Source organism: Amycolatopsis keratiniphila subsp. keratiniphila, assembly GCF_001620365.2.
In the GTDB taxonomy this organism is placed as follows: Bacteria; Actinomycetota; Actinomycetes; order Mycobacteriales; family Pseudonocardiaceae; genus Amycolatopsis; species Amycolatopsis keratiniphila.
On the sequence record NZ_LQMT02000010.1, the window covers coordinates 152,240 to 208,430 of the forward strand.

A 56,191-nucleotide genomic window follows, 5' to 3' on the forward strand; every position below is an offset into this window, starting at 1 on the left:
CGTTCCAGCACGGCGATAGCCGTGGCGACCGGTGCGATGACGATCCAGGGCTGTTCGCGGATCTCGCCATCGGTGATGGTGTTGCCCTCGTCATCGGTGACACCCTTGAAGTGCAGCCCCGTGACGAGGTGACGGACAACGCCGTCATTGTCGCTGCCCGCTGCGGTGCAGCAGCCGTGTCGCAAGTGGAGCACTTCCTCCGGGCGCATGCCGGAGAGGTAAGACACCACGATCAGGCAGGCGGTTTTCAGGTTCATGACGAGCACCGGGGCCTGGTCGAGGTCGATGCCCTCCAGCCAGGGTTTCGCGTTGATCCGGCCGGTGATCGGGACGTCGAGGTTGGCGCCGTCGTTGAGCGGGCGTTCCCGCAGTTGTGCCCGGTCCCGGTTGATGACGACTCTCGCGGTCTGGATGGAGATGCCGAGGGTGCCGGCGATGTAGCGGACGTTGATAGCTGGCCGTGCGAAAGCCGGGCCGCGGTTGTTCTTGCCAACGCCGGGAATCGGCTGTCCGGTGGCGCGCAGGTGCTCGAAGTAGGCCTGCAGGGTCTGCTCCTCGCCGGGTTTGCGCTCCGGCCGGATGTTGGCGAACAGCCTGGTGTGTTCGTCATGGCCAGCGAGGATGTCGCTGGCGAAGTCGGTGACGAACCGCAGGGCCCAGACCAGCAGAGGCGACATCGTGGCCGGATGAATGGGGACGCGGTGGTTGCGGCCCTTCGATGTGCGGGGCGCGACGAGGTAGTCGTCGGTGCCGTGCTCGTCCCAAGGCGGCATCGGGATCCGGTCCTGGGGCAGCAGGTAAGGGGAGTAAGCCCAGTGCCGGGTCAGGGCGAATAGCTGACGCAAGGCGTAGTTGCGGGTGCGTTCGGCATCGCGCAGAAAGATGGCGTAATCGGCCAAAGTCCCGGCGTCGACCGCAGTCATGGACGTGATCTTCCTGGTGAGCAGCCAGTCCGCGAAGCTTTTCCAGGCGCGGACGGTGTGCCGGAGGCTGCTGCCGGTCAGGCGAGGCCGGCTGGTGGACCCGGGACGAGCGAGGACGATGTCCGGGGTCGTGATGTTAATCAGGGCCCAGGTGAGGCGTTTGAAGGTGTCGCGGAACTCGGCCGGGAACCAGTCCCAGCTCACCGCGAGGCTCGTGGTGGTGGCCTTCGTGTGAAGGTAGGCCAGCTGCCAGGAGCTGTCGCCGAAGCGCGGCAGGTCTGCTGGCTTGACGCCGGGGCGCAGCAGCGCGTCGGGAAGCACCAGGTCTTCCGGGCCGGGATCGACCAGCGTGACGTCCGCTGAGCGAAAAGGGGAACTCACGCGTCGAGCCTCCGATCGAGGACCTGGTCGATGAGAGCCCGGTCGCGGTCGGTCAAGCGGCCCCGCAGCGCCGCGCGCTCGCTGTCGGTGGTGTTGCTGGTGAGCAGGTCGCTGATCCTCGAGTAGTGCCCAGCCCAGTCCGTGCTCCAGATCTGAGGGTCGACCGCGGTTCGCAAGGCTGAGAGGGCATCGTGCAGGTAGATGATGCGCGGGAGGTGGCGGGAAGTCGCCAGACCGTTGTCGCAGCCGAAGCAGAGCAGGAACGACGCCGAACAGGGGCCGGCCGGAGTGAAGGGGCTGTGCTCGAAGTCGAGGCAGGCGCCGGTCGCGGTGTCCAGGTCGCCTTTGACCAGTTCCCGAACCCGCTCCAGCGGCATGCCGGCCTGCTCGGACAGTTCGGTGAGCTCCTCCGGGTCTGGGGTGGGTGAGGCCTTCAGCAGCCGCATCTTGACCATCGTGGCCGCGTGGTCGACTGCGCCCTGCAGGCCGGCGGCGATCACGTCGGCCGACTCGGCGCGAACGGTGGCATTGCGCAGCAGGTAGACGTCTTCGTGGGTGCGCTGGGTGTTCTGCCGGGGGCCGCTGAACAGTGCCTGGTGGGTCCGCCGCAACCTGGCGGCAGCGACATCGAGCCGTCCGCCGTGCGGGGATTCCAGCGCGAGGGTGGCGTTCCAACCGTCGATGGATGACTTCGACGCCCCGATGAGCCAAGCGGACCTGTCCGGCCCGAGGCGTTGAGCTCGGTGCCCGACCAACAGTCGCGAGGTCGGCGTGCCGAGGCGTTGCATGCAGGCCCGTGCCTCCGCGGTGATGGTGACGACTTGGCGCAGGGCGTGACCGGCTGAGCCGTCGCCAAGGTCCACGAGACTGTTGCTGGCGTGCTTGCGTCCCGGGGGGCGCCGGTGCTTGAGGGTGGCGGCCCTGTGGATGGCGACGTCACCGATGCCGCCGTCGGGACGGAAGTCAGGGACATCCATCAGGTCCACAACGGACAAGTTCCAGCCTTCCTCACAGGCCAGCAGCGCCGCGAGCGCGCCGATCTCCAGGCCGCAGGGGAACAGCATCTTCAGGATGCTGGCGTAGCCGCCGGGAATTTTCAGACATGCCCGCTGGACCGGCTTGGTCAGAGTTCCGTCGTCATCGCGATCGAGGTCACCGGTGAGGGCGAGTTGATCGAGCAGTTCACCGACGTTGCTCTCGTCACTGCCAGCCGCGAACTCGCCCGCGCGGTAGCGGGCCAGCAGTGTCAGCCCGGCGGCGATACGCCTCTCGATGCGGTCTGCGGTTCGCCGCGCCGTGGACCGGATCAGCTTGAACTCAGGCAGTGTGTAGGCCTCGACCTGCTTCGACGCCTTGCGCTGGCGAGAGCGCACCTCCGCAGCCGCCCGCGTGTCCGGGGGAAGCGCATCGGTCTTGGCCAGGATCCTGCGGATCACTGAATGGCCCTCCGCTTCTTTCATGGTGCCGGAGAGCAGCCACTGCGACCAGATACCGGGCGTGATCTCGGCGACCCGGGCAGGAGGCACCGCGAGACCAGAAAGGAACGACAGGAATCTCTTGAGGTAGTTACCGTATTTCTCGCATGTCGCGTAGCGGACCCAGGTGCCCGTCGACGAGCACAACCGCGCGAACGCCGTCACCGCTTCCTGCCGCAGCTCCTGCGGCCCGAGAGCCGTGTGGAAGTCGACCTTGCCGAGTTTCTCGCCATCCTCGGCGACCACGGTCACCACGAGTCCATCCGGGGACAGGTTGCTCGGTCGCCGATAGTCCGCGGGCGGGAGCGCGGCTCGACGGCCGGGGCTCATGCGCTCACGTCCTGGGGGATGTCGAGGATCAGACCGGTCTGCTCGGCCAGGCGGGCGAGCAGTTCGTCGGCGCTCTCGTCGCTGGCGTCGTTGAGCAAAGTTTCCAGCTGCAAGCCCCGGACCGGTTCGAGGTAGACCGCCTTGGTGGTCTCCTCCGAGGCGTGGCCGAGCAGGTCCTTCACCAGGGACCACACGTTGCCGTAAACAGTCTCGTAGTACTTGCGCTCCGCGGCGGTCAGGCCCAGGCGGCGGTCCATCGCGTAGTGCAGAGAGATCACCATCTGCAGCGCGAACGAGTGGCGCAGCATGTGCGGCGAGCAGAACACCTTGAGCCCTTGGGCCTTGCAGCGGGCGTTCGCCAGCCCGAAGACCCGGTTCCAGGAGCGATAGCGCATCGGCAGGCCGGTCTCGGTCAGCCAGATCGCCATCGGCTCGATCCCGTGCTCGCCCTCGATGTAGAGCTTCCGTCGGTCCAGATCGTCGAGATCGTCCAATGTGGCCTTACCGGGGCGTCCTTGCTCGTCCACCCACTGCACCGAACCCCGATTGTTGATGCTCCGCACCAGCCAGCGCGCCGGAAGGGCGTCGTAGACCCCGGACCGCTGGGCTCGCGCCACCACCTCGGCCCGGGTGCTCACCCTGTAGGCGTCGATCGCCTTGAGCGCCGAGCGAGAGACGTAGAAGTACCGGTCTGACCGTTTGGCCGTGGCTGTCGCGACGTGGGCGGCGTAGTACTGCTGGGTCACTGTGGTGTCCGGCAGCTCCGTCAACAGCAGCGAACCAGCTTCCCGCCGCCGCAGCCCGCTGCTGATCAGCAGGTCGGCGAACGCGGCATCACGCCCGTCGTTGCGGCCTCGCCAAGTCTCGTCGGGCAAGCCGTCCGCGGTGTAGCCGCGCAACCCGACATCCCGCCAGACCCGGTAGGCCCGGGGCGTCAACCACTTCACGTTGTAGCTGCGGGTGTCCGTGGGTGCCAGCTCCGGCACCTTTATCGAGCTGCCGTCCGGTAGCTGCTTCGTGCGCAGCACCACCGGGCTTCCGGTCATGTGGTGCCGGCTGACCGCCCAGTCGTAGAGCAAACGGAACGCCGCCAGCTCCCGTCCCCACTTCGAGCCGCCGATCCTGCCCGGGTTGTTCCTGTCCCGGCGTCGCCAGTACTCGTAGTCCTCGAGGTCTTCGGCCCGGATCTCGTCCCAGTTCCGATCCCGCTGCCACAGGAAGGTGAACAGCAGGCGGTAGTCCAGCACGTACGACTCCTGCGTCCCGCGCGCACGGGTCGCGAACCTCGAACGCCGGAAGAACTCGCTCAAGCGCGGATCTACTCGGTAGTTCGGTGCCACCAGAATGGGCTGCCGACTTCGGAACCCGAGCCGCTCTTCGCGGTCCGCGAGATCAGGCCACGCATCGCCTTGAGTCAGACCGTGGGGCTCCGCCCCACCGGTCCAGAACAACCGCCACTCGCCCAGCATTCGTTCCAACAACCCCGCAACTTGATCTTGGACAACACGGGGAATGTATACGGAACTCGATGTCTTCCGGGATGACGAGCCTGGTCTCGTCGGCCGCGGCCCGCTCCAGATCCCGCTCGGCGTAGTCGTGCGCTCGCCGCGCGGCCGTCTCGTCACGCACCTTCGGCGGGCAGTCGGCGCGCCGGACCCGTTCCGCGGCGACGACCGGGCCGACTTCGTCCACGAAGCAGGCCAAAGCGGGTGCCGGGGGCTCGGCCACGCGGAGGAGATACGACCGCGCGAGACGTTCGGCTTCGAGTTCACTCATCCGGATGACCTCTCCCGGAAGTTCAGGGCCGCCGCGACCTCATCCGCCTCCGGCTTGTCGGCCCCCTTCAAATCGGCGAGTGTCCATGCGATGCGGAGGCAGCGGTCGGCGCCGCGTGCCGTGATCGCGCCCCTTTCCAACGCGCGGTCCAGCAGGGCCGTGACCTGCGACGGCAGGGCGAACTCACGGCGCAGCGCGGGGCCGGGTACCTCCGCGTTCGTGAGCCAGCCGTGCTCCGCCCAGCGTTTCGTGGCCCGCTCACGTGCCTCCAGCACCCGCTCCCGGACGGGCGCCGACGCCTCGGGCGGCTCACTCAGGTGCGCACTGAGCGCGGACAGCGGACGCAACCGAACCCGCAGATCCACCCGATCGAGTAGCGGCCCGGACAGCCGGCCCAAGTAGCGCCTTCGCACGGTCGACGAACACGTGCAGTCGGCGTCCTTCGCCGGGGCGCAAGGGCAGGGGTTGGTCGCCATCACCAGCTGGAACCGTGCCGGGTACCGAACTGCGCCCTTGACCCTCGCGATCCGTACTTCGCCCTCTTCGAGCACCGTGCGCAGCGACTCCAGCCGTTCCGGGCCGAATTCGCACACCTCGGCCATTTAACCGACTGGAGTTGATCAGCAACGAGGCTTGAGCTGGTGTTTCATGTCGCACCCATGTGTGTGACGTCAGGCTAGCGGGCCCGGACAGTGTCATTGACGAGTTATCACGCGGGGTGGAGGTGGGGCTTCCCTGCCGCGGCGGCCAACAGAACGTCGAACCACTGAACGTGTCCCACCACGGCCGCAACGCCAAGAATCGGGGAGCATCTCATCGATGACACCAGGAAACGCCGGGACGACCTATCGCCAACCAGGTGCCGAGTATCGAGGCTTCAGACCGCAGCAAGCTGAGCTATCTTCCAATTTCGCGCGAACGGAGCGGCGCCTGTAACGTCCGGCGCCACCAGGACGTCATACCGTAAATAGCCCTACGACTGAAGGCGTCCTATGTCAAGAAAGCTTAAGCCGGTTGCGGGAGCACTGGCGGCAGTGGTATCGATCTACCTGGTCAGCGTTTCTCATTTTCCCTTCGTATTAGCTGGTCTGGTCCTCGCATTGATAGCCGCCTACCTCCTGTTTTTTCATCCTCTGCGAGGTCGGCCGCCATATCGACCCACCATTGATGACGACGCTGTCGATAGCGGCGATTCGCCTGCTCGCGCACTTGTCGACCTAGCAGAGCGAACTCATCACGCCCATTCAAGAACAACGTATTATCGACTGCTAGCAAGCCTGGCTCGGCCGCTCGAATTTCAAGAGCGACTGTCAGTTCAATGTGACCTTTCGAATTCCGGGTATAATGCACACTTTTCACTCGACATCACATTCGCCGACTGGGACACACGGTCAGAATCAGGCCAGGCCCCGATTGCGCTGACGCTAGGCGAAAGCCTCCCAAAAAGAGGCGCGAGAATCTACGTTGCCGATGATCGCGAGATAGGAGTTGTTACAAGAAGCGAGGCCAATCAGCTTATAGCACAGCTCGTGCGAGAAGTAGTCCACGAAGATAAATTTTCCCAAGTCTGCTCAATGCCTCCACGCGAATTCCTCGAAAAGGTACTATCGGCTGCACTATTCAGAGGCAGTTGGTCAAGGACAGAAGAGCTACTAAGAGAAGTTAACCATGTGTTTTCATCGGACTACGACTCGCTTTCCTTACTTAAGGACGCGCTACAAACTATATGTCAGAGATCGTTCGTAATCATATTGGTTCCATCTGAAAGCCGTACTACAACGTTAAGATGGAAAACCAGCTTCGACGAGGTCATGGCCGCCGATAGCCGCAGGCCGGTTGAGAGTTTCATGTGGGTATTTAACGAAACCGGAGCCTCTATCGTACCTGGCTCGCCAATTGTGTGGCGCATAAAGAATTCTTTGACTTCGTTGAACCGATGGACTGGAGCTGGATCCAGAAATCATGTTATACCATTAGGTGACATAGAACAGGTGAGACACTACTCATTTTCATTGCAACTTCCACGAGGCTTTTACTTTGCAGAATGGACAGTTGAACCCATACTGGCGAATCCCAGACTTCAGCAGCCCGACTTTTCGACCATTGAAGTAGACGCAGACCAGACTGATCAAAGGGAGTCGTCGATGACTTTTTTCGACCTCAAGACACCCGAGTTGAGTGTCCGAATAGGCGAAATGTTACCGTCTTCAACTTTTATTGCAGCCTGTTCAGCACTCGTTGTCACCATCCTACTCTGGCTTATAGGAACTGCCGCAAAACCCACTGATGCCTTTGGTACTAGTGGCCCGGCCGACATCGATGGGGACATACTAGTCTTCCTCCTGGCCTTTCCTGTTGCCGTAACAACACGCGTCAGTTTCATTACACATAAAGTGGCAATGTGGACTCACAGCGTTGCAGCACGCCTGTCGGCAATTGTGACAGTAATCCTGTGCGCCACCTCTGCAGCACTGGTCCTCTTCGATGAACCGACACCTTTGAGATACCTGCCGCCGAGCTTCCTGGGAATATATCCATGGGAATGGCAATCAATTGTAGTGGCCAGCATCATCAACGCGCTCCTTTGTGCATCCGTGCTACTAAGGGAGGTGGCCTCATTTCGTTCGACATATGCACGTATATCCAGCCATAACTGAAACAGTGTTCGGAACGCCTCGCACCCCATAGCGGCGATCCAGCTGGTGTCACGCGAATCTAGACGTTGCGATCCCAGAGGTTGAGGTAGGAATTGTCGAAATCGGCGAGGGCGTCGACCGTGTCCTGCTTCTTCTGAGCCAGTTCCTGGACTCGGTCGGCGAGCCTGTCTGGCCAGGTGTCGGGGTCCTCGACATCGACGACCGGCTTCTGCTCGGCGGTCACGGCTTGTCCTTGCAGTCCGGTTCGGCCGGGTTCGACTCTTGCTGGTCCTCGGTGAACTGCGCCTCCCGGAGCATGGAGGTCGCGAGCATCACGACGATCAGCGCGTTCACTTCGGTGAACTGTATGAGGTCAGCCTGATGGACAGTGGCATGCCGGTTGAAGCGGGACGGTGTGGGCTCGTCGGTCTGTCCGTTGAACTGATCAAGAGCCGCGAGCACTGGCCAGTAGGTGACAGCTAGGGCCGTGAGGAAAGACATGTCATTGATCTTGTCCTTCACCTTGGCGTAGTAGCCGTGCTTGGTCGGTGGTAGCACCGTTGCCCGCAGGGTGGTGTCGAAAATAAGGGTCGCGAGCGCTTGGGCCGGGCCGAACTGGCCGAGTCGCAGGACGTGGATGGCTTGCTGTAGCAGGCAAACCTGCTCGTCGCTGAACCCTTTCTTCAGTCCATATAGGACTCGGTCACAGTCGTCGAGGATGTCGTTCCGGCGCGAGTTCAGCACGTTGTCGCGTTCAGCGGGTTCGGCGTCAATGAGTTCCGCGAGGATGCTGGCGCGCGGAACCCAGGTCACGGGGATGCCGTGCTCACCGACGACGTCGAGCAGGTCTAGGACGTCGTGCGTTTCGTGGAGTTCGGTCCAGTTGGCCGGGCCACCCTCCACGAGCTGCTGTCGTTGGTGGTCCTGGAGGAGCTCGCCGAGCCCGCTGAGTGCCCCTGCGACCTGGTCGAGCATTGGCCGGAGTTGCAGATCGACGCCGGACAGATCGTAAAACTTGAGGATGCGCGCTGTCGGGATGGCGACTGTCTTCTGCCAGAGAGCAGCGCTTTCGACGACAGTTGCGACGGACGCGGCGATCATCTTCGTCGAGGTGTTGTAGCTTTCGAGCGCCGACCTGACCTGTGCGGAAATGCCGGGGTTCGCGAGAGCCTGCAAGGCGGCTGTGACGTCATTGCCCGGGGCAGATAGTGCGGCGGCGGCCTTCGTCCAACGTATGTTCCCTGTGACGGAGGGGTTGACGCTCGTGGCCGCTTTCGTCCAAGGCGTGCCGAGGTCGTAGGTTCGCGGTTCGGTTGCCCTTTCCGCACTCTCGTCGTTCGGCTCGGTGTCCTGCTCGTGCTGATCGGTCATCGATGGCGCCCTCGGTTCGTGGAGAAGACGACCACGATAGCCCGGGCAGGGTCGCGGTTCGTAGCGTTAATCGGCTTCGGAGGTGGTGCCGGCGGCGATCCGGAGCGGGCGTAGGTGTCGCCCGTTCGTCGGGTCGAGCAGCTCGGCCTGTAGTTCGGAGATCTGCTTTTCCAGGGAGCGGTTGTTGCCGCGGGCGGCTGCGAGGCGGTCCGATGTGGTCTTGAGTTCGCTGGTGAGCGTGCGGTTCTGTTGCTTGAGGTTTGTGTTCTCGGTGACCAATCGTTGGACGGCGTCCTGAGGTAGGTCGAGTTCGAGGTCGCGGATCCGGCCGAGGAGCTCACCAAGGCGGGAGCGTTGGGTCCGGATCTCGTCGTGGGCGGCTTTGAGTGCGTTCTCGGCGTTGAGAGCCCGGTCGCGCCAGAGCAGTTCCGCGGCCTGGTCGGCTGTCTGAATGGCCTGTTGTCGTTGTGCTCCTGCTTTGGCCAGTGCCTCGGTGACGAGGGCTCGGGCTTGAGGATTCTGGTAGAGGAACGCGCGGGAGACGTCTGCCCGGCGGCTGATGGCCTGGACGGTGATCGGTGCCTGATCGCGCGTCATTTGCGTGGTGGTCGCGAGAACGCGGTCGAGCATCGCGCTGACCTTGCGGCGGCGGGCGTCGATCGCTCCTTGGGTCCGTGCCTGCTGCGCGGTCATGCGAGGTCACCATCCTCGATGGCTGGGTGGTCGGCATCGGCGGTCTTCGCCAGATCGTCGGCGAGGAAGCCGACGTTCCAGACCCGGTGGAAGTAGTCCTGCGGGCGCCGAAGGTCGAGCGCGAGGGCCTCTTCGAGGAGCCCGAGCCCCGCGAGCGCCTTCTCGAGTCCGGTGATGGCGAGTGCTGTGGGCTCGAAGACCTTGTGGAGGTAGTCGGCTGTGGCGTCGTCGGGTGCGCGTTCGGCGATCGAGTGCCACTGTTCCTGTTTGCGGCGCCAATAGAGCAGGTCGGCGCCGGACATGACGAACCGGTCGCAGTTCTCGCAGTCCAGCTTCCGCGGGCAGGCTCCGCCGTCGACGACGGGTTGGAAGGTGCAGAAGCCGCCTTCGGACGGGGTGCTGGTGCGGCTGAGGTTCACGGCCATCGCGAGCGCCTTGTGTTTGTCCAGCGGCGCGGTGAGGTCGGTGGAGAGCAGCTTCCCGGGGGTCGGGGTGCCGGGGCCGGCGACCCAGACGATCTGGAGGATGTCGTCGAGCTCGGATCCGGCGACCTTGGTGTAGTGCTCGGCCATCCGCTCGGACACCTGTCCGAGGTATTGCCGGATGTGGGTCAGGGTGGCGCCGTGTTTGAGGAGCTTGGTCGCGAGGGTGTGCCGGGCCTGGTGGGGAACACAATGCCCGAGGTCGAGGCTGTCGACCCATGTCCGGAACGCCCGGTTGAAGCCGGTGTAGGCGATGCTGCGGACGCCTCCGTGGTTCACGCAACGAGACGGGAACAAGGCCAGAGTTGTTCGTTCAGCAGGTGTCGGATTGCGACCAGCGGCGTGTTCGAAGATGACGAGAGTCTTGCGGCGGCGCTCGTCGAGCCGGTTGTAGATCCTTTCGGGGATCCGGATTCCGGCGTTGAAATTGCCGACCTTGGTCTGGTCGTGCCAGAGCATCGGCAAGCCGTTGTAGCGGCCGATGCAGTCGAGACGGAGCCGCAGCACTTCCGAGCAGCGGCGCCCGGTCGCGAGGATGGTTTCCCAGATGTCGCGGTAACCGGCTCCGAGCGGATCGAGCTCCTTGGCGTCGAGGCGGGCGAGGTTGGCCTCGTCGGCCAGCGCGCGGGCGACCTCGTCAGTGAAGGGGTTTCGGGAGATCTTCTTGTTATCGCCGCCGTTCGGGAGCGCGGCGATGAACTTCGGGTCGAGACCGAGTGTCGCGGTCTCGCCAGACGCGAGAGCGTCGGTCAGGATCCTGCGGGCGTAGTTGAAGATGTCCCGCCGCGTGTGCTCGGTGACCACTGATGGCGGTCGGTCGGTGCGAATCCAGCCGAGCTGTGGGAGTTGCTCGCGTTCGCGGTGGCGAATGTCGGCGACGAAACGTTGCATGTGTTCCGCGCCCAGCAACCTCGGATCCTGCCCACCCTTCGGCGCGTCAAGCACCAGGAACGCACTCAGCGCGAGGGCGCCGTGACGGAGACCGTCGAACACCTTGCGTGAGCGAGGACATTTCGACGAGGTGAGCCGGGCGGCCATGTGATCCCAGAGCAGATCCCGTAGCCATCGAACCTCAACGCCGGTGAGGTCGAAGTAGCTGGCGGTGTGCGAGAGCCTTCGGCCGAAGTGCTCGGTCTCGATGAATCCGGCGTCACGGGAGTCCGTTGGAGTGAAGTAAGTCCTCCGCAGCTCGCTTTGGATGTCGCCGGCGATCATCCGGTCCGTGTGCGAACAGTCGTCGAGGTCGATTTCGTCAAGGCATCGGAGGTCGTGTTCTCGGCAGTAGTGCCCAAGTGCCCGGATCCACCCGATTTGCCAGCGCGCGGAGTCCTTGCGCGCGGCATGAGTATGCAGCCCCCACTGCAGTTCCGCTTTGAGCAAGGGGCGCAAGCCCAGCAAGCTGATCTCGCCTTCGTAGCGGGCGGTGCGCGCAGTCCGGCACCACTGCTGGAAGGTCGCTCGATCATCCATCTCGACGGGAGTCGGCAAGCCCTTCAGCTCGAAGGTCCGGACCCAGTTGGCCTGGAGCCGAGCGTTGCCCGGCTTCCCTGCCTTCACGTAGTGAGCCCAGTGCGGGCTGCAGAGCCCAACCGGGTTCTCGGCGAAGTTCACGCAGACGACTGCCCTGCACTGCCCATAGCTGATATAGGGCTCTTGCTCCGCCAGCCAGGCCTTGAAGTTCCAGCCCATCTTGTCGCGGTAGTACTGCCAGTTGTGCTGGTGTCGGCGACAGAGTGTTGTGCTCCGGCTGAGAACAGAACGTCCTGGGCAGATCTGGCACTCGGCAAGCAAGCTGCGGACCCCGTCGAGAGGGACGGCGGTCCGGTTGAACTCGGCACGAGTCGTCCCAGCAGCCTTCGCCCTGCGCCATGCGCGACAGTGTTCCTGACACAAGTCTTTGCCGGGCAACCACTCTTGCGGCCGAGTGCAGCCTTCAATGCTGCAGCACCAGCCGTAATGGGGATGGTGAGGCGGGAACTCGATGACGTCCTGCCGAAAGAGAGGATCGACGGAGGGCCCGTTCAGCAACGTGGTCAGTAGCTCCAACCGGTCGGCCGCGGCTCGGCTCGGTCGTTCCGCCGGGAGAAGTTCAAGATGGACGGTCATTGTTCTCCTGCCCAGACCTGGTTAAGCGCCGCGGCGAACTTCGGGTCGTTGACGTCAGCGTGGCCATAGATTTCGTCGACCGTCGCCGCGGACGCCCAACCGCCAGCCTCGCGGGCGTAGACGCTGTTGCCGCCGGAGGCATCGAGCACACCGGTGGCGAAGCTGTGCCGGAATTGGTGCGGCAGAAGGTGGCCAAGGTCTTGGCTTCGACCGGCGCGTTGGAGCATGCGTCGAGCCCCGGTCGTGGTGAGTGGTTGCCCGGTGCGGGGACCGAACAACTGGACCAACAGCATGCCGTGCGTGGCGTCCCGGGGATATTCGGTGGTCATGTAGTCGAAGTAAGTGGAGATCATCGCCGGGCTCGCCCGGCGTGTCTGACCGCCGCAGACCACGCCGTCAACCACCTGCCACGGATACTTCATCTTGGCCCGGGCCAGGTTGGGGTTCGTCGGCCGGTGGCAGATGTGAATGTGCGGTGCCTGTCCCTGGCCGCAGGCTGCGCCTTCCCGCAGATGCAGGTCGGCCAGGTGTAGCCCACAAAGCTCACCGATCCGGAACCCACCGTCAGCGAGCCAGGTCACGATCATGCGATCCCGAGCGGCCCGGCGAACCTTCACCAGCTCACGGCGTGCCCCCTCCGGCGCCATCTTCGGGTGACGCCGCCGCACTGCCTTGGCCGGCGTGAGCGGGTTCGCGGGCAGCTGTCGCAGTGCGTGCCCGAGGAACGCCCGCTTCCGGTCGGTCTTGGTCGGTAGCCGCGACTGGTCCAGCTCGTCAGCGAGTTCGCGGTTGACACCTTCGACCCCTTGGTGCAGGTAGAGGCCCTTCAAGCACGCCGCCATGACCTCAAGCCCGCTCTGACTGAGCGGACCTTTGTCCACCCGCCAAGGTGCCCCCCGAGGGCCGCGGAACTCGGCACCGACCAGTCCCATGTAGCGCTGAAGATCACGCAACGTCGCCGTCGCCAGCGAAAGCCCTTCGGTCGGCAACCATCGCAGGTGATCCACGAGCATGTAGGCGTAAGTCCGCGCCGTGCCCGGCTCGCAACTGCGCAGATACGCGTCGGCGACCGGATCCACCACGCCGTCAGGCCCTACCAGGGTGTACATCCGACGGCCGTCGCCACGGACGATCTCCTGAACTCTGGCCTGGCCGATGACCAGCTCGGCCATCACTCATCCCCTAACAGGAAACCTTCAAGATCGACATCTCACACAAGGTCGGTTAGGGAGTGCGCCACCTTGAGACCACGATCGGCTGACACACATCACGCACACCCGGGAGGCCAGTCGGTTAAGTCGAGGAAGAGGATTCCCCGGTGCGCACGGCTGATCGCGCCGGGAACGGCCAGGCCGCTTCCGCCGCCGATCAGGGCGGGCACGCTGATCGAATGATGCGGCGCGACGAACGGTGGCACGGTGACCAGCGGTTCGGTGCGGGAGAGCGAACCGTCGATCGAATGCACCGCTGTCACCTGCAGCGACTCTTCGGTGGTCAGCCTGGGAAGCAGGCCGGGAAGCCGTTTCGCGAGCAGTGTCTTGCCCACCCCGGGCGGGCCGGTCATGAGCAGGTGATGCCCGCCGGCCGCGGCCACTTCCAGCGCCCATCGCGCTTCCGGCTGCCCCACCACGTCGGCGAGATCGGGTACCCGCGGCGGCTCCTGGACGACGCCCGGCTCGGGGTGGGTGAGCTCGCCTTCGCCCTTGAGCCAGTCCGCGAATTCGCTCAGCCGCGCCACCCCGCCGACTTCCAGGCCGTCCACTAGAGCGGCTTCGAACAACGACTCGGCGGGAACGACAGCCCGCCGGTACCCGGCGTTGCGCGCCGCCAGCAACCCCGGCAGGACCCCGCGGACCGGCCGTACCCGGCCGTCGAGGGCCAGTTCACCGAGCAGCACGGTGTTCAGCAGCTTCGTGGCGGGGACCGAGCCGGTGGCGGCCAGGACCGCCGCCGCGATTCCCAGGTCGTAGCCGGACCCCACCTTCGGCAGATTCGCCGGCGACAGGCCGAGGATCACCCGCTCGTCCGGCCAGGTCCGCCCGGAATTGCGCACGGCGGAACGGACCCTGTCCTTGGCCTCTTTCAGCCCGGTGTCCGGCAGCCCGACCATCGTCACCCTCGGCGATCCGCCGCCGATGTCGGCCTCGATCTCGATCACCTTGCCGTCGACGCCGAGCAGCGCGACGGACCAGGCCTTCGCCAGCGCCATTCAGAACGCCGCCTTGATATGCCGCACCCGGGGCGGGGTATCGGGCGAGGCGACGATCGCGACGATGTCGTAGCGGACCGGGCACCAGCGGATCATGAACTTGCGCTGCCACTGGTACGCGAGGCGGCGGATGCGATCGGCCTTGTCCGGGGTCACCGCCTCGGCCGGGGTGCCGAACTCCAGCCCCGTCCTCGTCTTCACCTCGCAGAAGACGAGGACCTTCCGGTCGGTCGCGATGAGATCCAGCTCGCCGTCACGGCAACGCCAGTTGCGGCTCAGGACGACGTAGCCCTTCTTCTCCAGATGCCGGACCGCGAGATCCTCGCCCCAACGGCCCAGCTCGATACGAGGTGCCCCGGCGGGTGGCCGCTCGGCAATGCTCGTCATCTCGATCCCCCTCAGCGATCGTCACGGTGCGTGTGCGATCAACGCTGCCAGGGTGAGGGGGTGGCGGACAGACCCGATTTCGGCGCCTGTGGACAACCGGGGTGTTGTGGATGGTTGGGTCGTCAGGGGAGCTCATCGGCCGGAATCGTCGGTGGGCTGTGCTATGGGGGCCGTGGCGAGTACGTGAAGGCCCCCTTCACTGCGCTAGACGCAGTGAAGGGGGCCTTCACGTACTTGGAAGGATCAGCCGGAGAACGGTCCGTCTTCGGGTAGCCGGAGATCCGGTTTGTCGAGCTCCTCGACGTTGACGTCCTTGAACGTGATGACCCGGACGTGTTTGACGAACCGGGCGGGCCGGTACATGTCCCAGACCCACGCGTCGGACATGCGGACCTCGAAGTACACCTCGCCGCCACCGTCGCGCACCTGCACGTCGACGGCGTTGGCCAGATAGAACCGCCGCTCGGTCTCCACCACGTACGAGAACTGGCCGACTATGTCGCGATACTCGCGGTAAAGCGAGAGCTCCATCTCGGTCTCGTACTTCTCGAGATCCTCTGCGCTCATGAAATCCGCGCCCCTCCTCGCGATTTTGCTGCTGTTCCAGCGGCGGAGCGTTCATTGTTACCCACGTGAGGGCCGAGGGCACGTATCGGCACGCTCGGGTTTTCCAGTGCCGCGACGGTCAGCACGACCGGGTGAGGCGGCCGCACCCGGTGCGCGGCGGCCGCGGTGGCCACGTTGGCGTACGACCAGCGATGGACCGGACTCGGACCGTGAGTGTCGAGCGCCGCGCTGTGGTCGGTGGTGCTGTACCCCTTGTGCACGTCGAAACCGTAATGCGGGTGGACGTCGTGCAGGTCGCCCATGATCCGGTCCCGGGTGACCTTCGCCAGCACCGAAGCCGCCGCCACGCACGCGACGGCCTTGTCCCCCTTGATCACCGGGACGCTCGGGGCGGGCAGCCCGGACACGCGGAATCCGTCGGTCAGCACGTAACCGGGCGTGCTCCGCAGCGCCGACACGGCACGCCGCATGCCTTCGAGGTTCATGACGTGGATGCCGAACAGGTCGACCTCGGCCGCCGGGATGACGATGACCGAATAGTCGACGGCACGCTGGACGACCCGGTCGTACACGCGGTCGCGGGCCTTGGCCGTGAGCACCTTCGAGTCGGTGAGCTCGGGCAGGCGTGCGGCGTCGCCGGGACGCAGGACGCAGGCGGCCACGACGAGCGGGCCGGCGCAAGCACCGCGCCCTGCCTCGTCGACTCCGGCGACGGGCCCGAGGCCCCGCCGGTCCAGCGCACCCTGCAAACCCCAGAAGAGGTCGCCACGCACCACTGCCCGCGGCGGCCGAAGCGGCTCGGCCGGTGTGAGCGGTACAGGAACTCTCAAGGCCTTACCGCCTCCGGTCGACCGCCTTGCGCACTCCGGCCGACATCCGCCTGCCGAGGAAGAGCACGGGCCACGCCGCGGCGATTCCGACTCCCAGCGGGAGTCCCTGCTGCCAAGCCGGGGCGCCGAGCGCCAGCGGCTGAGCGTTCGCCTGCGGGTTGTGGTCCGAAACGCCACCCCAGCGGCCGGGCGGGAGCACGATGACCCGTGCCTTGCCGATGATGTTGTCCACCGGGACCGCGCCGTTGACCCCACCGCCACCCTGGATACGGGAGTCGCTGGAGTTGTTGCGGTTGTCGCCCATCACCCAGACGTAGCCGACGGGCACCTTGACCGGCTCGAACGTCCGCTCGGTGGGGGCCATGCCCTCTTCCCAGTGGACGTACGGCTCGTCGAGTGCCTTGCCGTCGACGACGACGCGGTTGTTGTCGCAGCACTGGACCGTCTGGCCGCCGACCGCGATGATCCGCTTGACGAAGTCGCGCTCGTCCGGCGGCGCGAACCCGATCAGGGAACCCAGCGTGCGGAATCCGGTGACGAAGATGTTGCTGGACTCCGGCGTGTCGATCTCGCCGACCCAGGCGGGCGGGCCCTTGAAGACCACCACGTCGCCCGGGGCGGGATCGGTGAAGTCGTACGTGATCCGATCGACCAGGATCCGGTCGCCCGTGCATCCCGAGCAGCCGTGCAAAGTGGTCTCCATCGATCCCGAGGGGATCATGTAGACCTTGGCGAGGAACTGCTGGATCAAGATCGTCAGCACGAGGGCGACGACGATCAGGATCGGCAGTTCCTTCCAGAACGACCGCTTCTTGTTGACCTTGCCGAATTTCTTGGAACCGGACCGGCCCCGGCGGGAGGCCCGGGTGGGGCGCTCCTCTTCGGGGCGATCGGGCTCGTCTTCGGAGGTGTTCTGGGACACGGGTTCGACCACGACGCCAGGTTACCTGTAACCGAGTGGCTACCTACTTGGCGGAGGCCGTCTCGCGGTTTTCGCGGCGTTCCTTGATCTTGGCGGCCTTGCCGCGCAGCTCGCGGAGGTAGTACAGCTTCGCCCGGCGGACGTCGCCGCGCTTGAAGACCTCGACCTCGGCGATGTTCGGCGAGTGCACCGGGAAGGTGCGCTCCACGCCGATGCCGAACGACACCTTGCGGACCGTGAAGGTCTCGCGGATGCCGCCGCCCTGGCGACGCAGCACGACGCCCTGGAAGATCTGGTTGCGCTCGCGGTTGCCCTCGATGACGCGGACGTGAACCTTGAGCGTGTCGCCCGGTCGGAAGTCCGGGATGTCGGAACGCAGTGACTGCGCGTCCAGCGCGTCCAGGGTGTTCATCGGTGGTCCGTCCTCGTCTTCGTATGGCTTACGTGCAGCTTGGGCGCGCAGTGTCGGGCACTGCGACCTACCCGGGGGCTGATGGCGTTCCGGTGTACGGCGCCGGCTGCGAAGCCGCGCGTCCACTCACGCCAACCTGTCAAGTATTGCAGACCAGGTCTCAGGTGGTTGACCCGGCCTGGTCGCTGCCCTCGGCCAACCGGTCGAGGACCTTGAGATCGTGCTTGTCGAGACTACCCTCCGGCAGCAGGCCGATCAGTTCGGGCCTGCGCCGTACGGTGCGCTCCAGCGCCTGGTCGCGGCGCCAGCGGTCGATCAGCGCGTGGTTCCCCGAGCGCAGGACGTCGGGGACGGCCAGATCGCGCCAGACCTCCGGCCGGGTGTAGCTGGGTCCTTCGAGAAGACCGTCGGAGAACGAGTCCTCTTCGGCGGAGCGGGCGTTGCCGAGCACTCCGGGCAGCAGCCGGACGACGGCCTCGACCATCACCAGGACCGCGGCCTCGCCGCCGACCAGCACGTAGTCGCCGATGGAGACCTCGTCGACGGGCATCCGACGCGCGGCGTCGTCGATCACCCGCTGGTCGATGCCCTCATAGCGCCCGCAGGCGAACACCAGGTGCTCTTCCGCGGCGTACTGATGGGCCATGGCCTGGGTGAACGGCCGCCCGGCGGGCGTCGGGACCACGAGACGGGTGTTCTCGCCGCAGACGTCGTCCAGGGCGGGGCCCCAGATCTGCGGTTTCATCACCATGCCGGGCCCGCCGCCGTACGGGGCGTCGTCGACGGCGCGGTGGACGTCGTGCGTCCAGTTCCGCAGGTCGTGGACGCCGACCTCGATGAGGCCGCGGTCGATCGCGCGCCCGAGCAACGCGGCGCGGAGCGGATCGAGGTATTCGGGGAAGATCGTGACTACGTCGAGGCGCATCAGGCGTCCAGCAGGCCTTCCGGCGGGTCGAGGACCACGCGGCCGCCGGCGACGTCGACGGCCGGGACGATCGCCTTCACGAACGGCACCAGCACCTCGCGCCCGTCGTGGTCGATCGACAGCAGTTCCCCGGCGGGCGAATGCACGATTTCGCGTACCTTGCCGACGACGGTGCCGTCGGCGAGTTCGGCCCGCAGGCCTTCGAGTTCGTGGTCGTAGAACTCGTCGGGGTCTTCGGTCGGCGGCAGCGCCGAGGTGTCGGCGATCAGCAGCGCGCCGCGGAGGGTCTCCGCGACGTCCCTGGTCAGCACCTCTTCGAAACGCACCAGCAGCCGCCCGCTGTGTTCGCGGGCGGCTGCGATGGTGAGGTCTCTGCTGCTGCCGTCACGCAGCTTCGTCGTGACGGCCGAACCGACCGCGAACCGCTGTTCCGGCGAGTCCGTGCGCACGTCCACCGCGAGTTCCCCGCGGATTCCGTGCGCCTTGGCGATACGGCCGACTACGACGTCCATCCCGTTCTGTCCTTGGTCAGCGATCGGTGTCGACGACGTCCACGCGGACGCCGCGGCCACCGATGCCGCCCATGACGGTGCGCAGGGCGGTCGCGGTACGACCGCCCCGGCCGATCACCTTGCCGAGATCGTCGGGGTGCACGTGCACCTCGAGCGTGCGGCCACGGCGCGTGGTCAGCAGCTCGACCCGGACCTCGTCCGGGTTGTCGACGATCCCGCGCACCAGGTGTTCGAGGGAGTCAGCGAGGAAGCTCACGCCTCGGCCTTGTCACCCTCGGCGGCTTCGGCCTTCTCGGCCTCGGCCTTCTTCGGGGCGGACTTCTTCTTCGGCGTGGTGGCTTCGGCGGAGGCCGAGTCACCGGCGGCCGCGAGCGCGGCGTTGAACAGGTCCTGCTTCGACGGCTTCGGCTCGGCGACCTTCAGGGTGCCCTCGGCGCCCGGGAGGCCCTTGAACTTCTGCCAGTCACCGGTGATCTCAAGGATGCGCTGGACCGGCTCGGTCGGCTGGGCGCCGACGGACAGCCAGTGCTGGGCCCGCTCGGTGTCGACCTCGATGAAGCTCGGCTCTTCCTTGGGGTGGTACTTGCCGATCGTCTCGATGGCCTTGCCATCACGGCGGGTGCGCGCGTCGGCGACGATGATGCGGTAGTACGGCGCACGGATCTTGCCGAGACGCTGCAGCTTGATCTTGACGGCCACGGGTGTGGGTACTCCTCAGTTCTCTCTGATGCATGTGGAAGGCGCACGCCAGCCGAGTGGGGACACGGCTGCGCACACCCGAAGGGTGAGCTCGGGCGCGGTGAGAGGGTCCGGCCAAAGCAGGCAAGCGTACATTCTGCCAGACGCTAATCGGCTGTCAGAACGCGGCTATCCCGAGCGAGGCGAGCAGGATCGTCACGGCCGGGAGGAAGTTGTTCACCTGATGGGCGACCACGCTGCCGAGCAGCCGCCCGGTGAACACCCTGGCCAGCCCGATCGGGATCGCGATCACCAGTAGCAACGTGGTGCGCAGCGGTTCGAGGTGGCTCGCCGCGAAAACGGCCGTGGAGACCAGGAACGCCGCGATCCTCCCCCAGCGTTCGGTGCGCCACGTCAACCGTTCCACCGCGCCCCAGAGCAGGCCGCGGTAGATGATCTCCTCGCAGATCGGCCCGACCAGCCAGAGGTAGATGAACATGACGACGGCCGCCGAGACCGACATCCGCCGATCCTCCACGAGCGCGCTGATCGCCGAGGTCGCGTTCTCGTTGCCGACGATCTGCGTCCAGACGTAGGCGGCGAACGAGGTGAGCCCGAGCCCGAGCACGCCGAGTTTGAGCCCGACCTTGACGTCGGCCCAGCTCCAGCCGATCCGCAGGTCGGTGAACGGGCCGTTGCCCCGCAGCCGGGTGATCAGCAGCGCGACCCCGGCGGCGATCATCGTCGGCACCATGGTGCCCAGCAGCACCATGCGCATCGGCAGGGGCTGGCCGGGCTGGACGTCGCCGAGCAGGACGCTGATGAACGCCGCCGACGCCAGCAGGACGGCCTCCACCAGGAGGAAGGCTCCGAATCCCCAGCGATGCGGCGGTGGCGTGTCGGGCGCGGCCACCTCACCTCCGGCAGTGAGCTCGTCCGGCGGCGCCGCCTCGGGGATCGGCTCCCTTGGCTGAGATACGGTCACGCCGATCCTCCGGTGATCGTTCGGTTACTCAAAGACTCTAACCGCCTGGAGCGGCGATCACCTCGCCGCGAAGAGCAATACAGCCGGTGGGAGGTTGTTGGCCGCGTGCGCGATCACCGACGCGCTCACCCGGCCGGACAGATAGCGGGCGAGGCCGATGGCGATCCCTTGGCCGAACAACGCGATCGTGCGCGCGGCCTCGCCGTGCAACTGGGCGAACACGAGCGCGGTGACCAGCAGGATCACCCACGAGGGCAGGCGATGGAAGCCCATGGCGTTCCACAGCGTGCCGCGGAAGAGCAGTTCTTCGGTGACCGGCGCGGCGAGGACGACGATGACCGCGGCCAGCACCAACCAGATCGTGTCGCCTTCGGTGGTGCCCGAGAGTTCGGTGATCGGTCCGGGCGAGACGTCGGAGAAGGTCCTGTCGTCGCTGTCGGTCCCGTAGACGGCGAGCAGGAGCAGGTTGAGGAGGTAGCCGGCGGCGAGCGCGGCGGCTCCGCAGGCGAGGCCGATCCGGACGTCGCGCCACGTGGGCTTGAGCCCGAAGTCCGTGCGAAGCCCCTGCCCCCAGACGCGAGAACCGACCGCGGGGCCGAGCCCGAGGACGAGGGTCGGCAGGAAGGCGAGGATCAGCAACGGGCCGACGTCACGGAGTTCGAGCGGGTCGTAGCCACCGAAGCGGCCCGACATCAGGAAGCTCATGACGAGCGTGACGAGGTGGTATCCGGCGATGCCCGCGAAGAACGCTACGAATCCCCAGTGCGCTCCGAGCACCAGACGCTCGCGAGCCTGCCCGTCGTCCACCACGCCTCCACGCTAGGTACCGCTCCCGTCACGGATGGAGTCGGGTCAGGCGTAGATCTTGCCACGCAGCACGATGTGGCTCGGATGGCGGAGCACCGCGAGATCCTCACGCGGATCGGACGGGTAGACGAGCAGATCGGCCGAAGCGCCGTCGACGATTCCCGGCACGCCGAGCCAGTCGCGAGCCGCCCACGAAGCCGAAGCCAGCGCCTGCTCAGCGGACATGCCCGCCTTGTGCAGCGCCTCGATCTCGTCGACGAGCCTGCCGTGCTCGACCATGCCGCCCGCGTCGCTGCCCGCGTACACCTGGACACCGGCCTCGATCGCCGTCGAGACCATCTCCCCCACGCCGGCATGCAGCGCGCGCATATGGTCCGCGTACACCGGGTACTTGCCCGCCTTGTCCGCGATGCCGGGGAAGTTCTCGATGTTGATCAGGGTCGGCACGAGCGCGATGCCGCGTTCGGCGAGGACGCCCAGCTGGTCCGCCGAGAGCTCCGTGCCGTGTTCGAGGCAGTCGATCCCCGCGTCGATCAAGCCGGGCAACGCGGCCTGGCCGAACACGTGCGCCGTCACCTTGGCGCCCTCGGCGTGCGCGGCGGCGATGGCCTCGGCGAGGACGTCGTCCGGCCACAGCGGCGCGAGATCGCCGACCCCGCGGTCGATCCAGTCGCCGACGAGCTTGACCCAGCCGTCGCCGTCACGGGCCTGTTCGGCGACCGCCTTCGGCAGCTCGGAAGGGTCTTCGAGTTCGATACCGAGGCCGGGGATGTAGCGCTTGCGCAGGGCGAGATGCCGTCCGGCGCGGATGATCCGCGGCAGGTCGGCGCGCTCCTGCAACGGCCGGACGTCGATGGGCAGCCCGCAGTCGCGGATCAGCAGCGTCCCGGCGTCGCGGTCGGTGATCGCCTGCCCGGCTGCCTCTTCGAGGGTGGTCGCGCCGCCGACCCCGATTCCGGGATGGCAGTGCGCGTCGACCAGGCCGGGAACGAGAAACCCTTCCCGGACAACGGTTTCCGCTCCGGCCACCGGTTCGGTCGTGATCCGGCCGCCGGTGACCCACAGCTCACGATGCTCGCCGTCCGGCAGGACGACGCCGGCCAGGTGCAGCGCCTCCACGGGCTACTTGTCCTTCGGCAGCTTGAACTTCTTCGGGTCGAACCCGGGTACGTCGTTCATGCCGCCGAGCTGCGACAGGTCGGGCATGCCAGCTCCCCCAGGCATCCCGCCACCCGGGGGCAGCATCGGCATGCCGCCGGGGAAGCCGCCACGGACCTTGGGCTGCGTCGGGCCGCGCCCCTTGCCCTTCTTCCCCTTCTTGCCCTTGCGGTTCTTGCTGCCGCCGCCTCCGCCGCCGAAGCCGAAGCGGCCCGCCATCTGCGCCATCATCTTGCGCGCTTCGAAGAACCGGTTGACCAGGTCGTTGACGTCGCGGACGGCGACACCGGACCCCTTCGAGATCCGGACGCGGCGCGAGGCGTTGATGATCTTCGGGTCGGCCCGCTCGGCGGGGGTCATGCCGCGGATGATCGCCTGCAGCTTGTCGAGCTGCTTGTCGTCGACCTGCGCGAGCTGGTCCTTCATCTGCCCCGCGCCGGGCAGCATGCCCAGCAGGTTGCCGATCGGGCCCATCTTGCGGACCGCGAGCATCTGCTCGAGGAAGTCCTCGAGGGTGAGCTGGCCGCTGCCGAGCTTGGCCGCGGTCTGCTCGGCCTTCTCCTGGTCGAAGTGCTGCTCGGCCTGCTCGATGAGGCTGAGCACGTCACCCATGCCGAGGATCCGGCTGGCCATCCGGTCCGGGTGGAAGAGGTCGAAGTCTTCGAGCTTCTCGCCGTTGGAGGCGAACAGGATCGGCTGGCCGGTGACCTGGCGGACCGACAGCGCGGCACCGCCGCGGGCGTCACCGTCGAGCTTGGTGAGCACGACACCGGTGAAGCCGACGCCGTCGCGGAACGCCTCGGCCGTGGTGACCGCGTCCTGACCGATCATCGCGTCGACGACGAACAGCGTCTCGTCCGGGGAAACGGCGTCGCGGATGTCCGCGGCCTGCTTCATCAGCTCTTCGTCGACGCCGAGACGGCCGGCGGTGTCGACCAGGACGATGTCGTGCTGGGCGCGCTTGGCCTCGTCGATGGCGCGGCGGGCGACGTCGACCGGGTCGCCGACGCCGTTGCCCGGCTCGGGCGCGAAGACCGCGACCCCGGCCCGCTCGCCGACGACCTGCAGCTGCGTGACCGCGTTGGGGCGCTGGAGGTCACACGCGACCAGCATCGGCGCGTGGCCCTGCTTCTTCAGCCACATCGCGAGCTTGCCCGCGAGCGTCGTCTTACCGGCACCCTGCAGACCCGCGAGCATGATGACCGTCGGCGGGTTCTTCGCGAACGTGAGCCGCCTGGTCTCGCCGCCGAGGATGGTGACGAGTTCCTCGTTGACGATCTTGATGACCTGCTGCGCCGGGTTCAGCGCGCCGTGCACCTCGGCGCCCTTGGCGCGCTCCTTGATCCGGGCGATGAAGTCCTTCACCACAGACAGCGCGACATCCGCCTCGAGCAGCGCGATCCGGATCTCGCGCGCGGTGGCGTCGATGTCGGCGTCGGAGAGCCTGCCCTTGCGAGACAGGGTCTGCAGGGCGGACGTGAGCCGATCGGAGAGGGTGTCGAACACGGGTGTGCACGCTCCAGCTGGGTCGTTGTGGCTCGCCGGTACGAACCGGCGGCTTCCCAGGGTAGTCGGTGTCCGAGGTCAGCGTTTGACGCGGTTGCGGACGGCCAGCAGGGTCAGTCCGAGCAGCAGCGGCCCGAGGACGCGCATGACCAGCCGCAGGACCTCGCCCAACGGTGTCAGCTCCTTCGGCAGCGTCGCCAGTTTCGTGTCCAGCGAAACGGTGCTCTGGGCGACGTAGATGAGGGTGTCCCCGAAGGCGGGCGTGGTCTTGAAGCCGCCTAACCAGATGCTCGTGCTCACGACGGCTATGAGGACGGCCAGGGTCGCGAGGGCTCTGAGGGCGCGGAGGCCGTAGCCGGAGATGAGCCAGTAGAGGTAGAGGATGAAACGCTCGGACCACGGGGTGGCCGGGCTGTGGCGGCGCATCTCCATCTCGCCGTAGTAGAAGTCGGCGGCGCCGGGCTCGTTCTTGCTGTCTTCCTGTGCCTTGCGGAGCTGCCGGTAGAGGTCGGCGATGCGGCGGGGGCCGACTGGCGCGCTTCGGTCACTTCGCCAGACGTGTTCCTCGGCGAGGACCTGGCGGTTGCGGTACGAGCCGAATGTGCAGGCGCCTTCCAGCCGCAGCTTGTCCAGGTGATGCGCGCCCGCGAAGCGGCAATTCGCCAAGTCGGCGTCGGTGAACACGAGGTCGGCGACGTCCGCTCCCTCGACGGACGTCACGGACGCGGCTCCCGAGACCGTCGAAGCCTTGCCGAACACGGACCTTTCCAAGCCGAGGTTCGAGTGACGGACCAGCCTCAGCGTGACCCCTTCCTCGAATTTGGTCTCGGAACAGTCCATCTCCGGTGATCCGGCGAAGAGGGTCATCCGGCTTCGGAAGGTCGCGCGGCCGAAGTCCAGCCGTTCGGCGCTGACCGGACCGAAACGATCGGCCGCGACGAAGACGGCTCCTCGGAAACGGGCGTCCGAACGGAATCTCACGTCTTCGAACATCGCGTGCCCTTCGAAACAGGCGTCAACGAAGCACGCGTCGTCACCGAACGTGGCGGCGTCGAACATCGCGTCCCCGGCGAACTTGGCACCTAGGAAGCTGGCGCGGTCGTCGAAACGCAGCAAGTTGAACTCGGCTTCGTCTCCGAATTCCGCGCCGTCGAATCGGACCTCATCGGCGAACCCCTGGTCCGAAGAGAACAACGCGGCACTTTCGAACTTCGTCCTACAGAAGGAGGCGCGCCCGTCGAACGATCCGCGTATGAAGTCAGCGGGCCGCTTGAAGACGGCGCCGTCGAAGCAGACAGCCCCCGCGAAGCGCGCGCGAGTGAAGGTTCCTTCCTTGAAGATCGCCCGGTCGAACCCGGTCTCACCGGCGAAGTACGCGCCTTCGAATGTGGCATCGTCGAAAACGACGTCTTCGAATGTCGTCCGGTCTTCGAACCGGCTGCGAAGAAACGAGGCACTGTCACGAAAACCGGCCTTGTCGAAGCTGACGGAGCCCTCGAACACGGCGTCGGTGAAGTCCGCGTCGAAGAACGTGACGTCTTCGAAAACCACGAGCCCGGGAAAGCGTGTCTCGGCGAAATCCGCGCGGCCGAACTCCGCGCGACGGCCGTCGATGCTCCCGACGGCGTCGACGAGTCTCGTGACGAGTTCCCCGGAAAGCGTGGTCCCCCGGAGATCGACTTCGGCGCCGAGCGAGAGACCGCGGAAGTACTCGTCCTGCCGCCCGGGTTCGAGATGCTCGAGACAGTGATCGAAGTCGAGGACGCGCACGCCGCGGCAGTCCTCGCGCTCGCATGACGGCCAAGCCTCGCCCATGCGTCATTACTAGCGCAGAAAACAGGGCTCCGGGACCGGTCGCCCCTCGCAGACCGGTACCGGAGCCCCTACGGAAGGCTCGCCTCCCCGCGAGCCGACCGTAAGCACACTTGGCGAGCTTCGCGGGACTCGGTATCGCCGGACCCCCAGTACCAGGCGATTCGCTGCCCGCGCTCTCTCCGCGCGATGGCATAACCATGCCCGGTCACCCTGGGGTCACGGCAGCGTGAAGACCCCCAACTCCCCCTGAGTAGATCTACTCAACTGGTCTTGGCCGACGACGCCGACGACGAAGCCCGCTTCGCCCGCGTCCGCGCCTGGCGTGCCTTGTCCGCCGCTTCCTTGGCCTTCTCGACCGGGCCCTGCTGCAAGGCGGCCAGCAGCCGCGTCACACCTTCCGCCTGTTCGGCGGCGGTGGGCTGGAGGACGTCGTCGCCGTCCAGCTTGGCCTGGATGAGTGCTTCGAGCGCCTCACGGTAGTGATCGGTGTACCGGCCGGGCTCGAAATCCTGTGTGAGGTCTTCGATCAGCGAGACCGCGTTCCGCAGTTCCCCGCGCCGCAGGTCGACGTCCTCGTGCAGGAACGGGAAGTCCGGCCGCCGGATCTCGTCGGGCCACAGCATCGTCTCGAGCAGGATCACCTGGTCCCGCACGCGCAGCGCGCCCAGCGTCTCGCGCTGCCGCAAGGTCACCTTCACGATCGCGATCCGCCCGGACTGCTGCAGCGCCTCGCTCAACAGCACATAGGGCTTGGTGCCCGCCGGCTCCGGTTCCAGGTAGTAGCTGCGCGCGAAGTACATCGGGTCGACCTGGTCGGCCGGGGTGAAGCCGACGACGTCCATCGACTGGGTGGTCGGTGCGAGCAGCGACGCGAAGTCGCCGGCGGTCAGCAGGACGACGTCGCCGTTGGGGACGGGATACCCCTTCGCGATCTCGGCCGTGGGCACCTCGGCGCCGTCGACCTCGCAGACCCACTTCACCCGCACCCGGCCGCCGTCCGCCTCGTGCACCTGGTGGAGGGGGATGTTGTGCTCTTCGGTCGCGCTGTACGCCTTCACCGGAATGGCGTAGGTCCCGAATCCGATCGTGCCTTTCCACACCGCGCGCATGGCCCACCTCCGCCTGGTCAGCGTATCCACGCGCCGAAGCGGCGGGACAGCTACAAACGGGTGTCAGGGGCCACTGAATCGCTCACACATTCGAATGACGGGCGCGATTCGGCGAGTGCCTCGGCCGAACAGTCGACAGCGGTGGCCGCCGCACGGAGCACTTCGGCGACCACCTCGACGTCGACCATCGGGGCGGTGGCCAGCGCGCCTTCGCCGCCCCCTTCGACGCGGCCCGCCATGCCTTCGAGCGCGATGGCCAGCGCCTGCTGGCCCGCGACGAGGTGCCGGACCACTTTGAGCAGTTCGGGCACGGTCGCGGCGGTACCGGAAGCGGTGAGGGAGACGGCGAGGTCGTCCGCGCACGCGCGCAGATGGGAGGCGACGACGGTCGGCGGCAGCGTGATCCGCTGCGGTCCGGGCGGGTTCTGCTCGTGCTCCAGCACGCGCTCACCGCCCTCCGGCTCCTTCGGGTCTCGACCGCGCACATCCTGCCACCGCTACCCTCCGCGACTCGCACGACACCCCGAACCCGAGGTCAGCCGTAACCGAGCAGGACCACCGCGGCCGCCGCCAGGACCAATCCCGCCGATCGCACGGGGCCGGGCCGCTCACGGAGCGCCACGGCAGCCGCACGCCGTTCCATCGCCGGATGACGATCGGGAGGATCGCCGAAGTCGCCGCCAGGCTGCTCGCCACGACCGGCCAGAGACCGGCTTCCGGTACCGCCTGCGCCAGCGCGAGATACTGGACGGCGAATCCGGCGCTGGCGATCAGCGCGTCCCGGACCGAGGACTTCGCGCCTTCCGCGTCACCCGCGCCGGAGCGCGAAACGGCCATCAGCGCGACGACCGCCAGCCCGATCCCGGCGAACCCCGGCACCGAGGGCCATCGACGGATCCGCCGTCGTGAACAGCAATACGGCACCGAGCATGAACAAGAAGCCGCCCACCTGGCCGGCGAACGCGACGGCGGCGAACTCGGCCCGCCTGGCCAGGAGCCCGCCCGCGAAGTCGACGAATCCGTAACAGAGGGCGGATCCCAGCGCGAGCAGAGTGGGATCAGGCATGGCGCTCGCCTACCCGGCGGGCGGCGTCCCCAAACGATCAGGCAGGCGCCTCAGGAAGCGGCCGCCAGCAGTGCCGCTTCGACCTTCGACCGCCACGCCTGGTCGATCCGGCCGCTCCGCGGCACCACGGCGAACGAGTCGACGACGGCACCGCCGAGCGTGGCCACCTTCGCCCACCGCACCTCGGCCTCGCACCGGCGCAACGCGCCCGCGACCCGGTACAGCAGCCCGATCCGGTTCGCGGCCCGCAGTTCGACGACGACGGTGTCGCGCCCGCTGGTCTCGTCGTCGAACCAGATCACCTTCGCCCCGGCCGGCGGCGCCTCCCCTCCGCCGTAGTCCCGTTCCTTCGCCGCGAGCCGCTGGGTGAGCGGCAGCGTCCCCGCCACCGCCCGTGCGAACTGCTCCCGCAGCAGCGTGACGTCGGGCAGCGAGCCGAACTTCGGTGACGCCGTGAAGACTCCCGCCCGTCCCCCGTCGTGCCCGCGCAGCACCGCCGCGTGGACTTCGAGCGAGTTCAGCGCGAGCACACCGGCCGCGGGGGCCAGCAGTTCCGCGCGGGCCGGGACGGCGAGCACCACCGTCACCACCTTGCCGGCGGCGGTGATCCGCACCTCGCCGCGGCCGGACGCGACGGCTTCGGCGACGAGCTCCCGCTGTTCGGCACCCATCGGCTCCGGCGGCACGAAACCCTTGCCGTGTAACGCTTCTTCGCAGCCGGACACCAGTTCGGCGAGCAGGCGCGCCTTCCAGTCCGTCCACACGCCCGGCCCGGTGGCCAGCGAATCGGCCGTCGTCAGGGCGTGCAGCAGTTCCAGCAGGACGAGATTGTCGTCGAGGGTCTTGGTGACCCGCTGGATCGTGGCGGGATCGCTGATGTCCCGCCGCGTCGCGGTATGCGGCAGCAACAGGTGATGCCGCACCATCGCCGCCACCAGCGCCGAATCGGCGGGCGACAACCCCAGCCGGGCCGCCACCTGTGCGCTGATCTTCGCGCCGAGTTCGGAGTGGTCCGCGTCGCGGCCCTTGCCGATGTCGTGCAGCAACGCGCCGATCAGCAGCAGATCCGGCCGCGAAACGGTGGTCGTCAGCTTCGACGCCTCGACCGCGGCCCGCACGAGATGCCGGTCGACCGTCCACGAGTGCACCGGCGACCTCGGCGGGAGATCCCGCACCGCACCCCATTCGGGGAACAACCGAGCCCACAGGCCGGTGCGGTCAAGTGCCTCCACGGCGTCGACGAGTCCCTCGCCCGCGCCGAGCAGTTCCACCAGCGCCTTGAGGGCGTCGGCGGGCCACGGCGCGCGCAGTTCCGGCGCCGTTTCGGCGAGCGCCCGCAAGGTCCCGTGCGCGATGGGCTTGCGGATCCGGGCCGACGCCGCGGCGACCCGCAGCAACAGGGCCGGATCCTTGGCGGGCAGGGCGTCCCGCGCCAGCGCGACCTCGTTCCCGTGCAGGACGACACCCTCGTCGAGCGGCGTCCGCACCGGACGGCGGCCGAACCGCGCCTTCGGTGGTTCCACAGTGGACCGGAGCGCGACGTCGACCGCGTACGCGATCGTCCGCCCCGCACCGGAAAGCTTGCGCGCCAAGGTGAACCGATCGCCGAAGCCGAGTTCGCCCGCGACCGTCTCGGCTTCCGGCGCGCTGAGGATGTCCCGCTCCCGGCGCAGTTCGCGCCGCAGTTCCGTCCGGACGTCGAGCAGCAGACTCTTGGCCGCGAGCAGTTCCTCGCCGGGCCTCGCCGTGAGCTGTGCCGCCGCCAGCGCTTCGAGAACGGCGAAGTCGCGAAGCCCGCCCCTGCCGTGTTTGAGATCCGGCTCGGCTGACTGCGCGATCTCGCCGCTGCGGGCCCAGCGCTGACGCACCGCGTCCGACAGTTCGTCCATCCGTTTCCGGGCGGTCCTCCGCCACTGGTCCCGTGCCGCGGCCGCCAGCCTGGCGGTGATCTCGGCGTCCCCGGAGATGTGCCGGATGTCGAGCAGCCCCATCGCGGTCCGCAGATCCTCCGACGCCACCTTCAGCGCCTCACCCGGAGTGCGGACCGAGTGATCGAGGCCGATCTTGGCGTCCCACAGCGGGTACCAGATCGCGTCGGCGATCTCGCCGACGCGCGAGTTGCCGTTGTGCAGCAACAACAGATCGAGGTCGGAGAAGGGCACCAGTTCGCTGCGCCCCAGGCCGCCGACGGCGGCCAGCGCGACACCGGGTTCAGCGGTGTCGACGCCGGCCGCCGAGGCGCCCTTGCCCAACCAGAATTCGTAGAGGTCGACGCACGCCGCGCGCAACGCGGCCGCCCCTAACCTCCCGTGCCTGCCCTCGAGCAACCGCTCGGTGGCCTTGACCAGCTCACCCCCGTCGGCCATCGTGGGCGCCTATAGGGCGTCCGAGCCGCGCTCGCCGGTGCGTACCCGGATGACCGTCTCCACCGGCGTCACCCAGATCTTCCCGTCCCCGATCTTGCCGGTGTGTGCGGCCGTGGTGATCGCGTCGAGGACCTTCTCGACGTTGGAATCGTCGGTGACGACCTCGACCCGCAGCTTCGCCACGAAGTCCACGGAGTACTCCGCACCCCGGTAGACCTCGGTGTGGCCCTTCTGCCTGCCGTAGCCCTGTACCTCACTGACCGTCATGCCGAGCACGCCCAGCTGCTCCAGCGAGGAGCGGACGTCGTCGAGCGTGAACGGCTTGACGATCGCGGTGATCAGCTTCATGCCTTGCTCTCCTCGAGTTTCGTGGCCGCGGTTGACGTCTTGACCGGGATGGAGCTCGGCTGGCCGAGGCCGCCGCCCGAACCGGTGAAGTCGTACGCGCTCTCCGCGTGCTGGGCCTCATCGATACCACTGACCTCGTCCTCCGCGCTGACACGGAACCCGCCGAGCTTCTTGATCACCCAGCCGATGACGAAGGTCAGCACGAACGAGTAGCCGAGGACCACGGCCGCCGCGAGCGCCTGCTTGCCCAGCTGGCCGAGGCCGCCGCCGTAGAAAAGGCCGTCGACGCCGAGCGAGTTGACGCTGGTGGTGCCGAAGAAGCCGATGAGCAGCGTGCCGACGAGACCACCCACGAGGTGGACGCCGACGACGTCGAGGGAGTCGTCGAAACCGAAGCGGAACTTGAGGCTGATCGCCAGGGCGCACAGGGCACCGGCGATGAGACCGATGGCGATCGCACCCAGCGGGCTGACGAAACCGGCCGCCGGGGTGATCGCGACGAGACCCGCGACGGCACCGGAGGCGGCGCCGAGGGTGGTCGGCTTGCCGACCTTGATCTGCTCGATGATCAGCCAGCCGAGCACGGCGGCCGCGGTCGCGACGGTGGTGTTGGTGAACGCGACGGCGGCGAGGTCGTTGGCGGCCAGCGCCGAGCCGGCGTTGAAGCCGTACCAGCCGAACCACAGCAGCGCGGCGCCGAGGAGGACGAACGGCACGTTGTGCGGGCGTCCGGTGCCCTTCGGCCAGCCCTTGCGCTTGCCGAGAACGATCGCGAGGGCGAGACCCGCCGCACCGGCGTTGATGTGGACCGCGGTACCGCCGGCGAAGTCGAGCGCCTTGAGCTGGTTGGCGATCCAGCCGCCGACCGAATCGGCGCTGATGAAGCCGTTGAACGAGAACACCCAGTGCGCGACCGGGAAGTACACGATGGTCACCCACACCGCGACGAACAGCGTCCAGCCCCAGAACTTGGCGCGGTCGGCGATGGCACCGGAGATCAGCGCGGGCGTGATGATCGCGAACATCAGCTGGAACATCACGAAGGCGAACAGCGGCAACGCGTCCGCGCCGGGCCAGGCGACCTCGGGCGTGGTGCTGGTCGCGGCGGTCGCGAACCCGGCGAGCTTGCCGGAGATGGTCGAGAGCCCCGCGAAGTCGAAGTTGCCGAGCAACCCGCCGCCCACGTCGTTGCCGAACGCCATCGTGAAGCCGTACAGCGTCCAGAGGACACCGACTACGGCGAGCGCGATGAAGTTCATCATCAACATGTTCAGAACGCTCTTCGCGCGGACCATGCCGCCGTAGAAGAACGCCAATCCCGGTGTCATGAGCATGACCAGCGCGGCGCTGATCAACACCCATGCGGTGTCTCCTGCGTTCAGCACAATCTTCCTCCCGTGCCTGGGGTGTACTGCGCAGGAATTTTTGGACCGGGGTGTTTCCTCGGGCGGCGATTCAGGTTTCACCCTCGTGAACTGTCGGTACGGCGTTGTTACGGCCAGGTTTCCGGTCACCTGGTGCGTTCTGTCCGGTTGCGAAACCTCGTGGTCGAATAGGGCCATGAACGCGCGTGTATCCGGCCATGACCCTCTGCCACCGGCGATCGTCCGGTCGTTGCGGTGTTCGGTCTGCGGTGACCCGGTCGGGTTAACCGAACGCACGGTGCGTTGCGATCGGGGCCACTCCTTCGACGTGGCGAAGCAGGGTTACGTCAACCTTCTGCATGCACGCATCCCGGCGGGGACCGCGGACACGGCACCGATGGTCGCGGCCCGTGCCGACCTTCTGTCGTCGGGCGTTTACCTGCCCCTCGCCGACGCTCTCGCGAAGGTGGCTTCGGAGCACGTCGAGAACGGGATGGTCATCGACGCCGGCGCGGGCACGGGGTACTACCTCGCGCATGTGCTCGACGCCGTCCCCGCCGCGTACGGACTGGCGCTCGACGTCTCCGCCGTCGCCCTGCGCCGGGCCGCTCGCGCGCACGCGCGCGCGGGCGCGGCCGTGTGGAATCTATGGGAGCCCTGGCCGGTGGCGGATTCGAGCGCGTCGCTGATCCTCAACGTCTTCGCGCCCCGCAACGCCTCGCAGTTCCACCGCGTCCTGACCGAGGACGGACTGCTGGTGGTCGCGACCCCGAACCCCGGTCACCTCCGGGAACTGGGCGATCTGGTGATCTCCGTCGACGGCGGCAAGGACGCGCGGCTGGAGGACACCCTCGGCGAACGCTTCACCAGGGTGGACCGGCGCGAGGTCACCCAGGAGGTGACGTTGGCGCCCGACCGGATCCGCCAGGTGGTGGAGATGGGCCCGAGCGCTCACCACCTCCACCGCGACGGCAGGCGTGAACGCCTCGACGCGATCACCGGACCGGTCGACGTCACCACTTCGTTCAGCGTCACGCTCTACCGGCCGGTGTCCTGATGGAGGCACCCGCGACCCTGCTCGCCGACGCCGCCTGGGTCAGCGCCCGCATCGGCGGCGCCGCGAAGCTCTACGGCTGCTCCCTGCCCGAAGTGCTCGGCACGATCTGGTGGTACTCGCTCTCCTCCGTTCTCGTCGCGCCCTCGGTGGAATCCCTCGTACGCGGCGATCCCTTGGACCCGTCACTCGACGCGATCACGATCGACCTCGTCCCGGACGGCCGGTTCACCGGCGCCAGGTCGTCCCGGGCCCTCGACGGCGGCCTGGCCGAGCTCGGCGCCGCGTTCGCCGGAACGCTGAGCACCGCGATCGGCACGATTTCGGCTGTCACCAAAGCGAATCCGCGTGCCCTGGGCGCGATCGCGACGGATTCCATCGGCAACCGCCTGCTGTGGACCGGCGACACCGAACGGGCGATCGCGCTGGCGGGGCCGCTCGTGGCCGCGATCGGGCTCGGGCTGCCGGAACCGCGGTTCACCCGGGTCGGGCGGAACACGGTGGTGCGCCGTGCTTCCTGTTGCCTGATCTACGAGGCGGGCAACCCGAAGTGCACCAGTTGCCCTCGGCAAACCCCGGAGGAACGGGACCGGCGGCTTCGCGCCGCTCTCGGATGATTCCTCTACGGGGCAAGACGAATTGACTGGGCTTTCGGTTCATTGATGAAGGATTTGGGACACTGAACGTCCCAAAATCTTCACCGACAACGCTCGACCCGGTCTGGAACAGAGCGAATCCCGCTCACACAGGTCAGACGTAGATCAACAAACATTGGTCCTCCTCGAGGGCCTCGTGGTCCCCTCAAGGATGCCTTCACGGACTGGGAACACAGGCGCGGCGTGAGCAAAGACGTGACTCGCGTGATCAGGGACGTGACTCGCGTGATCGGAGGCCGCACTCGGGGTGTTCCGCCGCTGATCACACGAGTTTCGGCTTCGATCACGTGAGTGCGGTCTCGCGTGGGTCGTGAGTGGCGATTCGGCTTAGAACCCGAATCGCCACTCACGACCAACCCGACCCGCGCGCTTCAGGCCCACCAACGCAGTTCTGTGACCAATGGGGCCCGTGAGACATCCCGCCTCATCCGGCGGCGAGATTTTCACCGGTCAACGCGGCCACCATCGCCGCCCGTGAACCGACCCCCAGTTTGGTGAAGATCCGGCGCATATGCGCGGAAACCGTGTTCAAACTGATTTCCAGTACGCCGGCGATCTGCTTGTTCGTATAGCCACGCCCGACCATGCGCGCCACTTCGTGTTCGCGCGGGCTGAGCAGGTCGTGTGGTTCCGGCGCCACCGGGACGAGCAGGCATCTGACGCCGTGTTCGGTGACGTCGAGCAGCGGCTTCCGCTGCACGGAGCCCCCGTCGTTCAGTTCCATGACACGTCTGACGAGTGATCTCGCCAGCTTTCGTACGGCTTCGTCCTCCGTGACGACCGTCGCCCGCTGCCGCGCGAGATCGTGTAGCGACGACGCAGGAAATCCCATCACCGGGCTCGTGGACATAGACCGGCCTCCCCCCTCTAGGTCTCCCTCCTTCTCTAGCAAACCCCTCCGACAGGAAAAGCGCATCGTCGGTTTGTGTGACAAGTACGAACTAGTCGATTCATGTCACGCAAGAACGTGTGACTACCGGTGCACCCCGGTGCGCGGGCAGTGTCGGGTCAGTGCTCACCGACGCACCGCGCCGGCGATCGCGGATTTTCACCGGAGCAGAGGAGAACGGTTATGAGCCGTGGCTATGCGGCAGTGGACGGCGAGCTGGAAGACGAGCTGAGCCGTGAACTCGAGGCCGAGTTCGAAAACGAACTCGAGGACGAACTGGAAGGCGAATTCGAGGACGAGGACGAGTTCGAAGACGAGCTAGGCGGCCTGGCCCGGGAGCTCGAAGACGAGCTGGAGGACGAGGTCTACGGCGAGTACGAGGACGAAGACGAATTCGAGTCCGAGTTCGAGGCCGTCGTCCGCGAACTCGAGGACGAGTTCGAACTGGAATCCGAGGACGAGGACTTCACGCATCCGGCGCGGCGGGTCTATCCCGACGCCGAGATGATGGCGCAGCTGGCCTTCCAGGCCGAGAACGCCGAGACCGAGGACGAGGCGGAGGCCTTCCTCGGCGCGCTCGCGCCGCTGGCGTTCCAGGCGGCGAAGTGGGCGGCGCCGAAGATCATCAAACACGGTCCGCAGCTGATCCGCGGCGCGGTGAACCTCGGGCGCAAGCTGTGGCGTAATCCGGCGACCCGCCGTGCCGTCCGGCACATCCCGAAGATCATCGGCCGCACCGCCCGCGACGTCGGGCGCCGGTACGCCGACGGCCGCCCGATCAACGCCCGGTACATCACGCGCCGGCTGGTCGGCCACACCGTGAACAGCGCGCAGAACGCGTCCGCGAACCGCCGGAACCAGCAGCAGCGCCGCCGCGGCCGTCCGCAGCAGCGCCGTCGTCCCGCCGCCCGCGGCGGGCGCAGGACACAGCCCCGGGCCCGGGCGGGTGCCGCCCGTCGTGGCAAGGCGCGCGGCCGTGCGCGCCGCCGCTGAGGCGCTGCCCGCGGCATCCGGTGAATCGGCCTCGTCCACCGGGTTCCGGCGGGCGAGGCCGTCCGGGGACGACGAGCTGACGGCTTGGGTGCTGTCCCAGGCCACCAACGTGGAACGGCATCTGGAGGCGCTGCGGCCGTTCCGCTGGTCGGAGTTCGGCGACCCGGCCACCGGCCCGAGCCGGGCGCATCTCGCGGCGGTCAACCGGACGATGGCGACCTTGCGGAAGCCGTTGTACTCGGCGACCCGTGCGGTTCGCCGTGCCGCGGACGAGGCGGTGGCGCGGCCGGAGCGCGCCGAGCTCGCCCGGCTGTTGCGGGCGAAGTCCCGGGCACAGCGCTGGGTCAAGACCACCGAAGGGGTCTGGGACTTCTACCTCGATCTGTTCAACCAACGGCAAGGCGCGTTCGCCCCATGGCTGGTGGCATGCGACCGGGTGGCTCTCGACTGCTACCAGTACGCCTATCTAGGGATCGGGCGCTGGCGGTCGATCCCGACCCCGCCGCCGTTCTGCTACCTGCGCACCGGGTCCGGCCCGGCCACCTCGCGCCGCGGGATCCCCTTGCGGCGGCTGGGGAACCGGCTCAACCCCTTTCCGCTGATCCAGCTTCCGTACCACCGGCTGGTGAATCCGTGGACGCTCGGCGCGGTCCTGCACGAGGTGAGTCACAACCTGCAGAACGATCTAGGCCTCGCCAGGGCGATCCCGCTGCAGGTGGCGGCGAGGCTCGTCGAAGCGAGGGTGCCGAGGGAGGTGACCGGCGTCTGGGTCAGGTGGAATCGGGAGACGTTCGCCGACCTGTCCGCGCTGCTGCTGGGTGGCCCGGCGGTCGTCGGTTCGCTGTTCGACGTCATCGGGCGCACCGAACTCGAAACGACCGGGTTCGCCCCGCGCGCGGTGCACCCGGTGCCGTACCTCCGGGCGAAGATCTCGGTGGAGCTGTTGCGCCGCATGGGTTTCACCCGGCACGCGGAGGCGTATGCGGAGATGTGGCACAAGCTGTACCCGCGGGCGAAGCTGGTGAACGCGCCACCCGCACTGCTGAGGACGGCGGACAAGGCGATCCCCGTGGTGGTGGACGCGATGTGCTTCACCTCTTTTCCCTCGCTCGGGCACCGTCCCCTGGCGAAGGTGCTGCGGTTCGAAGCCAAGGAACAGGCGATGATCGAAGAAGCCGCGGGAAGGCTGGCCGACGGGGTCTCCCCCGGCGTGGTGCCGGAACGGTTCCTGATCGGCGCGGTCCGGTTCGCGCTCGACGAACGGATGGCTCCGCCGAAACGGCTTTTCGGCTTCTTCATGGAAGAGCTCGGCAGGAGGGCGAGATGACGCTCGACACCGAATTCTCCCGGCTGGGCAAGGAAGTGAACCAGGTGGCCGCGTGCTGGCGGGCCCTGGAGATCAGTGTCGCCGAAGACCGGCCCGCCGGCGTCGGGCTGGCCGCGGCGGATCATCTCGCCGAGGTCGTCCTGGACGGCACCGGTGAGGTCGAGGCGGCCACGCGCGCGACACAGGGCACGGTGAGCGCGGAGTCGTTGCACACCACGGCGTCGTCGCTGCTGAACCTGCGGCGGCGGGTGGACGGGCACTGCCGCTCGCACCACGCGGTCTCCGGGCTGCTGCGCGCGGTGCACGGACGGGAACAGGAATGGCGGGGCTGGGCGAAGAGCTTCCACGCCGGGGTGGACCAATGCGCCGCCGCCTTGTCCTCGGCGGAGGACGTGATGGTGCGGTGCTGGCGTGAAGCAGTGGAACTGGCCGAATTCAAGGGATGTGGGGCGACCCGATGACGATCAACGACGACCGCGGCGCGACGTTGCCGCGCGCACAGGACATCGACAGCGCGTATCCGCTGTCGACCGGGCAGTACCCACCGCAGGCGGCGGCCCCCGGCAAACTCGCCGAACAGACGATCAGCGACATGCTCGGCTGGAAGTGGCGTGAAGGCGATACCAAAGGCTTCGTGGCCGCGCTGACCGGCAGTTTCGAACTGAAAGAGGTCCAAGGCCGCACCGAGGCGAAATGGACTCCGCGCGGGTACGCGATCCAGGCCGACCTCGGCGCCGTCACCGGCGGCCAGGCCTCGCTCGCCGCGAGGGCCAGGAGCGCGGTCAAGGACTCGCTGGCACTGCTCGATTCGCTCCGTCCACTGAGGACGGACTCGGATCCCGAGAACGCGGAGGGTTTCCGCGCGCTCGTCCGGCACGACCTCGAACAGATCCGGCAGGAGCTGGAGAGCCCGTTGATCCGCGTGGCGCGGGTCGATCAGCTCTTCCTGCTGCTGCTGGGCAACGGCGGGCTCGCGGTCGGCGCCGGAGACCGTACGCAAGGACACCTCGGCCAGCTGCGGGACGAGCTCGGCCTGGTCTCGGGCAAGGTCAACACGATCGAAGAGGAACGGATCCAGACCTCCTTCATCACGCTGACGGATTGGGTGGTCTCGTTGTTCAGGGGCTGGCAGGACGCACGCGACAAGATCGACCCGTTCTCGCAGCCGGCCGGTGGCCAGCCGTTCTTCGGTCCGGCCGTGGTCGCGCTCTCGCGGCTGTTGTCCGCGACCGCGTCGCAGGTCGACGAGGTCGTCGCGATGCTGCGGTCGGTGTTCGTCCAGCAGGAGGACCTCGAGGTGCTCCGCGTCCCCGATCCGCAGGGCGGGACCATGTCGCTCGGCGGGCTGCTGCGCTGGATCCGCGAGTTCGCCACCTTCGAGGGCGGCAAGCTCATCGAGTCGGCGGGCAAGGAAGGCGTCGGCACGTCGTTCCTGCAGATCGCGACGCGGTTGCAGCGGATCGTGGCGAACCTTCCCCGGCAGAGCACCGGCGGTTCCAACGGCGACGTGCCGGGCAACTTCCGCGCGTCGCTTCCCCCGGGGTTCTTCAGCTCCCGTGTGCAGCGGGCCATCGACGAACTCGACGACCACCTCCAGGAGGTCGTCCGGATCGCCGAGCCGATCGGGCGGGACGGTTCGCCGTCGTCGTCCGACCCGAACCCGCCCGCGCCGCCCACCCCGCAGCTCACGCCGCCGCCCGGCCGGACGCCGCCGGTGCCTTCGGTCGCCGAACTCCGTGAGGGGCACGGCGCCGGAGAAGGCCAGGCACCACCCGAGGCGGAGGAACCGCCGAAACCCAGGACCACGCGCAAGCGGCCCGGGCAGTAGCCGGACCCGTACGGGAGGAAGACGATGGGCACGGAAAAGGAATACCGGGAACTCTTCGACCGGGTCGCGGCCTTGCGCGGCCAGGTCGCCGGGAAGCTCGCGAACGAACTGGGCAGCGATCCGAAACTCGGCGACGCGGTCCTCAAACAGCTCGACGACATGCTCACCGCCGTCGAGGCCGAACAGCGGGGCAAACCGGGGCCGGCGGACGGCGGGATCGCGCAGCTCGTCGGGCTGGGCGACGGTTCGGCCGCGGACCTCGGCGCGACGGCGATGCCACCGGGTGTCGACGCCTACGACGAGACCGTCGCCTCGGAACGGGTCATCGCGGTCGGCGATCTGTACTACCTGTACCAGCACGAACGGATCGGTGTGTTCCGCGTGGTGCAGAAGCTGCAGGAGCTGTTCCAGGGTGGCGCCATCCGGCTTTCGGACGGCCCCGGCGCGTTCGGGCTGTACCGGTTCGACCGGCGCGACGTCCTGCGCTACACCCGGCGGGATCGCGTCAGCGCGTACCGGCGTGTGCTGGGCTACGGCAAGGGGCTCGGCTCGGCGAACTCGCGGCCGAACACCGATTTCCACCAGCTGTTCACCCAGTTCAGCAACCAGGTCGCCTTGTTCTGGCGGGACAAGCGGATCTCCGACGTCGTCCGCGAACGCGCGTACGACCCGAGTTTCGGCAGTGTGGCGGTCGTCCGGCGCAGCGGTCTCGACCTGCGGAACAACCTGAAGTTCACTTCGTACGGTCACCTGAACGTACTGCGGGTCGAGGTCATGCAGCTGCTGACCGAGGCGTTCAAGATCCTCGGTTCGGAGGACGTGCTGGACCTCTTCGGCGCGGCCAACGCGTGGGACACCGTGGACGAGGTGCTGATCCGCTACTTCGACCAGCGGCTGGTGTCCTCACCACGGCAGCGGATGGCGGTCACCGGACGTCAGGTGCTGCGGTGGCTCGCGGCGCCGCACATCCTCGAGACCACCCGGTCGGAGTTCGAGGCGCTGCTGCTCGAAATCGCGGAGCCCGCCGAAGAGTGGCTGACCTCGGCGCAGTCCCTGCGGCTGGCCGACCGGACGAACTCGCGCGAGGTACTGCCGGTCGACCGCCACCGGCCCGCCGGGGTCGCGGTGTCCCGTGAACCGCGTCCGGTCACCCCGCGCCGGAACGGTCACCGCCCCGGCACCGTGATCACCCTGGACCGCAAGTAGCCACAGGCTGGGAACGATGGTCACGGGGTGGGACGCGAGGTAGCGTCGGGCGCGATGAGTGAACGCACCTGGGGCTTCCGCACCCGCGCCCTGCACGCGGGCGGGACGCCCGACCCGGCGACCGGCGCCCGCGCCGTGCCCATCTACCAGACCACGAGCTTCGTCTTCGAGGACGCGGCCGACGCGGCGAACCTGTTCGCGCTGCAGAAATACGGCAACATCTACAGCCGCATCGGCAACCCGACGGTCGCGGCCTTTGAGGAGCGTTTGGCCAGCCTCGAAGGCGCGATCGGCGGGGTCGCGACCGGCAGTGGTCAGGCGGCGGAGTTCCTGACGTTCTCCGCCCTCGCCGAGGCGGGCGACCACATCGTCTCGGCGGGCGGGCTCTACGGCGGCACGGTCACGCAACTCACCGGGACGCTGCGCCGCTTCGGTATCGAGACCACCTTCGTCGGCGGAGACGGCATCCAGGACTACGCGGCCGCGATCACCGACCGGACGAAGCTGATCTTCACCGAGGTCATCGGCAATCCCGGCGGAGGGATCGCCGACATCGCCGGTCTGGCGGAACTCGCGCACGCGCACGACATCCCGCTGGTCGTCGACGCCACCTTGGCGACGCCGTACCTGTGCCGCCCGATCGAACACGGCGCGGACATCGTGCTGCATTCGGCGACGAAGTTCCTCGGCGGGCACGGGACCACGCTGGGCGGGGTGGTCGTCGAGTCCGGGAAGTTCGACTGGGGCAACGGGAAGTTCCCGAGGATGACAGAGACCGTCGAGAGCTACGGCGGCCTGAAGTACTGGGAGAACTTCGGCGAGTACGCCTTCTGCACCCGGCTTCGCGCCGAGCAGTTGCGCGACATCGGCGCCGTCCTCTCGCCGCACTCGGCCTTCCTGCTGCTACAAGGGGTCGAGACGCTGCCGCAGCGGATGGACGCCCACGTCGCCAACGCGCGAGCCGTCGCGGAGTACCTCGCGAACGACAGCCGGGTGGCCTGGGTGAACTACGCGGGCCTGCCGGACCACCCACACCACGATCGCGCGAAGAAGTACCTGCCGGCCGGGCCGGGTGCCGTGTTCTCCTTCGGCGTCGACGGCGGCCGCGCTGCCGGGGAAACGTTCGTGAACTCGGTCGAGCTGCTGTCGCATCTGGCGAACGTCGGGGACGCGCGGACGCTGGTCATCCATCCGGCGTCCACCACCCATCAGCAGCTCTCCGAAGACCAGTTGCGTTCGGCCGGGGTGGGTGCGGACCTGATCCGCCTGTCGGTCGGGCTGGAGGACGTCGACGACATCCTGTGGGATCTCGATCAGGCACTCGGCAAGGCGGTGGCGGGATGAGCTACGACGTCGGCGCCGTCGAGAGGCGCCGCATCCTCGCTCGGACGAGGTCGGTGACCATCGTCGGTGCCTCGAACAACCCCGCGCGGCCGAGCTACTTCGTGGCGACGTACCTGCTCTCCTCCAGCAAGTACGAGGTCAACTTCGTGAACCCGCGGCTGGACGAACTCCTCGGGCGGCCGGTGTACCCGTCGCTGGCCGACGTGCCCGGTGAGGCCGACCTGGTCAGCGTGTTCCGCAAACACGACGACCTCCCCGGCGTGGCCGAGGAGGTCGTCAAGGCCGGAGCGCGCACGCTCTGGCTTCAGCTGGGCCTGTGGCACGAGCCCGTCGCCGACCTCGCCAAGGAGGCGAGGCTGGACGTGGTGATGAACCGCTGCGTGAAGATCGAGCACGCCCGGTTCGCCGGTGGGCTCCACCTCGCCGGGTTCAACACCGGCGTGATCAGTTCGCGTCGCCAGTCCGCCCCCTGACCAGGGTCTGCCCCGGCCCGTGAGAGGGTGGCGGCATGGCCAAACCGACGCCGCTGCAGATCAGGAACATCGTCATGGCACTGCTCATGGCGGGTGCCCTGGTGTGGAACCTGTCCATCGGCGGCGCTTGGTGGCTCACCGCGATCTTCTCGGTCGGCATCGTCCTCTCGTTGTTCTCCGCGTACCTGAACCGGCGCGACGCTCAGTCCTGAGCCGCCTCGAAACGCGAAGCGATGTCGGCGCGGCCACGCTCCGAAAGCGCGCCGAAGAGGCGTAGGCGTGCCATCCCGCCGTCGGGATAGATGTCGAGACGGACTTCGGTCACCTCGGGGCCGGCGGCGAGGGCGAACCGGTGCCGCGTGTCCGGCTGCAACCGCGTCTTGGGCAGCAGCTCGACCCATTCGCCGTCGCCGTCCCGGCCGCTCAGCGACGCCCAGCCCGGCGCGTTCCCCTTGAGGTTGCTGTTGTCGAACTCGGCGAACCGGACGACGCCCGTGCCGGCGAGCCGCACCGTGACCCAGTCGTTCCCGTCGTCCCGGCGCCGCGCGGTCTCCCAGCCCTCGGCCTGATGCGCGGCGAGGCCCGGCGAGAAGAGGTTGTTGGGCGAGGAATAGAACATGTTGCTGCACCCGGTGACCACCGCGCCGTTCTCCAGCGCGGCCAGGTCGAGCGCGCCGAGGTCGAGCAGGCGCGGGTCCGGGATCGGCGTGCCGTGCACGCGCAGCCGGGCCACGCCGCCGTCCGGATGCATGGTCAGCCGGACGTGCGTGTAGCGCTTGCTCCCGCCGATCTCGAAGAAGTTCTCCGTGTGCCCCGCCGCCGCGCCGCGTTTCACCAGCACGTCCCAGTCCGCTTCGGCCACTTCGGCCGCGCTGGGATAACCGTCGACGGCGCACGCCTCGACCGAGACGAACGGCGGGTAGTTGCCCTTGAAGAACGCGGTGTCCACGATGACGCCGGTGATCGCGCCCGCCAGGCCGAGCCGGATCACGGCCTGGTCGTCGCCGGGTTCGCGATGCCGCCGGGTCTCCCAGCCGTCGTAGACCTGGCCCTTGGGGCCGAAGGTCTCCGTCTGATGCGCCGGTACCCAGGGGTTGACCAGGTTCTCCTTCTCGGCGAACAACTCGTCCGTCGCCCACATCACGGTCCCGCCGAACTTGCGCGAGGCCAGGTCGGGCAGGGCTGTCCACTCAGGACGGTCGTTCACGGCATCCTCCATCTCAGCAATCACCCCGGGTCAGCAGAACGCCTGCCGGGTCTTCACCGGTGATCTCCTCGCCCCGCAACCACGTGCTCCGGACGACACCGGCCAGCGGCCGTCCGTGGTAGGCGCTGACCGGGTTGCGGTGCTTCAATTTCGCGACGTCGACGACGAAAGCCTCGTCGGGTGCGAACACGCTGAAGTCGGCGTCGTAGCCCGGCGCGAGATGCCCCTTGCGGCGCATCCCCGCCTGCGCGGCCGGATGTTCGGCCATCCAGCGGACGACGTCGGTGAGGGCGAAGCCGCGCTGCCGCGCCTGGGTCCAGACGGCGGGCAGGCCCAGTTGCAGACCGGCGATCCCGCCCCAGGCGAGCCCGAAATCGCCGCTGTCGAAGCGTTTCAGCTCGGGGGTGCACGGCGAATGGTCGGTCACCACGCAGTCGATGACGCCATCCGCGAGGCCCTTCCACAGCAGCTCGCGGTTCCCGGCCTCGCGGATCGGCGGGCAGCATTTGAACTGCGTGGCGCCGTCGCCGATCTCCTCCGCGGTGAAGCTCAGGTAGTGCGGGCAGGTCTCGGCGGTCAGCCGGACGCCGTCGCGCCGCGCGCTCTCGACCATCGGCAACGCGTCCGAAGAGGACAGATGCAGGATGTGCGCGCGGACGCCGGTCTTCCTCGCCAGCTCGATGACCTGCGCGATCGCCACGTTCTCCGCGCCGCGCGGCCGCGAGTGCAGGAAGTCTTCGTATTTCTCGCCGTGCGGGTCGGGCGCGTGATCGATCGCGTCGGAGTCCTCCGCGTGCACGATGATCATGCCGTCGAAGGTCCGCAGTTCGGTCATCGCCTCTTCGAGCCCGCGCGCGTCCAGCGGCGGGAACTCATCGACGCCGGAATGCAGCAGGAAGGATTTGAAGCCGAAGACGCCTGCCTCGTGCAAACCGCGCAGATCCGCGAGGTTGCCGGGGATCGCGCCGCCCCAGAACCCGACGTCGACGTGCACCTTGCCCTCGGCGGTCTTGCGCTTCACCTCCAGCGACGCGACGTCGACCGTCGGCGGCAGGCTGTTCAGCGGCATGTCCACGATCGTGGTGACGCCGCCCGCCGCGGCCGCGCGGGTCGCCGAGGCGAACCCCTCCCATTCGGTGCGGCCCGGGTCGTTGACGTGCACGTGCGTATCGACGAGCCCCGGCAGCAGGACGACGTCCTCGCCGAGTTCGAGTACCCGATCGCCGTCCAGATCGGCTCCGGCGGGTTCCACCGCGACGATGCGGCCGCCGTCGACGCCGATGGTCGCGGGTACCTCTCCGGCGGCCGTCACGGCTCGGGCGGCTTTGATCACCAAGTCCATCTAAAAGCCTCCAACTTCCACTGAGTGGAATCGAGGTTTCGCACTCCGACATTAACTCCGGTCATCCTGCTCGTCAACGAGCCCAAGCGGCGCTACCTTCGCTTCGTGCAGTTAGAAGCCGAGTTCACCAGCGAACCGTTCCACGGCGAGGGGCCACCACCCGAGCACGCCGTCAAAGCCCGCGACACCGCGGAAGGCGCGGGTCTGTCCGCCGACTTCGGCCCGCTAGGCACCCTCGTCCGCGGCGACGCCGACGCCCTCCTCGACGCGCTTCCCGCCATCGCCAGGGCGGCGCTGGACGGCGGCGCGACGCGCGTGACCCTCCAGCTCCGGCAGGTCGGCGACGACACGAGCGAGCCTGCCGTCGAACTGCACAGCGCGCTGGCCCGCCTCATCGGCGACGTCGAACGCGAACTCGGCGGGAAACTCGACACCCTCGACCGCGCCGCCAAGCAGCGCGCGGTGCGACTGCTCAAGGAACGCGGCGCGTTCGGCCTCCGCAAGTCGGTGTCGACCGTCGCCGAGGCACTGGGGGTCACGAGGTTCACGGTCTACAACTACCTCAACCGCGACCAAGACTGAAGAGTCGTTTCAACAAAATGTTGACGACGGCGGAAGCGTCGCCGTACCGTCAGTTCCCGTGCCGCTCACCATTCGAGAGTTCAACCAGGCTCCCGCACAGGACGTCCGGCCGGCGCTGACCGCCTGCCTCGACGTCCCGCGCTGGGTGGAAACCCTGCTGGCCAGGCGTCCGTACGCCGATCTCGCCGCGCTGCTCGCCGCGTCCGAAACGCTCACCCCGTTGCGCCCCGAAGAGGTCCGGCGCGCCATGGCGGCCCATCCCCGGATCGGGGAGAAAGCCGGCGGCCAGAGCACCGAAGCGGGCTGGTCGCGCTCCGAACAGTCCGGTGTGGACGGTGCCGCGGCACGCGAGTTCGCCGCGGCCAACGCCGAGTACGAAGCGACGTTCGGTCATGTCTTCCTGGTCTGCGCGAGCGGCCGGAGCGGCGCCGAGCTGCTGGAGAACCTCCGTTCGAGGCTTTCGAACGACCCCGAGAAGGAACTCGAAGTGGCCGGTCAAGAGCTGGCCAAGATCGCCGCGCTGCGGCTGGAGAAGGCGGTGACGGCATGAGCCTCGTGACCACGCACATCCTCGACACCGCCGCGGGACGCCCCGCCGCGGACGTCGGCGTCCGGCTCGAAACCGGCGCGGGTGATCCCGTCGCCGAAGGCCGGACCGACGCCGACGGCCGCATCCGCGACCTCGGCCCGGACACCCTGGAACCCGGGGTGTACCGGCTGATCTTCGACACCGGCGCCTACCTCGGGCCGGACTCCTTCTTCCCCGAAGTCACCTTGACCTTCCGCATCGCCGACGGGACCGAGCACCACCACGTGCCGTTGCTGCTGAGCCCGTTCGCCTATTCCACCTATCGAGGGAGCTGATCGCCCGTGGCCATCACCCTGGGCCCCAACCAGTACGGCAAGGCCGAAGTCCGGCTCGTCACCGTTCAGCGCGAAGGCACCGTCCACCACCTCAAGGACCTCACCGTTTCGACGTCGCTTCGCGGCGACCTAGCGGCGACGCACCTCACCGGCGACAACGCCGACGTCGTCGCGACCGACACGCAGAAGAACACCGTCTACGCCTTCGCCAAGGAAGCCCCTGTCGGCGAGATCGAGGACTTCGCGCTGCGGCTCGGACGCCACTTCGTGGGCTCGTTCGAGCACATCACCGGCGCCCGGATCCTCATCGACGAACACGGCTGGAACCGCATCTCGGGCCACGACCACGCGTTCTCCCAAGCGGGCAGCGAAAAGCGGACGACCGCCGTGACCGTCCAGGGTGACCAGGCCTGGGTGGTGTCCGGTTTGGACGATCTCGTGGTGCTCAAGTCGACCGGCTCGGAGTTCCACGGCTTCCCCCGCGACGAGTACACGACGCTCGCCGAGACGAACGACCGGATCCTCGCCACCGCCGTGACCGCGCGCTGGCGCTACCAGGGCGACGGGATCGACTGGGCCACGAGCCACGCGGAGGTCCGGCGGATCATGCTGGAGACCTTCGCGGACAAGCACAGCCTCTCCCTGCAGCAGACGCTGTACGCCATGGGAGAGGCTGTGCTCAAGGAACGCGAAGAAGTCGCCGAAGTCCGGCTCTCACTGCCGAACAAGCACCACTTCCTGGTGGACCTGTCACCCTTCGGGCTGAAGAACGACAACGAGGTCTTCTACGCCGCCGACCGCCCGTACGGCCTGATCGAGGGTGTCGTCCTCCGAGACGACGCCGAGGACGCCGGTCTCGCCTGGCACACCCTCGCCGCCTTCTAGGGCACCGGCAGCGGCATCCCGGGGACGCTCTGGTCGGTGGGGACCACCCCGTCGACCAGGTAGGCGTCCACGATCTCGTCCAGCTTGGGGTTCCCGTCGGCGTAGAGCCCGTGGTCACCCTCACCGGTCACGGTCAGCATCCGCGAGTTCGCGAACCCGGCGTGCGCCTTCCTGGCGCCCTCGATCGCCGTGGCCGGGTCGTGCTCGGAGTGCACGATCAGCACCGGCGGGACCCCCTTGCCGTCCATCTTCGGCAGCGGACGGGGTTCCTTGTCCCAGAACAGGCAGACCGAGGCGTTCAGCGTGCCGCCACCCGCCAGGAGCAGACCGCGGTCCAGGTTCCGCTGCGAAGCGCGGATCAGCGACTCGCGGGTGCCGATGAAACGTCCCTCACCGCAGAGGGTGTTCCAGAAGGTGGCGTCCTGCGCGTCGGGGTGGTCACCCGCCGCCTCGACGGCGGCCTTGGCCTCGGCCTTCGCCTGCGGGTTCTCCATCGCGCCCCGGACCTTGACCAGCAGTTCGGCCAGCGCCGGGAAGGTCGCCTTCTTGTAGAGCATGTAGACGATGGCGGTGTCGAGCTCCATCGGCCCCTTCCCGTCCATCGGGTTGCGGGACAAGGCATAGCGGACCCGCTCGTAGGTCTGCCGGACCTCTTCGCCGTTGGTGCCGAAGTGGTACTCGGCGTCGTACCGCGCCATCCACGGCAGGAAGTCCTGCCGCCAGCGCCGTTCGAAACCGACCGGCTGCCGGTCGAACGTCTTCTGCCAGTCCGTGGTGAACTCCGTCGCGGAGTCCAGCACGAACCGCCCGGTCCGCTGCGGGAACTGCTGCGCGTAATGCGCCCCCAGCCAGGTGCCGCCCGAGTAACCGACCCAGTTGATCTTCTCCCGGCCGAGCAGCGTCCGGAGCAGATCGAAATCCCGGATCGTCTGATACGTGGTGATCAGCGGCCCGAGTTCGCCGCCGGCGCTCTGGCAGGACTTCGCCACGTACTCGGCGTTGGCCAGGATCTGGTTCAGATTGCGCGGGTCACGATCGCGCGGATCCAGCTGCCGGATGAGGTCGGCCGTGCCCCGGCAGGTGACGTTCGTGCTCTTGCCGGTCCCGCGCACGTCGATGCCGATGATGTCCTGGTGCTCGCGCAGTTTCTCCTGTCCGCGGAAGGTCACCGGGAACCAGCGCCCGGGACCGCCCGGCCCACCCGGGTTGGTGAGCAGCGAGGCCGTCGAAGTCCCGGTGGACTTCAGCCTGCTGACCGCGATGGTCAGGTCCTGCCGCTCGCCCGCGCGATCCCAGTCGCGAGGAGTGCGGAATGTCGCGCATTCGAGCCCGCTGATATCGGTGCCCGGCGGCAACGTGACCAGTTCCTCCACCGCGCAAGGATGCCAATCCAGCTTCTGGTCGGCGTAGTGCGCCGGGACGCCCGCCGAAGCCGTGCCTGCCCCGGCGAGCAACCCGCCCACGATCACCGGGAGCAACCCGACGGCCAAGAGCCGCTTCATGTTCTTCCCCCTTCTTCCTTGGATTCCCAACGGCTCCAGACGCTAGGGCCGGGCACACCACGCGAACATCGACCGCAGGTAGCGCCGGAAGGTGAACCAAGGTCGAAGGGGCCACCGGAACTTGATAGAACGCTCTATCATGGAGGGCGTGACTGGAACGCGGGAACGCATCGTCAACGCCGGCGCCGAGCTGCTCCGGCGCAACGGGTACACCGGCACCGGGGTCAAGCAGATCGTCGAGGCGGCGAACGCGCCCTTCGGCTCGCTGTACCACTTCTTCCCCGGCGGCAAGGAACAGCTCGGAGAGGAGGTCATCCGCACTTCGGGGATGATGTACCTCGCGCTGTTCGAGATCTTCTTCGCCGACGAGCCGGACCTGATCCACGGTATCGAGGCCTGCTTCGCCAGCGCCGCCGAGACACTGAAGGCGACCGACTACGCCGACGCGTGCCCCATCGCGACGGTGGCGCTGGAGGTCGCCAGCACCAACGAAAAGCTGCGGATCGCCACCGCCGACGTGTTCACCGCGTGGATCGAGACCGGGGCCGAGAAGCTGGGCAAGTACGGCCTCGAACCCGAGTCCGCGCGGCGGCTCACGATCGCTTTGGTGAACAGCCTCGAAGGGGCGTTCGTGTTGAGCCGTTCACTGCGTGACACGGAAGCGCTCGAGGTGGCGGGGGCGTCGTCCGTGGCCTTCGCGCGAACGCTGCTCCCCGATGCGTGAAGCACCGACGGCGGGCTTCTGAACACAGGGATTTCCCCGCAACGGACGACGGCTTCCGGCCGACCTAGCCGTCGCCAACACCGGAATCCGTTTGGGGAGCCCATGATCATCAGGAAGCTCGTGATCGGCACCATCGCCGTGGCCGCACTGCTCACCGCCGGCGCGGTACCCGCGACCGCCGCCGAGGTCCAGCCGTCCACCCTCACCACGACCACCAGCAGCACCAAGATCGACGCGGGCCAGACCGTCACGATCTCCGGGAAGCTCACCAAGGCCGACGCCACCCCGATCGCGGGCGCCGAGGTGGGCATCTCGTTCTGTTTCAACGGCTTCTGCGGTGAGGCCCAGGCCAAGCCGGTCACCGACGCGGCCGGTGCCTACAGCGCCACGCTGACCCCGATCCGCACCGGCAACTACCGCGCCGACTTCTTCTCCACCGACCCGGCGATCGCGAACTCGGGCGCCGATACCGCGAAGATCGTCGTGCTGCACCCGGCGAAGATCACGTCGTTCGCGGCGGGGCGGGACGCGGCCAAGGCGGTGACCGGCTCCGGCACGATCGAGTTCCCCGGCCGGTACACCGCGAACCCGATCCCGGTCGAGCTCCAGTACTTCTCGTTCAGCACCTACCGCTGGACCACCGCGGCGACGGTCACCGCCACCTGGAACGGCACCACCTGGGCCTTCGCGGCTTCGGCCGAACACCGCAAGCCCGGCGCCTGGCGGGCCTTCTACGCGGGCTCGCCCGAGATGTTCCACTCCGCGGTGAGCGATCTCGTCTTCGTGCTCTGACGTTCTGTGAAGGCCTCCCCGCGGGGAGGCCTTCACAGAACCCCTAGCGGGACGCGAGATACGCCCGCCAGTCCCCCACCTCGGAGATATCGGTCAGCTCGGATGAGTCCACATAGGACGCACGCAGGACGGTGGCGAGACAGGCCGCGCCGTCCTCCAGTTCGATGACGCCCAGTTCCAGTTCCGGTGGTTCGGCGGGGACGAGGTGATCCCGCAGCACCGTGAGCGGCAGGTCGTAGACCTCGCCCACGACCGACGCGGAACCGCCCTCGTGCATCGCCGGGAATCGGTCGCCCACGGAGTAGTAGTGGTACTTGGGCGCCGAGCGTGCCACACAGCACAGCGGCGCGCCCTGCAACTGTTCGTGCAGCGGTCCGCCGCGCATCCCGCCGCCGTTGAGGAACATCAGAACCACGACATGATCCCTTCGATCCCGAAGTACACCCCGAACACCGCGGCCAGGATCCCGAGGATCCAGCCGATCTCGCGGATCTTGCCCTTGCAGATCTTGATCAGCACGTAGGCGACCAGCCCGGCGCCGATCCCGTTGGTGATCGAGTAGGTGAACGGGATCAGCGCGATGGTCAGGAACACCGGGATCGCGAAATCCAGGTCCCGCCAAGGGATCCGCGCGCATTGCGCCATCATCATCCCGCCGATGACCACCAGCGCGGGCGCCGCGGCCTGCGCCGGGACGATGGCCGCGATCGGCGTCAGGAACAGGGTCGCGGTGAACAACCCGCCGGTGACGATGCTCGCCAGCCCGGTCCGCGCGCCTTCGCCGACGCCTGCCGCCGATTCGAGGAACACGGTGTTCGGCGCCGATCCGGTGACGCCGCCCGCCAGCGCGCCCGCGCCGTCGACCAGCAGGATCCGGCCCATCCCCTCGACCTTGCCGTTCTTGACCAGGCCCGCCTCCTCCGAGACCGACGTGATCGTGCCCATCGCGTCGAAGAAGCCGGAAAGCACCAGCGTGAACAGGAAGACGGCCGCGGTCACCGCGCCCGCCGAGCCGAACCCGCCGAAGAGATCGATGTCGCCCAGCAGGCTGAAGTCGGGATGTGCCACGACCTGGTCGGGCACCTTGGGCTCGACCAGGCCCCAGCCTTCGACGTGGAACACGCTGTTGACCAGCACGGCGAGCCCGGTCGCGACCGCGATGCTGATCAGCACCGCACCCGGAACCCCGCGGCTCACCAGTACGATCATCAGGAGCAGCCCGAGACAGAAGATCACGATCGGCCAACCTTCGAGGTGGCCGGCGATCCCCATCCGCACCGGCACCGTCGACTGCGCGGAATCCGGTGTCCTGGTCACGAATCCGGCGCTGACCAGGCCGACCAGCGCGATGTAGAGCCCGATGCCGACGGTGATCGCGACCTTGAGCGCCATCGGGATCGCGTTGATGATCCGTTCCCGGACCCCGGAAACGGCCATCAACACGATGCAGAAGCCTTCTAGGACAACGAGCCCGAAGGCCTGCGCCCACGTCATGGCCGGAGCCATCTGGAAGGCGACGACACCGTTCACGCCGAGGCCCGCCGCGAGCGCCAGCGGCGCGTTGCCGACCAGGCCCATCAGGATCGTGGTCACGCCGGCCGCCAGCGCCGTCGCGGTGGTGATCGCCTCGGTGGTCAGCTTCGCGCCGGTGATGTCGGCCGACGCGCCGAGGATGAGCGGGTTGAGCAGCACGATGTAACACATCGCGACGAACGTGGTGATCCCGCCGCGCACCTCGCGGCCGATCGTGCTGCCGCGATGGGAGATCTTGAACCAGCGGTCGAGCCCGGACAGCCGCCTCGGCTCGGACGAGGGCAGGTGGGGACGCTCAGTACCTAATTGGGTCATGCCTACTCCACAACGTTGTGGGGCGGGAAGAGACTAGTAAGCCTTCTTGTCGGGTTTCGACAGCCAGGCCTGGAAAGGCGCGAAGGAGTCCGAAAGGGACAGTTGGCCGACGGGTAGTGACCAGGTCTCGCGCGGGCGGGAAAAGAGGTCGTAGAACTCGCGGTCGTCGAAGCCCGCCTCGGCCGCGTCGTGGCGGTCCGCGGCGTAGACGACCTTGCCGACACGCGCCCAGAGCGCGGCGGAAAGGCAGAGCGGGCAAGGCTCGCAGGAGGTCAAGAGAACGCAGCCGTCGAGTTTGTAGTCGCCGATCGCCTGGCAGGCCGCGCGGATCGCGACCACCTCGGCGTGCGCCGTCGGGTCCAGCGTCGGGGTCACCTGGTTGGTCCCGGTGGCCAGCACCGAACCGTCGCGGACGATCATCGCGCCGAACGGGCCGCCGCCGTTTTCGACGTTCGCGGTGGCCAGCTGGACGGCTTCGGCGAGCCATTTCTGCTCGTCGGACTCCGAAATGGACAAACGGGTACCCACGGATGTGCTCCTAGCTCGGAAAAGTACGGATTGTCAGGTGCCGGTGAGGTGTTCGGGACGCACCGGGACGCGGGGCAGCGCGAGCCCGGTGGCCGCGCGGATGGCCGCGACGATCGCCGGGGTGGAGGAGATCGTCGGCGGCTCGCCGACCCCGCGCAGACCATACGGGGCGTTGGGGTCGGGCCGTTCGAGGACGTCGATGTCCATCGGCGGCATGTCCAGCACGGTCGGGATCAGGTAGTCGGTGAACGACGGATTGCGGATCTTCCCGCCGTCGGTCTGGATCTCCTCCATCACCGCGAGCCCGAGCCCCTGCGCGGAACCGCCCTGGATCTGGCCGAGCACCGCCTGCGGATTCAGCGCCTTGCCGACGTCCTGCGCGCAGTCGAGCGCGACGACCTTGATCAGGCCGAGTTCGGTGTCGACGTCCACGACCGCGCGGTGCGCCGCGAAACCGTACTGGACGTGCGCGTTCCCTTGCCCGGTCTCGGGATCGATGGGCACCGTCGGCCGGTGCCGCCATTCGACGGTCTCGTCGAAGACCTCGTCGCCGAGGACGTCGGCGAGGTCCGCGAGCACACTGCCGTCCGCGGAGACGACCTTGTTCGCGACGACGTTCAGCTTCCCGTCCGCGGCGAGCTTGCCCGCCAGGTGCTTGTGCAGCCCTGAGCGCACCGCGACGCACGCGGCCTGCACGGCGCCGCCGGTGACGTAACTCTGCCGGGAGGCCGACGTCGAACCGCCGTTGCCGATGTTGGTGTCCATCGGCAGGATCGTCACCTGTTCGATGCCGAGTTCGGTCCGCACGATCTGCTGCATGATCGTGACCAGCCCCTGGCCGACCTCGCAGGCCGCGGTGTGCACGGTCGCCGCGGGTTCGCCGCCGACGAGTTGCAGCCGCACGCGGGCGGTCGAGTAGTCGTCGAACCCCTCGGAGAAGCAGATGTTCTTGATGCCGACCGCGTACCCGACACCGCGGACGACGCCTTCGCCATGCGTGGTGTTGGAAACCCCGCCGGGCATCCGGCGCAGGTCGAGTTCTTCATGAGCGACGGGCAACGGCTTTGCGCGCAGGCGTTCCAGCAGTTCGGCGACCGGCGCGGCCGAGTCGACGATCTGGCCGGTGGGCATGACACTGCCTTCGGCCATCGCGTTGCGGATCCGGATGTCCACCGGGTCGATGCCGCACGCCTCGGCGAGCTTGTCCATCTGGGACTCGTACGCGAAGCCCGCCTGCACCGCGCCGAAACCACGCATCGCACCGCACGGCGGGTTGTTGGTGTACACACCCCAGCAATCGACCGACGCACTGTCCACATTGTACGGACCGACGCCGAGCGTGGCCGCGTTCGCCACCACCGCACCGGTGGACGACGCGTACGCGCCACCGTCCAGGTACAGCTTCGCCTTCACGTAGACGAGCCGGCCGTCCTTGTCCGCGCCGTGCTCGTAGTACATCTTCGCCGGGTGGCGGTGCACGTGGCCGTAGAAGGATTCCTCGCGGTTGTAGACCATCTTGACCGGCTTGCCGGTGTGGAGCGCCAGCAAACAAGCGTGGACCTGGATCGAGAGGTCCTCACGGCCGCCGAACGCGCCGCCGACCCCACCGAGCGTCAGCCGGACCTTGTCCTTGGGCAGGCCCAGCGCGGCGACGATCTGCTGCTGGTCGACGTGGAGCCATTGCGTGGCGACGTACAGGTCGACTCCGCCTTCGGTGTCCGGGATCGCCATACCCGACTCCGGCCCGAGGAAGGCCTGGTCCTGCATGCCGACCTCGTAGACGCCGGACACCACGACGTCGGCCTTCACCGACTGGTCACCGTGGCGGATCTTGGCGTACCGCACGACGTTTCCGCCGGGGTGCAGCTCGGCTCCCTCGCCGGCGGCGGCCTTCTCGGAATCCGTCACCGGTTCGAGGACCTCGTAGGAGACCTTGATCCGTTTCATCGCGCGGCGCGCGGTCTCGGGGTGGTCCGCGGCGACGAGCGCGACGGGCTCGCCCTGGTAGCGCACGACGTCGACGGCGAGCACCGGCTGATCCGCGTGCTCCAGGCCGTACTTGTTCACGCCGGGCACGTCTTCGTGCGTCAGCACTGCGTACACCCCTTGCACGGCAAGGGCTTCGGTGATGTCGATACCGGTGATCCGCGCGTACGGATGCGGGCTGCGCAGCGTCGCGCCCCACAGCATGTCCTCGTGCCACAGGTCCGAGGAGTAGGCGAACTCACCGCGGACCTTGACCGTGCCGTCGGGCCGGCGCGGGCTCGACCCCACGCCGTTCTCGGTGGTCTGCTTGGAGACTTCAGTGGTGGTCATACCGTCTCCCTCAGCCGGGCACTGGCCACGGCCAGCTCACGGGCGATCTCGTCTTCGGATTCCTCGCGCGGGGTTCCGCCCTCGACGACGGTCACGCCGCCGACGTACAGCCGCTCGACCGGCGGGGTCGTGCCGAGCACCAAGGCGGCGACCGGGTCGGTGATCCCGGCGTAGTTCAGGCCGTTCAGGTTCCAGACCGCGAGGTCGGCGAGCTTGCCGACCTCGATCGAGCCCAGATCCTTCTGCCTGCCGAGGCAGCGCGCGCCGCCCATCGTGCCCATCCACAGCGCTTCCCGCGTGGTCAGCCCGCGCGGTCCGCCACGCTGCCGCGCCTGCAACAGCGCCTGGTGCAGTTCTTCGCCGAGGCCACCGGATTCGTTGGACGCCGCGCCGTCGGCGCCGAGCCCGACCGGCACCCCGGCGTCGAGCAGCTGCCGGACCGGGGCGATCCCGGCGCCGATCCGCCCATTGGACGTCGGGCAGTGCGCCGCGCCGGTGCCGGTGGCGCCCATCCGCCGGATCGCCTCCGGGGCGAGGTGGATCGAGTGCGCGAGCCAGACGTCGTCGGCGAGCCAGCCGAGTTTGTCGGCGTATTCGGCCGGGGTGCAGCCGACTTCGGCGAGGCACTGCTTCTCCTCGTCGACGGTCTCGGCGAGATGCGTGTGGAGCCGGACCCCCTTGCGGCGCGCCAATTCCGCCGCGCCGGTCATCAGCCGCTCGCTCACCGAGAACGGGGAGCAGGGGCCGGCCGCGATCTGCAGGTGCGCGCCGGCGGAGTCGTCGTGGAAGCGGTCGATCGCGGCTTCGGTGCCGAGCAGCGCGGCCTCGGTCTCCTCGACGAGGTTGTCCGGCGGGAGCCCGCCCTGCGACTCGCCCCGGTCCATCGAGCCGCGCACGACGTGCAGCCGCACGCCGACGCGGATCCTGGCGGCGGCGAGGGCTTCCACCTGGTCGCCGCCGTCACGCGGGAAGACGTAGTGGTGGTCGGCGACCGTGGTGCAGCCGGTGGTCGCGAGCCGGGTCAGCCCGGCCGTGGCCGCCGCGTGCGTGATCTCGGCGTCGAGCCTGCCCCACACCGGGTACAGCGCGACCAGCCATTCGAAGAGGGTGTGGTCGGCGGCGAGACCGCGCGTGGCCCACTGGTAGAGATGATGGTGCGTGTTGATCAGGCCGGGCGTGACCAGGCAGCCGGAGCCGTCGACGCGTTCGTCGTACTCGCCGGCGGGCGCCTTGCCCGCGCCGACCGCCGCGATGCGGTCGTTCTCGATGACGACGTGGCCCGAAGCGTGCTCGGTGCCCGCACCGTCGACGGTGGCGATCGCGGCGTTCTCGATGACGGTCTTCACGTGGTCTCTCCCCTGGTCGCGGCCAACCGGACGGCGTCGAGGATCTTCTCGTATCCGGTACACCGGCAGAGGTTCCCCGCCAGGGCCTCGCGAATCTCCTCGTCGGCCGGGTTTTCCACCCGGTTGAGCAGATCGTGCGCGGCCACCACGAGGCCAGGCGTGCAGAAGCCACATTGGACGGCGCCCGCGTCCACAAAGGACTGCTGCACCCGGTCCAGCGCGTCACCGTCGGCGAGCCCTTCGACCGTGCGGACCTCGCGGCCCTCGACCTGACCGGCCGCGACCAGGCACGAACACACCGGGACGTCGTCGAGGTACACCGTGCAGGAGCCGCATTCCCCCTGCT

56 protein-coding genes and 3 pseudogenes (2 of these 59 cut by a window edge) are annotated in these 56,191 nt (G+C 67.8%); 17 read left to right on the plus strand and 42 right to left on the minus strand.

From position 1 onward, the window contains the following. The 5 genes and pseudogenes from AVR91_RS08950 to AVR91_RS08970 form a co-directional block, all read right to left on the minus strand. A protein-coding gene (locus tag AVR91_RS08950; RefSeq protein WP_063271561.1) for a hypothetical protein crosses the window boundary here: on the minus strand, positions 1-1,304 show its 5' portion. It extends 862 nt beyond the left edge of the window; only the first 1,304 of its 2,166 coding nucleotides appear in the window; the start codon lies at positions 1,302-1,304; its stop codon lies beyond the left edge, outside the window. Next, positions 1,301-3,031, minus strand: coding sequence for a hypothetical protein (locus AVR91_RS08955; RefSeq protein WP_143253938.1), 1,731 nt, complete (start codon positions 3,029-3,031; stop codon positions 1,301-1,303). The genes AVR91_RS08950 and AVR91_RS08955 overlap by 4 nt, the downstream gene beginning before the upstream one ends. A 74-nt stretch (positions 3,032-3,105) precedes the next feature. Continuing rightward, a complete protein-coding gene (locus AVR91_RS08960) occupies positions 3,106-4,419 on the minus strand; it encodes a site-specific integrase (RefSeq protein ID WP_063271559.1) in 1,314 nt (437 codons plus the stop codon). Between the two features lie 213 nt (positions 4,420-4,632). Beyond that, positions 4,633-4,885, minus strand: a pseudogene (locus AVR91_RS43715) (DNA-processing protein DprA); the annotation flags it as partial. After that, positions 4,882-5,481: pseudogene (locus tag AVR91_RS08970) on the minus strand (ATP-binding protein); the annotation flags it as partial. The pseudogenes AVR91_RS43715 and AVR91_RS08970, both read right to left, overlap by 4 nt. A gap of 396 nt (positions 5,482-5,877) precedes the next feature. Between AVR91_RS08970 and AVR91_RS42760 the strand changes: the two are divergent. After that, entirely contained in the window at positions 5,878-7,542 is a 1,665-nt protein-coding gene (locus AVR91_RS42760) for a hypothetical protein (protein ID WP_143253940.1), read from the plus strand. A 58-nt stretch (positions 7,543-7,600) separates the two neighbouring features. Here AVR91_RS42760 and AVR91_RS43125 read toward each other — a convergent pair whose 3' ends face one another. The 27 genes and pseudogenes from AVR91_RS43125 to AVR91_RS09100 form a co-directional block, all read right to left on the minus strand. Beyond that, positions 7,601-7,765, minus strand: coding sequence for a hypothetical protein (locus AVR91_RS43125; RefSeq protein ID WP_158077393.1), 165 nt, complete (start codon positions 7,763-7,765; stop codon positions 7,601-7,603). Beyond that, a complete protein-coding gene (locus AVR91_RS08975) occupies positions 7,762-8,892 on the minus strand; it encodes a hypothetical protein (RefSeq protein WP_063271558.1) in 1,131 nt (376 codons plus the stop codon). The genes AVR91_RS43125 and AVR91_RS08975 overlap by 4 nt, the downstream gene beginning before the upstream one ends. Positions 8,893-8,958: 66 nt before the next feature. After that, positions 8,959-9,585: a DUF6262 family protein gene (locus tag AVR91_RS08980; protein WP_063271557.1), complete on the minus strand. Its 627-nt coding sequence runs from the start codon at positions 9,583-9,585 to the stop codon at positions 8,959-8,961. After that, complete coding sequence (locus tag AVR91_RS08985; RefSeq protein ID WP_143253941.1) at positions 9,582-12,173, minus strand: tyrosine-type recombinase/integrase; 2,592 nt, start codon at positions 12,171-12,173, stop codon at positions 9,582-9,584. Before AVR91_RS08985 ends, AVR91_RS08980 begins: the two co-directional genes overlap by 4 nt. After that, entirely contained in the window at positions 12,170-13,345 is a 1,176-nt protein-coding gene (locus tag AVR91_RS08990; protein ID WP_063271556.1) for a tyrosine-type recombinase/integrase, read from the minus strand. Before AVR91_RS08990 ends, AVR91_RS08985 begins: the two co-directional genes overlap by 4 nt. A gap of 125 nt (positions 13,346-13,470) precedes the next feature. Continuing rightward, positions 13,471-14,382 (minus strand): annotated as a pseudogene (locus AVR91_RS08995) (YifB family Mg chelatase-like AAA ATPase); the annotation flags it as partial. Then, positions 14,383-14,769 carry a YraN family protein gene (locus tag AVR91_RS09000; protein WP_063271555.1) on the minus strand — a complete coding sequence of 129 codons (387 nt, stop codon included), beginning with the start codon at positions 14,767-14,769 and terminating at the stop codon, positions 14,383-14,385. It lies immediately after the preceding pseudogene. 243 nt (positions 14,770-15,012) lie between these two features. Next, positions 15,013-15,336, minus strand: coding sequence for a DUF2469 domain-containing protein (locus AVR91_RS09005; RefSeq protein ID WP_003096226.1), 324 nt, complete (start codon positions 15,334-15,336; stop codon positions 15,013-15,015). Next, a complete protein-coding gene (locus tag AVR91_RS09010) occupies positions 15,333-16,112 on the minus strand; it encodes a ribonuclease HII (protein WP_063271554.1) in 780 nt (259 codons plus the stop codon). Before AVR91_RS09010 ends, AVR91_RS09005 begins: the two co-directional genes overlap by 4 nt. A gap of 58 nt (positions 16,113-16,170) precedes the next feature. Then, positions 16,171-17,100 (minus strand): signal peptidase I, encoded by a 930-nt coding sequence (lepB, locus tag AVR91_RS09015; protein ID WP_063271553.1) that lies wholly within the window; start codon positions 17,098-17,100, stop codon positions 16,171-16,173. Positions 17,101-17,131: 31 nt separating this feature from the next. Then, positions 17,132-17,500 carry a 50S ribosomal protein L19 gene (rplS, locus tag AVR91_RS09020; protein ID WP_063271552.1) on the minus strand — a complete coding sequence of 123 codons (369 nt, stop codon included), beginning with the start codon at positions 17,498-17,500 and terminating at the stop codon, positions 17,132-17,134. Between the two features lie 160 nt (positions 17,501-17,660). Next, positions 17,661-18,425, minus strand: coding sequence for a tRNA (guanosine(37)-N1)-methyltransferase TrmD (trmD, locus tag AVR91_RS09025; protein ID WP_016336231.1), 765 nt, complete (start codon positions 18,423-18,425; stop codon positions 17,661-17,663). Beyond that, positions 18,425-18,937 carry a ribosome maturation factor RimM gene (rimM, locus tag AVR91_RS09030; RefSeq protein ID WP_063271551.1) on the minus strand — a complete coding sequence of 171 codons (513 nt, stop codon included), beginning with the start codon at positions 18,935-18,937 and terminating at the stop codon, positions 18,425-18,427. The genes trmD and rimM overlap by 1 nt, the downstream gene beginning before the upstream one ends. A 16-nt stretch (positions 18,938-18,953) precedes the next feature. Next, entirely contained in the window at positions 18,954-19,193 is a 240-nt protein-coding gene (locus AVR91_RS09035; RefSeq protein WP_003103110.1) for an RNA-binding protein, read from the minus strand. Beyond that, positions 19,190-19,636 carry a 30S ribosomal protein S16 gene (rpsP, locus tag AVR91_RS09040; protein WP_037342314.1) on the minus strand — a complete coding sequence of 149 codons (447 nt, stop codon included), beginning with the start codon at positions 19,634-19,636 and terminating at the stop codon, positions 19,190-19,192. Before rpsP ends, AVR91_RS09035 begins: the two co-directional genes overlap by 4 nt. A gap of 157 nt (positions 19,637-19,793) precedes the next feature. Continuing rightward, on the minus strand, positions 19,794-20,600 hold the full coding sequence (locus AVR91_RS09045) for a CPBP family intramembrane glutamic endopeptidase (RefSeq protein WP_063271550.1): 807 nt from the start codon (positions 20,598-20,600) through the stop codon (positions 19,794-19,796). Between the two features lie 57 nt (positions 20,601-20,657). After that, a complete protein-coding gene (locus AVR91_RS09050) occupies positions 20,658-21,407 on the minus strand; it encodes a CPBP family intramembrane glutamic endopeptidase (protein ID WP_083715735.1) in 750 nt (249 codons plus the stop codon). A 45-nt stretch (positions 21,408-21,452) separates the two neighbouring features. After that, on the minus strand, positions 21,453-22,526 hold the full coding sequence (locus AVR91_RS09055; RefSeq protein WP_063271548.1) for an amidohydrolase family protein: 1,074 nt from the start codon (positions 22,524-22,526) through the stop codon (positions 21,453-21,455). A 3-nt stretch (positions 22,527-22,529) separates the two neighbouring features. Then, positions 22,530-24,071, minus strand: coding sequence for a signal recognition particle protein (gene ffh, locus AVR91_RS09060; protein ID WP_063271547.1), 1,542 nt, complete (start codon positions 24,069-24,071; stop codon positions 22,530-22,532). A 78-nt stretch (positions 24,072-24,149) separates the two neighbouring features. Next, positions 24,150-25,886, minus strand: coding sequence for a pentapeptide repeat-containing protein (locus tag AVR91_RS09065; RefSeq protein WP_063271546.1), 1,737 nt, complete (start codon positions 25,884-25,886; stop codon positions 24,150-24,152). Positions 25,887-26,146: 260 nt separating this feature from the next. Beyond that, positions 26,147-26,995: a non-homologous end joining protein Ku gene (gene ku / locus AVR91_RS09070; RefSeq protein WP_063271545.1), complete on the minus strand. Its 849-nt coding sequence runs from the start codon at positions 26,993-26,995 to the stop codon at positions 26,147-26,149. Positions 26,996-27,045: 50 nt separating this feature from the next. Then, a complete protein-coding gene (locus AVR91_RS09075; protein WP_063271544.1) occupies positions 27,046-27,438 on the minus strand; it encodes a hypothetical protein in 393 nt (130 codons plus the stop codon). Between the two features lie 4 nt (positions 27,439-27,442). Continuing rightward, on the minus strand, positions 27,443-27,874 hold the full coding sequence (locus AVR91_RS09080; RefSeq protein WP_072030707.1) for a hypothetical protein: 432 nt from the start codon (positions 27,872-27,874) through the stop codon (positions 27,443-27,445). Next, positions 27,804-28,061 carry a hypothetical protein gene (locus AVR91_RS09085; protein WP_063271542.1) on the minus strand — a complete coding sequence of 86 codons (258 nt, stop codon included), beginning with the start codon at positions 28,059-28,061 and terminating at the stop codon, positions 27,804-27,806. The genes AVR91_RS09080 and AVR91_RS09085 overlap by 71 nt, the downstream gene beginning before the upstream one ends. A 50-nt stretch (positions 28,062-28,111) precedes the next feature. Further along, positions 28,112-30,427, minus strand: coding sequence for a [protein-PII] uridylyltransferase (locus AVR91_RS09090; RefSeq protein ID WP_063271541.1), 2,316 nt, complete (start codon positions 30,425-30,427; stop codon positions 28,112-28,114). 9 nt (positions 30,428-30,436) lie between these two features. After that, a complete protein-coding gene (locus AVR91_RS09095; protein WP_038509839.1) occupies positions 30,437-30,775 on the minus strand; it encodes a P-II family nitrogen regulator in 339 nt (112 codons plus the stop codon). Further along, positions 30,772-32,160 carry an ammonium transporter gene (locus AVR91_RS09100; RefSeq protein WP_016336241.1) on the minus strand — a complete coding sequence of 463 codons (1,389 nt, stop codon included), beginning with the start codon at positions 32,158-32,160 and terminating at the stop codon, positions 30,772-30,774. The genes AVR91_RS09095 and AVR91_RS09100 overlap by 4 nt, the downstream gene beginning before the upstream one ends. Positions 32,161-32,335: 175 nt before the next feature. Here AVR91_RS09100 and AVR91_RS09105 point away from each other — a divergent pair, with 175 nt between their 5' ends. Together AVR91_RS09105 and AVR91_RS09110 are read left to right on the plus strand one after the other, a co-directional pair. Continuing rightward, entirely contained in the window at positions 32,336-33,196 is an 861-nt protein-coding gene (locus AVR91_RS09105; protein ID WP_063823096.1) for a putative RNA methyltransferase, read from the plus strand. Beyond that, positions 33,196-33,810: a (2Fe-2S)-binding protein gene (locus AVR91_RS09110; protein WP_063271540.1), complete on the plus strand. Its 615-nt coding sequence runs from the start codon at positions 33,196-33,198 to the stop codon at positions 33,808-33,810. The genes AVR91_RS09105 and AVR91_RS09110 overlap by 1 nt, the downstream gene beginning before the upstream one ends. Before the next feature lie 463 nt (positions 33,811-34,273). Here the strand turns inward: AVR91_RS09110 and AVR91_RS09115 are convergent, their stop codons facing one another. Next, positions 34,274-34,573: a helix-turn-helix domain-containing protein gene (locus tag AVR91_RS09115; RefSeq protein ID WP_043848303.1), complete on the minus strand. Its 300-nt coding sequence runs from the start codon at positions 34,571-34,573 to the stop codon at positions 34,274-34,276. Between the two features lie 348 nt (positions 34,574-34,921). Here AVR91_RS09115 and AVR91_RS43520 point away from each other — a divergent pair, with 348 nt between their 5' ends. Genes AVR91_RS43520 through AVR91_RS43325 form a run of 8 tightly spaced genes read left to right on the plus strand, consistent with a single transcriptional unit; the run spans position 34,922 to position 42,121 of the window. Further along, positions 34,922-35,731 carry a hypothetical protein gene (locus tag AVR91_RS43520; RefSeq protein ID WP_063273013.1) on the plus strand — a complete coding sequence of 270 codons (810 nt, stop codon included), beginning with the start codon at positions 34,922-34,924 and terminating at the stop codon, positions 35,729-35,731. After that, positions 35,715-37,058, plus strand: coding sequence for a hypothetical protein (locus AVR91_RS09125; RefSeq protein WP_063273035.1), 1,344 nt, complete (start codon positions 35,715-35,717; stop codon positions 37,056-37,058). The genes AVR91_RS43520 and AVR91_RS09125 overlap by 17 nt, the downstream gene beginning before the upstream one ends. Beyond that, a complete protein-coding gene (locus AVR91_RS09130; protein ID WP_063273014.1) occupies positions 37,055-37,519 on the plus strand; it encodes a hypothetical protein in 465 nt (154 codons plus the stop codon). Before AVR91_RS09125 ends, AVR91_RS09130 begins: the two co-directional genes overlap by 4 nt. Then, positions 37,516-38,886 carry a hypothetical protein gene (locus AVR91_RS09135; RefSeq protein WP_063273036.1) on the plus strand — a complete coding sequence of 457 codons (1,371 nt, stop codon included), beginning with the start codon at positions 37,516-37,518 and terminating at the stop codon, positions 38,884-38,886. Before AVR91_RS09130 ends, AVR91_RS09135 begins: the two co-directional genes overlap by 4 nt. A 24-nt stretch (positions 38,887-38,910) precedes the next feature. Beyond that, positions 38,911-40,092 carry a hypothetical protein gene (locus tag AVR91_RS09140; protein ID WP_037342298.1) on the plus strand — a complete coding sequence of 394 codons (1,182 nt, stop codon included), beginning with the start codon at positions 38,911-38,913 and terminating at the stop codon, positions 40,090-40,092. Between the two features lie 54 nt (positions 40,093-40,146). Next, complete coding sequence (locus AVR91_RS09145) at positions 40,147-41,436, plus strand: O-acetylhomoserine aminocarboxypropyltransferase/cysteine synthase family protein (protein WP_063273015.1); 1,290 nt, start codon at positions 40,147-40,149, stop codon at positions 41,434-41,436. Continuing rightward, positions 41,433-41,909, plus strand: coding sequence for a CoA-binding protein (locus AVR91_RS09150; protein ID WP_063273016.1), 477 nt, complete (start codon positions 41,433-41,435; stop codon positions 41,907-41,909). Before AVR91_RS09145 ends, AVR91_RS09150 begins: the two co-directional genes overlap by 4 nt. A gap of 35 nt (positions 41,910-41,944) precedes the next feature. Further along, positions 41,945-42,121: a hypothetical protein gene (locus AVR91_RS43325; protein WP_167337779.1), complete on the plus strand. Its 177-nt coding sequence runs from the start codon at positions 41,945-41,947 to the stop codon at positions 42,119-42,121. Here AVR91_RS43325 and alc read toward each other — a convergent pair. Together alc and allB are read right to left on the minus strand one after the other, a co-directional pair. Further along, entirely contained in the window at positions 42,112-43,128 is a 1,017-nt protein-coding gene (gene alc / locus AVR91_RS09155) for an allantoicase (protein WP_063273017.1), read from the minus strand. The two genes, AVR91_RS43325 and alc, sit on opposite strands and share 10 nt — an antisense overlap. 1 nt (position 43,129) lies before the next feature. Then, positions 43,130-44,458, minus strand: a complete 1,329-nt coding sequence (allB, locus tag AVR91_RS09160; RefSeq protein ID WP_063273018.1) for an allantoinase AllB — start codon at positions 44,456-44,458, stop codon at positions 43,130-43,132. Positions 44,459-44,563: 105 nt separating this feature from the next. On the opposite strand from allB, the gene AVR91_RS09165 reads away from it, so the two are divergent. The 4 genes from AVR91_RS09165 to pucL are packed head-to-tail and all read left to right on the plus strand — an operon-like array spanning position 44,564 to position 46,789. Then, a complete protein-coding gene (locus AVR91_RS09165) occupies positions 44,564-45,040 on the plus strand; it encodes a helix-turn-helix domain-containing protein (protein ID WP_063273019.1) in 477 nt (158 codons plus the stop codon). Between the two features lie 58 nt (positions 45,041-45,098). Next, a complete protein-coding gene (uraD, locus tag AVR91_RS09170) occupies positions 45,099-45,590 on the plus strand; it encodes a 2-oxo-4-hydroxy-4-carboxy-5-ureidoimidazoline decarboxylase (RefSeq protein ID WP_063273020.1) in 492 nt (163 codons plus the stop codon). Beyond that, the gene (gene uraH, locus AVR91_RS09175) at positions 45,587-45,904 is read left to right on the plus strand and encodes a hydroxyisourate hydrolase (protein ID WP_063273021.1); all 318 of its coding nucleotides are present in this window, start codon (positions 45,587-45,589) and stop codon (positions 45,902-45,904) included. The genes uraD and uraH overlap by 4 nt, the downstream gene beginning before the upstream one ends. Positions 45,905-45,910: 6 nt before the next feature. Continuing rightward, positions 45,911-46,789, plus strand: a complete 879-nt coding sequence (pucL, locus tag AVR91_RS09180) for a factor-independent urate hydroxylase (RefSeq protein ID WP_016336257.1) — start codon at positions 45,911-45,913, stop codon at positions 46,787-46,789. Here pucL and AVR91_RS09185 read toward each other — a convergent pair. Then, the gene (locus AVR91_RS09185) at positions 46,786-48,291 is read right to left on the minus strand and encodes an alpha/beta hydrolase (protein ID WP_063273022.1); all 1,506 of its coding nucleotides are present in this window, start codon (positions 48,289-48,291) and stop codon (positions 46,786-46,788) included. The genes pucL and AVR91_RS09185 overlap by 4 nt on opposite strands. Before the next feature lie 139 nt (positions 48,292-48,430). On the opposite strand from AVR91_RS09185, the gene AVR91_RS09190 reads away from it, so the two are divergent. Beyond that, positions 48,431-49,015: a TetR/AcrR family transcriptional regulator gene (locus AVR91_RS09190; RefSeq protein WP_063273023.1), complete on the plus strand. Its 585-nt coding sequence runs from the start codon at positions 48,431-48,433 to the stop codon at positions 49,013-49,015. Between the two features lie 102 nt (positions 49,016-49,117). Next, positions 49,118-49,807, plus strand: coding sequence for an Ig-like domain-containing protein (locus AVR91_RS09195; protein ID WP_063273024.1), 690 nt, complete (start codon positions 49,118-49,120; stop codon positions 49,805-49,807). Between the two features lie 43 nt (positions 49,808-49,850). On the opposite strand, the gene AVR91_RS09200 is transcribed toward AVR91_RS09195, so the two are convergent. The 6 genes in view from AVR91_RS09200 to AVR91_RS09225 are tightly spaced (at most 33 nt apart) and all read right to left on the minus strand, a layout consistent with a single transcriptional unit that may run on beyond the window. After that, complete coding sequence (locus AVR91_RS09200; RefSeq protein ID WP_063273025.1) at positions 49,851-50,222, minus strand: allophanate hydrolase-related protein; 372 nt, start codon at positions 50,220-50,222, stop codon at positions 49,851-49,853. Continuing rightward, positions 50,213-51,655 (minus strand): NCS2 family permease, encoded by a 1,443-nt coding sequence (locus AVR91_RS09205; protein ID WP_063273026.1) that lies wholly within the window; start codon positions 51,653-51,655, stop codon positions 50,213-50,215. Before AVR91_RS09205 ends, AVR91_RS09200 begins: the two co-directional genes overlap by 10 nt. A gap of 33 nt (positions 51,656-51,688) precedes the next feature. Further along, complete coding sequence (locus AVR91_RS09210) at positions 51,689-52,183, minus strand: nucleoside deaminase (RefSeq protein ID WP_083715737.1); 495 nt, start codon at positions 52,181-52,183, stop codon at positions 51,689-51,691. 33 nt (positions 52,184-52,216) lie between these two features. Further along, entirely contained in the window at positions 52,217-54,499 is a 2,283-nt protein-coding gene (gene pucD / locus AVR91_RS09215; protein WP_063273027.1) for a xanthine dehydrogenase subunit D, read from the minus strand. After that, positions 54,496-55,845 (minus strand): 8-oxoguanine deaminase, encoded by a 1,350-nt coding sequence (locus tag AVR91_RS09220; protein ID WP_063273028.1) that lies wholly within the window; start codon positions 55,843-55,845, stop codon positions 54,496-54,498. Before AVR91_RS09220 ends, pucD begins: the two co-directional genes overlap by 4 nt. Beyond that, positions 55,842-56,191, minus strand: partial view of a (2Fe-2S)-binding protein gene (locus AVR91_RS09225; protein ID WP_063273029.1) — the 3' portion only. Its footprint extends 121 nt past the window's final position; only the last 350 of its 471 coding nucleotides appear in the window; its start codon lies off the right edge, out of view; its stop codon occupies positions 55,842-55,844. Before AVR91_RS09225 ends, AVR91_RS09220 begins: the two co-directional genes overlap by 4 nt.

What these genes read in the sequence shown, in the direction of transcription:
- AVR91_RS42760 (WP_143253940.1), top strand. Translation starts at nt 5,878, where the DNA reads ATGTCAAGAAAGCTTAAGCCGGTTGCGGGAGCACTGGCGGCAGTGGTA.
- AVR91_RS08975 (WP_063271558.1), bottom strand. Translation starts at nt 8,892, where the DNA reads ATGACCGATCAGCACGAGCAGGACACCGAGCCGAACGACGAGAGTGCG.
- AVR91_RS08980 (WP_063271557.1), bottom strand. Translation starts at nt 9,585, where the DNA reads ATGACCGCGCAGCAGGCACGGACCCAAGGAGCGATCGACGCCCGCCGC.
- AVR91_RS08985 (WP_143253941.1), bottom strand. Translation starts at nt 12,173, where the DNA reads ATGACCGTCCATCTTGAACTTCTCCCGGCGGAACGACCGAGCCGAGCC.
- AVR91_RS08990 (WP_063271556.1), bottom strand. Translation starts at nt 13,345, where the DNA reads ATGGCCGAGCTGGTCATCGGCCAGGCCAGAGTTCAGGAGATCGTCCGT.
- AVR91_RS09000 (WP_063271555.1), bottom strand. Translation starts at nt 14,769, where the DNA reads ATGACGAGCATTGCCGAGCGGCCACCCGCCGGGGCACCTCGTATCGAG.
- AVR91_RS09005 (WP_003096226.1), bottom strand. Translation starts at nt 15,336, where the DNA reads ATGAGCGCAGAGGATCTCGAGAAGTACGAGACCGAGATGGAGCTCTCG.
- rplS (WP_063271552.1), bottom strand. Translation starts at nt 17,500, where the DNA reads ATGAACACCCTGGACGCGCTGGACGCGCAGTCACTGCGTTCCGACATC.
- trmD (WP_016336231.1), bottom strand. Translation starts at nt 18,425, where the DNA reads ATGCGCCTCGACGTAGTCACGATCTTCCCCGAATACCTCGATCCGCTC.
- rimM (WP_063271551.1), bottom strand. Translation starts at nt 18,937, where the DNA reads ATGGACGTCGTAGTCGGCCGTATCGCCAAGGCGCACGGAATCCGCGGG.
- AVR91_RS09065 (WP_063271546.1), bottom strand. Translation starts at nt 25,886, where the DNA reads ATGGGCGAGGCTTGGCCGTCATGCGAGCGCGAGGACTGCCGCGGCGTG.
- ku (WP_063271545.1), bottom strand. Translation starts at nt 26,995, where the DNA reads ATGCGCGCGGTGTGGAAAGGCACGATCGGATTCGGGACCTACGCCATT.
- AVR91_RS09085 (WP_063271542.1), bottom strand. Translation starts at nt 28,061, where the DNA reads ATGCCTGATCCCACTCTGCTCGCGCTGGGATCCGCCCTCTGTTACGGA.
- AVR91_RS09090 (WP_063271541.1), bottom strand. Translation starts at nt 30,427, where the DNA reads ATGGCCGACGGGGGTGAGCTGGTCAAGGCCACCGAGCGGTTGCTCGAG.
- AVR91_RS09095 (WP_038509839.1), bottom strand. Translation starts at nt 30,775, where the DNA reads ATGAAGCTGATCACCGCGATCGTCAAGCCGTTCACGCTCGACGACGTC.
- AVR91_RS09105 (WP_063823096.1), top strand. Translation starts at nt 32,336, where the DNA reads ATGAACGCGCGTGTATCCGGCCATGACCCTCTGCCACCGGCGATCGTC.
- AVR91_RS09110 (WP_063271540.1), top strand. Translation starts at nt 33,196, where the DNA reads ATGGAGGCACCCGCGACCCTGCTCGCCGACGCCGCCTGGGTCAGCGCC.
- AVR91_RS09115 (WP_043848303.1), bottom strand. Translation starts at nt 34,573, where the DNA reads ATGGAACTGAACGACGGGGGCTCCGTGCAGCGGAAGCCGCTGCTCGAC.
- AVR91_RS43520 (WP_063273013.1), top strand. Translation starts at nt 34,922, where the DNA reads ATGAGCCGTGGCTATGCGGCAGTGGACGGCGAGCTGGAAGACGAGCTG.
- AVR91_RS09130 (WP_063273014.1), top strand. Translation starts at nt 37,055, where the DNA reads ATGACGCTCGACACCGAATTCTCCCGGCTGGGCAAGGAAGTGAACCAG.
- AVR91_RS09135 (WP_063273036.1), top strand. Translation starts at nt 37,516, where the DNA reads ATGACGATCAACGACGACCGCGGCGCGACGTTGCCGCGCGCACAGGAC.
- AVR91_RS09140 (WP_037342298.1), top strand. Translation starts at nt 38,911, where the DNA reads ATGGGCACGGAAAAGGAATACCGGGAACTCTTCGACCGGGTCGCGGCC.
- AVR91_RS09145 (WP_063273015.1), top strand. Translation starts at nt 40,147, where the DNA reads ATGAGTGAACGCACCTGGGGCTTCCGCACCCGCGCCCTGCACGCGGGC.
- AVR91_RS09150 (WP_063273016.1), top strand. Translation starts at nt 41,433, where the DNA reads ATGAGCTACGACGTCGGCGCCGTCGAGAGGCGCCGCATCCTCGCTCGG.
- AVR91_RS43325 (WP_167337779.1), top strand. Translation starts at nt 41,945, where the DNA reads ATGGCCAAACCGACGCCGCTGCAGATCAGGAACATCGTCATGGCACTG.
- alc (WP_063273017.1), bottom strand. Translation starts at nt 43,128, where the DNA reads ATGGAGGATGCCGTGAACGACCGTCCTGAGTGGACAGCCCTGCCCGAC.
- allB (WP_063273018.1), bottom strand. Translation starts at nt 44,458, where the DNA reads ATGGACTTGGTGATCAAAGCCGCCCGAGCCGTGACGGCCGCCGGAGAG.
- uraH (WP_063273021.1), top strand. Translation starts at nt 45,587, where the DNA reads ATGAGCCTCGTGACCACGCACATCCTCGACACCGCCGCGGGACGCCCC.
- AVR91_RS09185 (WP_063273022.1), bottom strand. Translation starts at nt 48,291, where the DNA reads ATGAAGCGGCTCTTGGCCGTCGGGTTGCTCCCGGTGATCGTGGGCGGG.
- AVR91_RS09190 (WP_063273023.1), top strand. Translation starts at nt 48,431, where the DNA reads ATGGAGGGCGTGACTGGAACGCGGGAACGCATCGTCAACGCCGGCGCC.
- AVR91_RS09195 (WP_063273024.1), top strand. Translation starts at nt 49,118, where the DNA reads ATGATCATCAGGAAGCTCGTGATCGGCACCATCGCCGTGGCCGCACTG.
- AVR91_RS09205 (WP_063273026.1), bottom strand. Translation starts at nt 51,655, where the DNA reads ATGACCCAATTAGGTACTGAGCGTCCCCACCTGCCCTCGTCCGAGCCG.
- pucD (WP_063273027.1), bottom strand. Translation starts at nt 54,499, where the DNA reads ATGACCACCACTGAAGTCTCCAAGCAGACCACCGAGAACGGCGTGGGG.